This window comes from Pseudomonas sp. 25 R 14, assembly GCF_900004755.1.
Taxonomy (GTDB): domain Bacteria; phylum Pseudomonadota; class Gammaproteobacteria; order Pseudomonadales; family Pseudomonadaceae; genus Aquipseudomonas; species Aquipseudomonas brenneri.
Genome location: NZ_CVTS01000053.1, coordinates 1 through 53,932 on the forward strand (window position 1 = coordinate 1; position 53,932 = coordinate 53,932).

A 53,932-nucleotide genomic window follows, 5' to 3' on the forward strand; every position below is an offset into this window, starting at 1 on the left:
CAGCACCGCGATATCTTGCAGTCACTGATCCGCGCCTTGAACAACAGCCAGCAACGTATCTGGCTGGCCACGCCGTATTTCCTGCCGACCTGGGGCGTGCGCCGAGCCCTGCGCCGGGCGGCCGGGCGCGGTGTGGATGTGCGCCTGCTACTGACCGGGCCGCGCACCGACCATCCTTCGGTGCGCTATGCCGGGCATCGTTACTACCCGCGCCTGCTCAAGTCCGGGGTGCAGATCTTCGAATACCAGCCGTGCTTCCTGCACCTGAAGATGGTGCTGGTGGACGATTGGGTCAGCGTCGGCTCGTGCAATTTCGATCACTGGAACCTGCGCTTCAACCTGGAGGCCAACCTGGAAGCTTTGGACCCTGAGTTGACGCTGGCGGTGGCGGGCAGTTTCGAGCGCGATTTTGCCCAGAGCCAGGCGGTCAGCCTGCAGGCATGGAAGGCTCGGCCATTGTGGCGTCGGGTGAAGCAGCGGGTGTGGGGCTGGATTGATCGGTTGGTAGTTAACCTGCTGGATCGAAGAGGTTAGGGAGCACACCACCAATCCAATGTGGGAGCTGGCTTGCCCGCGCTTGCAGCACCTCGGTGTAACTGATAGACCGAGGTGTCTGCATCGCAGGCAAGCCAACTCCTACATACAGCTTCGAATCAGAGCAGTTCAAAGCTCTGCTGCTGCACATCCTGGGAATCCAACCCGATCTGCACATTGAACTCACCCGGTTCGGCGGCGAACTTGAGCTGGGTGTTGTAGAACTTCAAGTCATCCTCGCTAATGCTGAAGTGCACCACCTTTGATTCGCCGGCCTTGAGCAGGATCTTCTGGAAGTTCTTCAACTCCTTGATCGGGCGGATCATCGAGCCGGCCACGTCCTGGATATACAACTGCACCACGGTTTCGCCATCCACCTTGCCGGTGTTTTTCAGGGTGACACTGGCGTCGAGCTTGCCGGTCTTGTTCAGGGTGGTGGACGACAGCGCCATGTCCGACAGGCTGAACGTGGTGTAGCTCAGGCCATAACCGAACGGGTACAGGGGGCCTGTGGTGTCGTCGAAGTACTGCGAGGTGTAGTTGCCCGGTTTGCCCGGCGTGAACGGCCGGCCAATGGTCAGGTGGTTGTAGTAGGTCGGAATCTGCCCCACCGAGCGTGGGAAGGTGATCGGCAGCTTGCCCGACGGGTTGTAGTCACCGAACAGCACGTCGGCAATCGCGTTGCCGCCTTCGGTACCGGAGAACCAGGTTTCGAGGATCGCATCGGCCTGCTGGTTCTCTTCGAGAATCGACAATGGTCGACCGTTCATCAGCACCAGCACCAGCGGCTTGCCCGTGGCCTTTAGGGCCTTGATCAGGTCACGCTGGCTTTGCGGGATGTTCAGGTCGGTACGGCTGGAGGACTCGTGGGACATGCCACGGGACTCGCCTACGGCAGCCACCACCACATCGGCATTTTTCGCGGCCTTGACCGCTTCGTCGATCAGCACCTGGGCTGGACGTGGGTCATCCACCACTTCCGGGGCATCGAAGTTGAGGAAGTTGAGGTAATCGAGCACGGCTTTGTCGCTGGTGATGTTGGCGCCACGGGCATAGATCACTTTGCCTTTTTCGCCGATCACCGCGTTCATGCCATCGAGCAGGGTCACCGATTGCGCGGGTTTGCCGGCGGCGGCCCAACTGCCCATCATGTCGATGGGGGCCTTGGCCAACGGGCCGACCAGGGCGATGGTCGCGGATTTCTTCAGCGGCAGGGTATCGTTCTGGTTCTTCAACAACACCTGGCTGCGCCGCGCGATGTCGCGGGCTTCGCTGCGGTGCAGGCGGCTGTCGGCATAGGTGTCGACCGGATCATCCTCGACCTTGCCGATACGCAGGTACGGGTCGGCGAACAGGCCCATGTCGTACTTGGCGCCGAGCACTTCACGTACGGCGTTGTCGATATCTTTTTGCTCGATCTCGCCGGACTTCAGCAGCCCCGGCAGTTCCTTGTCGTAGAGCTGGTCGTTCATGCTCATGTCGATGCCGGCCTTGATCGCCAGCTTGGCCGCTTCACGCCCGTCCTTGGCCACGCCGTGCTTGATCAGCTCGAAGATCGCGCCGTGGTCGCTCACGGTCAGGCCCTTGAAGCCCCACTCCTTGCGCAGCAGGTCGTTCATCAGCCAGGTGTTGGCGGTGGCCGGTATGCCATTGATCGAGTTCAACGCCACCATCACGCCGCCGGCGCCGGCCTTGATTGCCGCGTGGTACGGTGGCAGGTAGTCCTGGTACATCTTGACCGGGCTCATGTCGACCACGTTGTAGTCGCGGCCGCCTTCCACCGCGCCGTACAGGGCGAAGTGTTTGACGCTGGCCATGATGCTGTCGGCCTGGGCCGGGCTTGGGCCCTGGAAGGCCTTGACCATCACTTCGCTGATCCGTGACACCAGGTAGGTGTCTTCACCGAAACCTTCGGAGGTACGGCCCCAACGGGCATCGCGGGAAATATCGACCATCGGTGCGAAGGTGATGTCGAGGCTGTCTGCCGCCGCTTCCTTGGCGGCAATGCGCCCGGAGCGGCTGATGGCGTCCATGTCCCAGCTAGAGGCCAGGGCGAGGCTGATCGGGAAAATGGTGCGGTGGCCGTGGATCACGTCATAGGCGAAGAACATCGGGATCTTCAGGCGGCTGCGCATGGCCGCGTCCTGCATCGGACGGTTTTCCGGGCGGGTGATGGAGTTGAAGGTACCGCCAATGCGGCCGGCGGCGATTTCCTTGCGGATCATCTCGCGCGGCATTTCCGGGCCGATGCTGATCAGGCGCAACTGGCCGATCTTTTCATCCAGGGTCATCTGCTTGAGCAGGTCGCTGACGAAGGCGTCCTTGTCCTTAAGCGCAGCGGGCTTGGTCTCGGCAACGACAGGGTGACTGGCCAGAGTGGCAACAAGGCCCAGCAAACACAGCTTTTTCATGAATATCCTTTTTCGGCTCACTGCACCGTGTTCAAGGTAAACGCGGTTCGGCCAAAATGTGGGGAACGTCTATTGTTGTTCGGGTGTTGTTCAGATAAATAACGCACACTTCTGAACTCTGATTCGCGTTGGGCATCTTTTTAGCTGATTGATTCGATGCAATCCAGTTACGGTGGCCGATTATGCCCCAAGCGCGTGATGTATAGGGTGAGTCGTCACATTCCATTAAGGTTGGCCAGGAGAAACACCATGCAAGCAGCACAAACTATTCGATGGGGCTGGAAAGCCGCGGCCCTGCTACTGATCAGCAGCGTGCTGAGCGGTTGCGGCATCAACAAGATCCCGACCCTGGACGAACAGGTCAAGGCGGCCTGGGCCCAGGTGCAGAACCAGTATCAGCGGCGTGCCGACCTGATCCCCAACCTGGTGGAAGTGGTCAAAGGCTACGCGGCCCATGAGCAGGACACCCTCACCGCCGTGATCGAAGCGCGCGCCAAGGCAACCTCGATCCAGGTCGATGCCAGCACCCTCGACAACCCGGAAAAACTCAAGCAGTTCCAGCAGGCTCAGGAAGGCTTGAGTGGTGCCCTCAGCCGCCTGATGGTGGTGTCCGAGCGCTATCCGGACCTGAAGGCCAACCAGAACTTCCTGGCCCTGCAATCGCAGCTGGAAGGTACCGAAAACCGTATCAGCGTGGCCCGTCGCGACTTTATCGCCGCCGTGCAGGCCTTCAACACCGAGATCCGTACCTTCCCAGGCCGCCTGTGGCACAGCGTGATGTACAGCGACTTGCCAATGCGCGCCAACTTCGAGGCCACCAGTGCCGATGCCGATAAAGCGCCGCAAGTGAAGTTCTGATGGGCCAGCGCGTTTGGTGGCTGGCGGCGTGGCTGCTGTCTTTTTGCCTGACGGCCCAGGCAGCACCGGACTTTCCGGCGCTGACCGGGCGGGTGGTCGATAACGCACAAATGATCGACCCGCCGGTGCGTGCGCAACTGAGCCAGCAATTGCAGACGCTGGAGCAGACCACCGGCGCCCAGGTCGTGGTGGTCACCGTGCCCGACCTGCAAGGCCTGCCCATTGAAGACTTCGGTTTTCAACTGGGCCGGCACTGGGGCATCGGGCAAAAGGGCAAGGACAACGGCGCGCTGCTGATCGTCGCCCGGGACGAGCGCCAGTTGCGCATCGAAGTGGGTTATGGCCTGGAAGGCGTGCTCACCGATGCGCAGTCGTGGGTGATCATCAACCAGGTGATTGCGCCGGCGTTCAAGGCCGGCAACTTCACCAAGGGCATCAGCGACGGCGTGGCGGCGATGGTGCAAGTGGTTGGCGGTGAACCGCTGGCGGTGCCGGCCCATGTGGCCGACCCCAACTTTGCCAAGGACAACCCGGCGTTCTCCATCGGTCTGTTTATTTTGCTGCTGGTGGTGTTGTGGCTGTGCAACCGCATGGGGCTGCCGGTAGGCGCCATTCTGCTGGCCATTCTCAGCAGCAGTGGGCGTGGCGGCGGTGGAGGCGGGGGCGGCGGCGGTTTCAGGGGCGGCGGCGGTGGTTTTGGCGGCGGCGGGGCTTCAGGTGGCTGGTAATGACAATAACTAAAGAGCATCTACAACCATGGCTTTACTGACTGAACACGAGCAGCGCCAGGTCGCCGAAGCGATCGCCAGGGTCGAGCAACAGACCGACGCTGAACTGGTGACCGTACTTGCCGCCCGCGCCGATGACTACGCCTACATCCCGCTGTTGTGGGCCAGTGTGGTGGCATTGGTGGTGCCGGGGATCGTGCATTACCTGTCGGGTTGGCTGACCATGCACACCTTGCTGCTGGCGCAGTGGGCGACGTTTGTCGTGCTGTGCCTGGTGTTCCGCCTGCCAAAGATCACCACCCATTTGATCCCGCGTTCGGTGCGGCATTGGCGTGCGTCGAACCTGGCGCGCCGGCAGTTCCTGGAACAGAACCTGCACCACACGCTGGGCAGCACCGGGGTGCTGATTTTTGTCAGCGAAGCCGAGCGTTACGTGGAGATCCTGGTGGATGACGGGATTTCCCAGCGCCTGGATGACAGCAGTTGGGATGCCATCGTCAAGACGTTTACCCAGCAGGTGAAACAGGGGCAGACGTTGGCTGGGTTTATCGCCTGCATCGAGGCCTGTGGCGAGTTGTTGAAAGTGCATGTGCCGGTGACGCACACGCGTAATGAACTGCCCAATCGCCTGATCGTCCTCAAATAGTCCAGCTCACACAGATCCCAATGTGGGAGGGAGCAAGCCCCTTCCCACATTGGGATCTGCGGTGGCCGTCTAATCCTACCGTTGGGCAAATAACTCCGTGCCCTGGCGCCCCATCCCCCCTAAAATGTCCGGCATTCCCTGCCCGAGGCGTTTTTGTTCATGTCTGTCACCGCTAAACCCGCCAGCCCTGCGCCGGATCATCACGCCCAGTTCATCGAACTGTTGGGCGCAAGCCTTGGGCAAAACGCCTTTATCAAGCTGGTGCTGGCCAAGTACGTGGGTGAAGAAGCCGAGTTGCAACGGCTGATCATCAAGCCGGTGACGGTCAAGGAGCAGCCATGCCTGTCCTTCGTCTATCGCTACAAGACCCGTGACATCACCAAGAACTTCTCTGTGGACGACGGGGTGGCGGCGATTGCCGCGCTGCTGCCTGCCTCGTTCAAGAACGCGCACCTGCTGTCGTTGACCGACGAGGCGCAGCTCGAATACAGCAAGAAGAACAAAAGCTCGCTGTTCAAGAGCAAACCCCAGCAACTGCGGGAAGCGCCGTCGGCCGAGCACAACCGCGAGAAGCATCGCTTCCTCGACCTGAATCGGCCGTTCCTCGCCGACCTGGGCGTGACCAACGCCAGGCACGAGCTGATCCCGGCGATGTCGCGCAAGTGGAAGCAGATCAACAAGTTCATCGAAGTGTTCAGCCATGCGCTGACCTCGTCCCCCTTGCAACTGGACCGGCCAGTGCGGGTCGCGGATTTTGGTTCGGGCAAGGGCTACCTGACATTCGCCATCCACGACTACCTGCGCAACACCCTCAAGGCCGAAGGCCAGGTGACGGGTGTCGAGTTGCGCGAAGACATGGTGACCCTGTGCAACAACGCCGCCGCCCGCCTGGAGCATCCGGGGCTGGTGTTCAAGTGCGGTGACGTGCGCAGCGTGGCGCCCAGCGAGCTGGACGTGATGATCGCCCTGCATGCCTGCGACATCGCCACCGACTATGCGATCCACACTGGCATCCGTTCCGGCGCGTCGATCATCATGTGCTCGCCGTGCTGCCACAAACAGATCCGCTTGCAGATCCAGAGCCCGGCGCTGCTCAAGCCGATGCTGCAATACGGCCTGCACCTGGGCCAGCAGGCGGAAATGGTCACCGACAGCTTGCGCGCGTTGTTCCTGGAGGCTTGTGGGTATGAAACCAAAGTGTTCGAGTTCATCTCGCTGGACCACACCAACAAGAACAAGATGATTTTGGCGGTCAAGCGTGCAGAGCCTTCGGATAACGCGCAGTTGCTGGAGAAGATCCGCGAGTTGAAGGCGTTCTACCAGATCAGTGAGCATTGCCTGGAAACCCTGCTGCGCGCCGATAATTACCTGCCCTGAGCCGCACGCAGAACCAAAAATGTGGGAACGAGCAAGCCCGCTCCCACAATTAGATTGTATGCGGCTTGGGAGCGGGCGCAGGCTGCACGGCCGTCTTGCGCCCCAGCATCACCGTCACAATCACCCCGCAGGCAAACAGCCAGGTAATCGGCTCGATGTGCTCGCCAAAAAACAACGCGGAAAAGGCGATGGTGAAAAAGATCTGCAGCAGTTGGATCTGGCTGACCCGGGCGATCCCACCCATGGCCAACCCGGCGTACCAGGCAAAGAACCCCAGGAACTGCGAGAACAGCGAGACGTAGCCAAACGCCCACCAGGTGCGGGCCGAAATCGCGCCTTCGTGTTGCAGCGCCAGGTACGCCACCGGCCCGATCAACAGTGGCGTCGACAGCACCAGTGCCCAGCAGATCACTTGCCAGCCCCCCATTTCCTTGGCCAGCCGGCCGCCTTCGGCATAGCCCAGGCCACCCACGGCAATCGCTCCGAGCATCAGCAAGTCCCCGGCCTGGATGCTACCGGCGCCGCTGATCAGCGCATAACCAAGCACCAACGCACTGCCCAACGCCGCGCAGGCCCAGAAGGCTTTTGACGGTCGTTCATGGGACAACCACGCCGCATACAGCGCCACGCACAGGGGTTGCAGGCCGTTGACCAGGGCGCCGTGGGAGGCGGGCAGGGTTTGCATGGCCCAGGCCGACAGCACCGGGAAACCGAGGATCACTCCGGCAATCACCAGGCTCAGGCCGCGTACCTGGCGCCAGGTCGGCCAGGCTTCGCGACGCCACAGCAACAGCAAGGCTGCCGGCACCGCCGCGAACAACGCGCGGCCCAGGCCATTGAGCAACGGATGGATTTCCTGCACCACGATGCGGGTGAAGGGCAGGGTCAGGCTGAAGATAATCACGCCGAGCAGGCCGAGGGCCATGCCGGTGTTTTCGCGCGAATTCATGGGAGAACCGGATCGAATGGGCTGGAAGAGATTGCCCATCTAGCCACAAAGCCCGCAGGACGCGGGCTTACAGCTGGGTGCAGATTGAACCGTACAGTTTCTGAAGGTGTGGGTGGGTTAGAAGAAGCGGGTCACGCTGATCTTGGCATTGCGTCCGACGCTGGTGGCGCTGTCGCCACTCAAGGCCGGCATGTAGCTGCGGTTGAACAGGTTGTCGACGGTGAAGTTGACTTCGGTGCCCTTGAGGTACGCCTGTTGCGGGGTCCATTTGGCAAACAGGCCCTGGGTGTCGTAGCTGTCGTTGGCGTACTGGTCATAAAAACTGTCGCCAAAACCGCTGTTCAGGCCACTTGAATATTTGTCGCTGGGCAGGCGGTCGGTCTTGCGCACGAACTGGCCTTGCCAGCCCACTTGTGCGTCCCAGGCAGGAATCTTGGTGCCCAGCATCGCGACCCATTTGGCCGGTGGAATGTCACGGGCCCAGACGTGGATGTCGGTCGCCCATGGGTTGGTGTAAGGGTTTTCGCGTTTGCCGGTGGCCCACGAGTAGCTCAGGGAGCCGAACAGGTAGGTCGAGTCGTAGTAGCCTTCGAGTTCGAAGCCCTTGATGGTCATGCTGCCGATGTTGCGGTAGTTGGTCTTCGACGCCATGTCGGTGCAGACCTTGGCGATGGAGCCTTCCATGTAGTTCTGTTGCTGGCAGCCGAGGCCAGTGGCCTTGAAAATCTCGTCTTCGATCGTGTTGTGGAACAGCGTCGTGCGCAGTTGCAGGCTGTCGCCGCTGGCAATCACGTTGGCGAAGCTGGTGACATTACCCACGGTAATGGCGGTGATGCGCTCCGGATCGAGGTTGCGGCTGGTGGAGGTGCGGCTGCCCAGGCCCTGGACTTCGTACTGTTCGTCGATCACCGGCGCGCGCCAGGTGCGGCTCCAGTTGGCAAACAGCGCCACGTCCGGGGTGACCTTCCAGAACGCCGCCAGGCGCGGCGACCAGCCGGCATAGGTGCGGTCGCCGTAATCGTGGCCGTAGGCCGGGTCGGGGTTGCTGTAGTACGGCGCGTCGTTGGCTTTGCCACGGTTGACCACATGGTCATAACGCAGGGACGGGGTGATGGTCACGTCGCCCAGGGTTACCGCGTCCTGGATGTAGAACGCGTTGGTGTCGACCTTGCCGTGGGGCATGAACGCCGGCTGGAAATGCCCGTAGTTGTACTCAGGCGTGTCGTACTTTGCGCCGGGCATCCAGCTTTCGGTGTCGCGGATGTGCTTGCGGATCTGCACGCCTGTGGTCAGGGCATGGTCCAGCGGTCCGGTGTTGAAGCGGCTGATGTTGCGCAGCTCAAGAATCTTGTCGGTGTAGGCGGTGTCCATCTTGCGCCCGCCGGTGGACAAACCGATGACGGCAGTGGCGTCGCGTTCGTCGGTCTGGTCGGTGTTGGACTCCGAGTAGCTGAGCTTCATGTCGATCAGCGGGTTGTCCAGGGGTTGGTATTGGTACTTGCCCGACCACGTGGTATCGACGGTGTGGCGATTGGTCAGGAACCGTCTGACGGCCGCATCGTAGCCATAGCGGTCGATATCGCTCTTGCGCGGTGGCGATGGATAGCTTCTGGCCGAGAAGGGCGTCCAACGTTCGCTGTTGGCCCGGGAGTAAGAGAAACCGAGGCTGTGCTCATCGGTGAGGTACATGTTCAGTTTGAACAGCTGACCGTCCACATCCTGGGCGCTGTTGGGCAGGCGCTGCGGGTTGATCGGGTAGTCCTTGCTGTCGTAGTCGCGCTTGTCGGCCAGCTTCATGTCGCCGCCGTCGCGCTTGGTCAGGTAGGCCAGGGCGTCGATGCGGCCGTCGTCGGTGCGGCCATACACGGCACCGCTGTAGACCTGCTCGTGGTCATTGCTGGAGTAGCCGTACTTGAGCATCGCACCGCTGTTGCGCCCGTCCTTGAGCAGGTCCGGTGCATCCTTGGTGACCATGTTGACCGTACCACCGAACCCACCGTTACCGGTGAAAGCCGAGTGCGGGCCTTTTTCCACCTCGACGCTCTTGATCATCTCGGGCTCGATAAACACGGTGCCCTGTTGATAACGCTCGAAACCGCTTTTGGTCGCGCCATCGACAGTCATCGGCACGTCTTCAGCTTCACCCATCCCGCGAATGTTGATGATCTGCCCACCCGGTTTCATCGAGCCGCCCATGGTCACGCCCGGCAGCGTCTGTACCAGGCTGGCGATGTTGTTGGGCTGCAGGCGGTCGATATCGGCCTGGGACAGGGTCGAGCGGCCGACGGTGCTGGCATCGACTTGGTTGCCGGTGCCGATCACGCTCAAGGCGTCCAACTGGACGCTGGCGCTGTTGGTGGTGCGGCTTTCTTCGGGGCGCACGACATAGGTGCTGCCCACTTTGATCAGGGTGAATTCGCCGGTCTTGAGCAGGGTGCGGATCGCCACTTCGGGGGTGAAATCGCCGTTGATCGCTGGCGCCTGGATATTCTTCAGCAGGTCCTCATCGAACAGCAGCTGGATTTTTGCCTGTTGCGCCACCTGGCTCAGGGACGTGGCCAACGGTTGGGCCGGCAGTTGCAGTTTGAGCGACTCGGCCTGGGCGGTCAGGCTGACGGTCAGGCAGGCGGCGATCAGGGTCGGTCGAAGAAACAGGTGCTGGGCAAGGCAAGGCGCGCGAAACATGAAATCCCCCAAGGCGGCTAAATAGCCAAAAAAGGCATGCGTATCAAACGCAGACCGGAGGAAGACGCGGCAGGAAAAAAAATCCTCACATGCGAATGCAAAATATTCTCATATGGTGTTACTTGCGGGCCTCGATACGGATATTGCCGTCACCCAGGGCCACGGTTTTCACCGGCAACAGAGCCGGCAGGGCATTGAGCAGCGCATCCGGGTCATTCACGTCGAGATTGCCGGAAACTTTCAGGTGCGCCACCGGGCCATCGGCCAAGACCACGGCCTTGGGCCGGTACAGGCTCAACTCATCGAGCAGGCTGGCCAGTTCGCGGTTGCGAAAGGATAAGTGGCCACTGCGCCAGTCGGCGACTTCGCCAGCGGCCAGGTTTTGTTGCTGCACGGAGCCCTTGGCATAGCTGTAGGTCGCCCGTTGCTGGGCGCCGAGCATCACGGCGCTGGCTTTCGGGTCGGGGGCGAAGGCGACCATTCCGTGGGCCACGCTGACCACCAGTTGCTGCTGGCTGCGGCGCACATCAAAAGCGGTGCCTACCACCCGCACGTCGGCTTCGCCGGCACGTACGAACAGTGGTCGTTCCTTGTCGGGCGCCACCTCCAGGTACAACTGGCCCTGGTCCAGGTGGATCACGCGGCGCTGGGCATCGAAGTCCACCCGCAATCGTGTGCTGGCGTTGACGTACAAGGTGCTGCCATCCGGCAGGTCCAGGGTGCGCATGCCTTTGTCCTGCGCCGCGACCTCGGTGTGATAGAGCCCGCGCGGGGCGCCGAGGTTGCTCGCGAGCAAGGCGCAGACCAGCGCGGCAGCCACGGCCAGCGCCGGGCGCCAAGGCGCTGGTTTGCGTGTGGGCAAGGGCACGGGTTTGTTCAGTTGCTGCAGCTCGCCAAGGTCGGCCCACAGTTGTTCGAATTCGGCGTAGGCACGCGCATGGGCCGGCACGGCCTGCCAGGCGACGAAGGCCTTGCGATCGAGGCTGCCGCCTTCGTTGCGATTGCGCGCAAACCAACTGGCAGCCTGTGCATCGATGTTGTCGTGCTCATCAATTGCGTGGCCGTCGCGGTTGCTCAAGCGGGTCATTCTGGCTGCTCCTTGCCCGGATCTTTTTGAAGTCGCTGCTTGCAGTGCAGCAGGGCAAAGGCGATGTGCTTTTCCACCATGCTGATCGAAATACCCATGCGCTCGGCGATCTGCGCCTGGCTCAAGCCTTCGAAGCGGTGCAGCATAAGGGCTTCTCGCCTGCGGGGCGAGAGTTCGGCGAGGACTTCTTTCAACTGTTCCAGGCGTTGGGTGCGTTGAGCGGCAGCCATGGGGTCGTTTTGCTCGTCGGTGACAGGCTCGGCATCCCATTCGGCCTGCTCGTTGTGGACGATGTGCCGCACCTTCTGTTTGCGCCAGTGATCACGCAACAGATTGCGTGCCATCTGAAACAGAAAGGCCCGTGGCTGCTCGACCTTGGCCCGGTCGCGGTAGTCCAGCCATTGGGTAAAGACATCCTGAGTCATGTCCGCCGCGTCGCTGGCGTTGTCCGTGCGTTTGCGCAGGTAATGCAGGATATCTGCATAAAACCCGCGAAAGGCGTCGGCCGACAACGGGTCGGGCTTGAAACGAGACATGGATATCCTTCTTGACGCAGCACGCTGCAGAAAAGTCGCGAATGATATCGAGAATTATTGCTATTTGTCTCCGTAAATTTAAAGGACCATGCGATCCAATGTGGGAGCGGGCTTGCCCGCGATTGCGGTGTGTCTGACCCACCGCTATCGCGGGCAAGCCCGCTCCCACAGGGTTGTGTTTTAGCTCAACGAGGTCAGCAGCTTCTGCAACTGCGCCTGGCCCGCCATGTCCAGCGGGAACACCGGCAATCGTGGATCACCGACTTCCAGCCCGGTCATGCGCAAGCCAGCCTTGATCGTCGCCGGCAAGCCACCCTTGAGGATGAAGTCGAGCAACGGCAACTGTCGATAGAACAGTGCGCGTGCCTGGTTCAGGTCGTTGGCCAATACGGCCTGGTACAGGTCCAGGTTGAGTTGCGGGATCAGGTTCGCCGCAGCGGTGCACCAGCCCTTGGCTCCGGCGGCGAAAGCTTCCAGGGCCAGCGGGTTGCAGCCATTGTAGAACGGCACCTGGCCTTCGCTTTGGCGGTACAGCTGGTGCATGCGCTGGATATCGCCGGTGCTCTCCTTGACCATCGTCACGTTATCGACACTGTTGACGATGCGCAGGATCAACTCCACCGACATGTCCGTGCCGCTGGTGGCCGGGTTGTTGTAGAGCATGATCGGCACGCCGACGCTGTCGCCGATGGCCGCGTAGTGCGCAAGGATCTGCGCCTCGCTGAGCTTCCAGTAGGAGGTCGGCAGCACCATCACCACATCGGCGCCCTCGGCTTCGGCAAAGCGCGCGCGGCGCACGGCCTTGGCGGTGGTCAGGTCGGACACGCTGACGATGGTCGGGACGCGTTTGGCGACTTTTCGGATGCTGTAGGCGCTGACTTCATCCCACTCTGCATCGCTCAGGTACGCGCCTTCACCGGTGCTGCCCAACGGCGAGATGGCGTGGACGCCGCTGTCGATCAAGCGGTCGATGGACTGGCCCAGGGCGTCGAGGTCTAGGCGGCTGCCGTCGGCGCTGAACGGGGTGATGGTGTAGCCGATGATGCCGTGAATAGTAGGGCTGGACATGGAATATCTCCGGTCGAAAAAGGCTTCAGTTCAGGCAATCGGCGTGTTGGCGCAGGTTCTGCCGAGCGTAGTAGTTGAACGCGGCGCCGTGGCGCTTGGGCTTGGAGATCCAGTCATGGGCCTCGCGTCCCAGGGCCGGCAGAATCGGCTTGACGGTACCGGCACTCATGGCCAGCAGTTGCAGTTTGGCCGCCCGTTCGATCAATTGCGCGATCACGCAGGCTTCTTCGATGGTGCCGCCAGTGGACAGCTGACCGTGGTGGGACAGCAGGATTGCGCGCTTGTCGCCCAGGGCCTGGGTGATGATTTCGCCTTCTTCGTTACCCACTGGCACACCCGGCCAGGCTTCGAGGAATGCACAGTCTTCATACAGCGGGCACAGGTCCATGTGCGACACCTCCAACGGCACTTCCAGCATCGACAGGGCGGCGATGTGCGTCGGGTGAGTGTGGATGATGCAGTTCACATCCGGCCGGCCACGATAGACCCAGCTGTGAAAGCGGTTGGCCGGGTTGGGCATGCCGTGACCTTCCAACACTTCCAGGTCTTCGTTGACCAGCAGCAGGTTGCTGGCGGTGATTTCATCGAAACCCAGGCCCAGTTGCTGGGTGTAGTAGGTGCCAGGCGTCGGGCCACGGGCAGTGATCTGCCCGGCCAGGCCGGAGTCGTGGCCGTTCTCGAACAGAATCCGGCAGGTCAGGGCCAGCTTTTGCCGGTCGGTCCACGTATTATCTGCCAGGCTGCTTTGCATCTGGGTCAGCGCTTGCTTGACCAGTTGGTCTTTGGGGAGTGCTAATGTCTTGGCCATATCGGTGTCCTTTGGGTGGTTCAATGGACGTCGATTTGCTGGTTCCCGCAGCTCGCAAGGTCGTTGGGTTCTGCAAATGACACTAAAGAGGCTATATGACACAATGTGTCATTGGCAAGTAAAAATCATCATCCTCTGGCTGGATTAATCGCTGCGCATGTCTATCCGTTTGAAATTATTGAGAAAAAAACTCGGTGTTACCTTGGAGGCACTGGCCGAGAAATCCGGGATGACCAAGAGTTATCTGTCGAAAGTCGAGCGCGGGCTGAACACGCCGTCGATTGCCGCCGCGCTGAAACTGGCCAAGGCGTTGAACGTCAAGGTCGAAGAACTGTTCAGCGAAGACAACGTCAGCCTCGACAGCTACAGCCTGGTGCGCAGCCATGAGCGGCCCGACACGTCGCCGGGTTATGCGGTGCTGGCCCATCAGGTCAGCGAGCGCAGCCTGCTGCCGTTCATCATCTATCCGCCAGCGGAGTTCAGCGACAAGACCTTCAAGGAGCACTTGGGGGAGGAGTTTCTGTTTGTGCATGAAGGCCGGGTGGAAGTGGACTTCATGAACGAACGGGTACTGCTGGAGCGCGGCGACGCATTGCACTTCAATGCGCAAAAACCGCACCGCATTCGTTCGGTGGGAGAAGTGCAGGCGCAGTTACTGGTGGTGGTACACAGCGCTGAAGAATGACAGAGATCTAATGTGGGAGCGGGCTTGTGTGGGAGCAAGCCCGGGTCTCCAGTGAGGCTGGGATCAGTGCTCGACCGGCACCGACAGTGCCGCTTTGCCCAGGGCATGGCTGCGTGCCGCAAAGAACCGCAGCTCCACCTCCATCCCTTCAAACAGCCCCGCATACCGCCGCTTCTGCTGCTGGATAAATCCTTCGCTGCGGCCAAATACCGAAATCGCCAGGGTCTTGATCTTCGAGCGGCGAATCGCCTCCACCAAGTGTTGATCCTGCTCGCCCAGGTGATGGCCGAAGATACACAGCGCACCTTCCTGGCCCAGCAACTGTTCATAGCAGAACGACAGATAATCCGAACTGCGGATGGTCTTGAGCTTTTCGCCGGTGGGCCCTTCGTTGATGAATAGCGGCACATCGTCGAGGGTCTTGATGGTGTTGTTGATCGCAAAACTGCTGAGCAACGTACTGTCGGTGGACGGCAATTTACGCGCCGAGCCATCCAGGTTACGCACCAGGTGCAGGCCGCCGTGCAGGTACAGAATGCGCGTCGCGGCGGTGGCGGTATCGCGCAGGTCAAAGCGTGATTCGGCACCGCGAAACAGGTCGTCAATGCCTGGCGTGTGCAGGATCGACCAGTAGTTGAGCAGGTCGTAATTGCTGGTGAACACCGTCTTGTAGCTCGCCAGTTCCTGATTGATCGTCACTAGCGTCGAAGGCTGCACCAGGCGCCAGGGGATGTGCACGGCGTGGATGGTGTTAATCAGCGCTTCCTTGATCGCGTAGTAGCGATTGCGCGGCGCAGCGGAGCTGACGGCCAGGGCCTTGTTGACGCGGCTGGTGGTTTTCAGGGCACCCAGCACTTGTTCGAAACTGCGGGTCTGCATCGCATCAAACACGCTCAGTTCGGAAGCGCTCAAGGGCTTTTCTTCCACGGTGCGTGCGTTTTCAAACAGTGAGTCGTAGGCAAAGTCTTCCCACACCGCGCGACTGGCACCGTTGCCGATCAGGATCGCGGCGAAGGCGGTGCTGCTGCGCAGTGCGCTCCAGTCTTCAAGGGCGGCGTCGATATCCTGGAAATCCTTCATTGCGGCGGGTCTACTCAAAAACGGCTGGGTGGTGACTTTATCACGGGCGGGCGTTGATCTTGGTCAAGATGCCGCAGCCCGCTGCGGTCGATGCTGTAGGCATCAACGTATCCCCGAGGGTTCACCATGAGCAGCACGTTCTTCATTCCCGCCGTCAACATCATGGGCATCGACTGCCTCGACGAAGCCATGAGCGCGATCCGCAACTACGGTTTTCGCAAGGCGCTGATTGTCACCGACGCCGGCCTGGCCAAGGCGGGCGTGGCCAGCATGATTGCCGAGAAACTGGCGATGCAGGACATCGACTCGGTGCTCTACGATGGCGCCAAACCCAACCCCAACGTGGAGAATGTCGAGAACGGCCTGGCGTTGCTTCAGGCCAGTGGCTGCGATTTTGTGGTGTCGCTGGGCGGTGGTTCGCCCCATGACTGCGCCAAGGGTATCGCCCTGTGTGCCACCAATGGCGGGCATATCGGCGACTACGAAGGGGTCGACCAATCGAGCAAGCCGCAGTTGCCGCTGGTGGCGATCAACACCACCGCCGGTACCGCCAGCGAAATGACGCGTTTTTGCATCATCACCGACGAAACCCGTCACGTGAAAATGGCCATCGTCGACCGCAACGTCACACCGTTGCTGTCGGTCAACGACCCGGCGCTGATGGTCGCCATGCCCAAGGGTCTGACCGCCGCCACCGGCATGGACGCACTGACCCACGCTATCGAAGCCTATGTTTCCACCGCCGCCAACCCGATCACCGATGCATGCGCGATCAAGGCGATCGAACTGATCAGCGCCAACCTGCGCCTGGCCGTGCGCGACGGCAGCGATATGGCGGCCCGGGAAAACATGGCCTATGCGCAATTTCTTGCGGGCATGGCCTTCAACAACGCCTCCCTGGGTTTTGTCCACGCCATGGCCCACCAGTTGGGCGGCCTCTACGACTTGCCCCACGGCGTGTGCAACGCGGTGCTGCTGCCCCACGTGCAAAGCTTCAACGCCAGCGTCAGCGCCGCGCGCCTGAGCGACGTCGGCCGCGCCCTGGGCGTGACCGATAAACACGTCAGCCCCGAAGAAGGCGCACAAGCGGCCATCGCGGCGATTCGCTGCCTGTCCCAGGATGTCGACATCCCGGCCGGCCTGCGTGAGTTGGGTGCCAAGCTGCAAGACATCCCGCTGCTGGCAAGCAATGCCCTCAAGGATGCGTGCGGCCTGACCAACCCACGGCGGGCGGATCAGCGGCAGATCGAGGAAATTTTCCGCAGCGCGTTTTAGTCTGTCCTGGCCCGGACGACGCACCACAGTGCGCCGCTCGCCAGCGCTACACATAACGCCGCCAACGGCCAGACCTGCTGACTGACCAGCAAGCTGGCCATGCCACCAATCAGCGCCGCCATCAACTGGTGCAAAAAGCCACTTAGGGCCATGGCGTAGGAGCCGCCTACCGGAGAGTGGTCGTTGGCCAGGGACAGGCTGATGGGGTAACTCATCGACTGCCCGAACACCGCCACGCAATAAGGCAACCACAGCAGCAAGGCCCAATCACTGGCGAACCAGCCAGCGAGCAACATCACCGAACTGCCGCCCACTACCAATGTCACTCCCCATGTCATCATCGACAGGCGCCCGCTGCGGGCAACCCAACGATTGACCGTCAATGCCCCCGCCAGATAGGCCGCGCTGATCGGCCAACCCAGCAGCCCATACTGCGTGGCAGTCCACTCGAAGCGGCCCTGCAGAATCAGCGGAGCGCAGGTATTGAACGCGATGATCACGCCATACCCCAACCCGCCCGCCAACGCTGCCCGTAGAAACGCCGGGTGTTGCAAAATCATGCTGTAGATACGCCATGCAGAAACTTGCCCATCGGCTTTCACCCGTGCCGGGAACGCCACCGCTTGCAGTACGCAAATCAGCCCGATTGCCGCCAATGCCAAGCCGTAGAAGATCGCCTCCCAACCCAACGCTACCTGCAATACCGAGCCAATGAACTGGCCGATACCCAGGGCGATCACGAAGGTCATGCCCAGCCACGACAGGCCTTTGGCCAACAATGCACCGCTGAAACTATCGCGCACCAACACCCGTGCCATCACCGAAACGCCACCAGCCCCCAGGCCCTGGACGAACCGTAGCGAGAGAAACGTCTCGATGTTGTGAGCCATGGGGATGGCCGCGCTGGCCAGGGCATACAGGGCCAATGCCGCCAGCAGCACCGGTTTCCTGCCCAGGCGTTCACCCAGGCTGCCCCATAGCAGCATGGGCAACGCCATGCCCACCAGATACACCGCCAAGGCCAGCGAGGCCTGGGACTCGGCGGCCTGCAGTGCCTGGGAAATGGCCGGCACTGCGGGCAGGTAAATGCTGATGCCGACTTGGGACAGGAAGGCGGTGCAGCAGGCTATGGCAAGGGTTGTGGTGTTTTTCAAAGGGTAAGGATTTTCTTTTTTGGGCGGTGGCGTCGCGTTGGCGAGAGTTGTGTTGTGTCAACGCAGACCATTAAAGCTTTCCGTGCTCCTTTAGCAAGTCTTTGAGATGTTCACAAAAAGAATGGATCAAGGCAGGTGGCATGTCCGCACGAAGTGTAATACGTATGGCTGCTTTGTTTTGCGGTACAACTGGGAAGAACACCGCAGATGTAAAAAAACCAATGTCAGCAAGTCTTCGTGAAATTTGAGTGGCCAGTGTTGCTTCGCCACAAGCTACTAAGCGTATCGCGGAGAATGATCTCTTTTGCTCTGTTTCTACTAAACTATCGAATAATCGAATATTTTTCTGAAGCTTTTCCTGAAGGACAGTTAATTCATCTGAAAGGTGGATTTTGATTGATGCCAAGCCCGCGCCGATGGCAGCTGAATTCAGGCTTTGGGACCAGTTGCTAGGGCCGCCGTAGCGATGCACTAAACTCTTTTGGCGTTCGCTCCCAAACATTACCAAACCACCACCTGCCGCGAATGACTTTCCGAGGGAAGCCACCAGCAGAATTTGGTCGTCTAATGCCGATAAGTGCGGGCGTACAAATCCTGCTCCATTCTTCCCTACTGCGGACAGCGCGTGAGAATCATCCAAGTAGAGAAAAAGTCCGTAGCGTGCCTTCAAATATAATAAGCTTTCTATGTCGGCAATGCCTCCCATGCTGTAAACGCCATCAGCGACATAAGCAACTTTTTTATGTTTTTTGCATAGATCTTCTATAAAGGAAATGTCGTTGTGGGGGGCTGTGATTACCTCTGTTTCGTCAGCGCACGCAGCTTTCAGATGATTCATTGAATAGTGGGATAACTTGTCGAAGATCATGACGGGAGGCGTGTCATTTGTAAAAGCACCGCTGGCGAGCAAAGGTAATATTCCAGAGCTGGCGGCACTACACGAAAGTGTACTCAGGCAGTTTGCACCGAATAACTCGGATAGCGCGGTTTCAAATTGCTCTAGTAATACCAGTTTGCAGCGGTTTTTTGAATTGGCTATACGCAGTGTTCCCGCATCTTTTAATCCATCAATAGCTCCATTAAGGATGCTGGGGTGGTAGTCGAGGCCTAAATAAGACGTGGTGCAGAAGTGATGGATGTTTCGGTTATACTGATCGGTTAGGAAGTTGTTGCTGTTTACCGTTACATTTAATTCACTGATTCGTCCGGCTTTTGCACTTTGCCAGTCTGGGTCAGCGAGTGCTATGAGCTTTTTGTAGTTTGAATAGTTATTGATGTTGACGTTTGTAGTCATGGTTTACTGTCCTTGTAAAAGTGGTCCTGACTTTCGGAGTCGTAAGCTATCGGAATGAAATCTCTATGAAAAGTCAGCTGTTTCCTATGCCCATGGTTCTAAGTTGAGTTTTTGTCGTGGGTAATCGGCTACAGATTTTTAGTGCAAGGTTTGGGATGAGTTACACTATCCCTGTGTTCGACATTTTCGCCTCTGCGATTCGCTCGTCGCGTCTGATGACAAGCTGTTAATCTGGGCACCTCGTACTGCTCTTAACTTGAAGCTTGCAGCTAAAAGCTTGCCACTGAGGCCCCCCCTTATGAGAGTTCTGCTATTCGGCGCCACCGGCATGGTCGGCCAGGGCGTGTTGCGTGAGTGTCTGCTGGCCGCTGATGTGCAGGAAGTGGTGGCGGTGGGGCGCACGGCGTTGACCCAGGAGCACGGCAAGCTGCATCAGGTGTTGCACGCGGATATGTTCGACTTCCAACCCCTGGAGCATTTGCTGCAAGGGTTTGATGCCTGCTTGTTTTGTCTGGGGGTGTCGTCGGTGGGGATGGATGAGGCGACTTACACCCGTCAGACCTATGACCTGACCCTGGTCGCTGCCAGTACCCTGGCGCGGCTCAACCCGCAGATGACGTTTGTCTATGTGTCCGGCACGGGCACCGACAGTTCCGAGCAGGGCAAGGTGATGTGGGCACGGGTCAAGGGCAAGACCGAGAATGCCTTGCTGCGCCTGCCGTTCAAGGCGGTTTACCTGTTCCGTCCGGGGATCATCCAGCCGCTGCATGGCGTGCGTTCGAAAACCCGGCTCTACCAGGCGTTCTACACCTTGCTCGGCCCATTGCTGTCATTGGTTCGCCGTGTACGGCCGGCCTGGATCGTGAGTACCGAGAGCGTGGGTCGGGCGATGCTGGCGGTGGTCCGGCAAGGCGCCCCGCAAGCGGTGATCGAACCCGCCGACATCCACCGTCTGGCCGCCGAACGTATGTGATAGCAACGGATCAGCCCGCAGCAGCCAATGCCTTGGCTGGCGCGGCACTGAACTGAATCAACGCCACACCGCCGATCAACATCAGTACTCCGAGTAAACGGGGGGCGGTGAGGTGCCGTTCCACCAGGCCGAACAGGCCAAAGTGGTCGAGCAGCAACGAGGCGAGAATCTGTCCAGTCATGGCCAGGGCGATAAATCCCGAAGCCCCCAACTTCGGCAACAAGATCAGGGCCAAGGCAATAAAGCACACCCCAAATGCGCCACCCGCCCACATCCACATTGGGGCCTGGGTGATAAAGGCCATGCTTGGCAGCGGCAGTCGCAACGCCAGAATGACAGGCAATAACACCAGGATGCTCACCGTTAGCGAAGCCAGGGTCGCCCACAGGGGATGCCCCAGGCCACGCCCGAGGTTGGCGTTAATCGCGCTTTGAAACGGCACCACCGCGCCGGCAAACACCGCTAACAGCAACAAGCCCAGCCAATGCCACGTCGTCATATTCGTTCTCCCAAAGGTTTTACTGGACTCTACGGTATTCGTCGCGCAGATTTAAATTCCAAGTTCTTATGCTGAATATGCACGCTATGAATGATTTACGGCGCATCGACCTCAACCTGCTGGTGATCCTTGACGCACTGCTCAGCGAGCAACACGTCACCCGCGCCGCCGAGCGCCTGCACCTGAGCCAACCGGCGGTGAGCCATGCGCTGGCGCGGTTGCGAGATCTGCTCGGCGACCCGTTGCTGGTGCGCCAGGGCGGGGGGCTGGTCGCTACCGCCCGCGCGCTGGAGTTGGCGGCACCACTGGCCGATGCGCTGGCCCAGGTGCAGTCATTGTTGGCGCCGAACCGTTTCGACCCGGCATCGGCCAGGCGGACCTTTCGCCTGGCCATGTCCGATTACGGCGCGGCGCTGCTGTTGCCTGGGTTGGTGCGGGCACTGCGTGAGCAGGCACCGGGGATTGATCTGGCCATCACCCATGCCAGTCGCGAAGGCATGCAAGAAGGGGTGCTCAGTGGCGAGATCGACCTGGCGGCCGGCGTGTTTCCCGACCTGCCGGGCGAATTGCGCAGCACGCCGTTGTTTGAAGAGCACTACGCTTGCCTGGTCGACCGCGACAGCTTGCCTGCCGGTGGTGCGCTCGACTTGCCCACTTACCTGGCGCGGCCCCATGTGCTACTGGAAATGCGCGGCAGTGGTACCCCGGAAATCGAACGGGCGCTGACCGCGATCCGTGAGCGGCGCCATGTGGCAATCAGCCTGCCGCATTGGGGGATTGCCCCGCAGCTGATCCAGGGCACCGATCTGATTCTTACTGTTTCTTCGCAGGGGTTGCTGAACATCGATCCCCGGCACCTGCTGGTGGTGCCACCGCCGTTTCATATCCCGTCTTTCGGTTTTGTACTGGCCTGGCATAAACGCCGTGGTGGGGATGGCGCCTTGCACTGGCTGATCGCTCAAGTGCAGGACGTGCTGGCCAAACGCGCGGCCTAGCATTGCAGTGCCGAGTGGATTGTGCACAATCGACGCGGCCCTCCTATTTTCTGTCAGAGCGTGTAACCCATGACTTCATCATTGCTGTTTGCCGTCATTGCCTCGGGCTTTATTTATGGCATCACGCCGGGCCCCGGTGTGCTGGCGGTATTTGGCATTGGTGCGGCCCGTGGCCGCCGGGCCGGCGCAGGTTTTCTGTGCGGGCACCTGTTGGGCGATGTGGTGTGGTGCAGCACCGCCCTGGTCGCGATTGTCGGCGCGCGGGAGATCGGCAGCAGCGCATTTGATGTGCTGGGTGTGCTCAGTGCTCTCTACCTGTTTTGGCTGGGCATCCGTGCAATCCGCACCCGCAACCGCAGCAGTGAAGCGCCCCAGGGCGCGGCGCGCCAGCCGTTCTGGCATGGCATCCTGTTTGGCCTGACCAATCCCAAGGCGTATCCGGTGGCTGTGGCCACTTTCACGGCGTTGCTGTCCAGCCGTGCCGAATTGCTGACCTGGGCCATGCTGCCGTGGTTGATTGTCTTGAGCTTTATCGGTGGTCTGGTGGCCTATGCCATCCTGATCGGCATCGTTGGTGCCCGGCAAGTGCGTACGGTGTATCAGCGTCATGAAGTGTTGATCACCAAACTGTGCGGCGTGATGTTTATCGGCTTCGCCATCAATGCCCTGGCGCATGCGTTGCCGGGCTTGATGGGCAGTAAAACGTCATGAGTCTGTGACGACCGTTCGTCGCGCCAACAAGTTTTTTCTAAACCTTTGCCGCCCTGAAAATTCAGATTCAGGGCGGGGTTCTTTCCCCTGCATGTATTTATTACCTGGAGGAACCCATCATGAGCCGCATGGCTAGCCGGTTACGCACCGCCACTTTCGCGATGCTGCTGGGCCTCGGCGCCAGCAATGCCTTGGCCCAAGGGCCTGCCGAGTTTATCGAGCAAGCCTCGGCCAAAGGCATGGCCGATATCGAAACCAGCCGCATGGCCCACGCCAAGACCTCGTCCCAGGAAATCAAGGACTACACCATCGAGGTCATCAACGAACGCACCCTGGCCAATCAACATTTGGCGGCCATTGCGAAAAAACTCGACTTGCCAGTGGCACCTCGCGAGCAGATCGCCGACAAGGCCGAAACCCTGATGCCTGAACTGACTGATGGCGACTCCTTTGACGCCGCCTACACGGCCCAGCAGGTCAAGGCCAACGAAGATGCCATCGCGCTGTTCAAGCAGGAAGGCGCGGCGTCGCAGATTCCCGAAATAAAGGCACTGGTCGACGAAACCCTGCCCAAACTGGAAACCCGTCTGGAAAAAGCCCGGGCGCTGGCTTCGTCCTATGGCAAGAGCCGTAACGGCGACGGTTGATTGCGAGGGCTGTGGTATTGAAACGGTGGTTGGACTACTCCAGCCGCCGTTTTTTTGCGTCGTAATTCCCATCACCCGTGGCAGCTTTCTACTGTCGCTTTCGGAAACAGCCGACAGTGACCCTCAGACGTTGAAGCAAGACTGGTTTTTTTGCCTGGACTTGCCGATGCCTACGACCGTCAATTCGCTTTACCACCGGACCGAAGCCCATTTTTTTTCCGCGACCTGCCCGTTGCACCGCAGCTTCAACGCCTGTGTGAGCGCCTATTTTGCTGACGAAGTCGTCAATGAATGGAACCTGTTGTTTGTCCGGGTCGGCAGTGAGCCGTTGGGTGGTGGGATGGCCGCCTGTGAGCAATTGATCCGCAGCGTGGTTTTGCCCGTACGGATAGTGATTCATCAGGAAAAGGTCGAGGAGTTGGCGCAAAGCCTACAGGCGATGGGCTTTATCTTCGTGCAAAAGACCAGCGCAATGGTCCTTGACCTGAAGAGCTTCACCGCTGCCGTCCGAACACCTGTCAGCGATACCATCAGTTTGACCCAGAGCCTCGACGATTGGGCGGCTCCCCTGGGCAGTGCGTTTGGCCTGACAGCCGAGGGCGTTGCGCGTTATCAGGCCAGGCATCAGGTTGCAATTGATCGCGGCGAAGGCTTTTATCATTTTGCGCTGTCAGTGGAGGGGCGGCCGGTGAGTGCCATAACCTTGTCCATGTGTGACGGGCTGGCGCGGCTCAATGATATGGGCACTCACATTGAGTTTCGCGGTAGAGGCTACGCAACTCGGTTGATCCAGGTCGCGTTGGCGCACGCCGTGAGCCTGGGTGCGCAAACGTGTTTTCTTGAGGCATCGAACGATGGGTTCTTACTTTATCGCTCGTTTGGCTTTCAAGCGCTGTTCGATTATCAGGCATTTGTACGTGGCCCATTGGTGAACGGGCGGTAGCTTCAGCCTGTTGCGCAATAGCCATCAAAACAGCGACCTTGTGGCCTCGCCATCCTCCAATGTCAGCAAGTACTGCTTGGCTACAAGCCCACCGGCAAACCCGGTCAGCCCGCCCGACGCACCAATTACCCGATGGCAGGGTGCGACGATCGAAATGGGATTGCGCCCGTTGGCCGCACCCACCGCCCGTACGGCTTTCGGGTTGCCGATCTGCTGGGCGATCTGGCTATAGCTGCGGGTTTCACCGAAGGGAATGGTCAATAGCGCGCCCCAGACTTTTTTCTGGAACTCGGTGCCATCAAAGTCCAGCTCCAGCTCGAAACGGTCGCGGGTGCCGGCAAAATACTCTTTCAACTGCCGCTCGGCTTCCAGCAGCACCGGGCTGTGGTTGACCTCCACCAACTCGCCCAGGCGCACGCGGTTGGCGCGCTCGGTTTCCCACAGGATCGCGGCGAGCTTGCCGTTGCGGGCTACCAGGGTCAACTGGCCGACGGGAGAGGGCATGAGTTTGTATTCACATGGCATGAGCGAGCTCCTTGTTGAGTGGGTCATTGACCGACAGGCCTGCACTTTAACGCTCATCGCTGATGGCCGAACTACGTTTCTTGCGGTCAAATTCGGTGGTGTTATCGCTCTTGTTGCAGCACCTTCAGCGCTGCCGAAGCGAGAAACCCCGAGCGGCTTTTTTCTTCCGGGTGATGCAGCACGTATTCATCAATACGGTTGAGCAAATAGCCAGGCAGCGTGATGTTGAGTTTCTGCGCCTTGCCCAGGTACTTGGTGACATCGATATCGACCACGGCCCAGGTGCAGCCGGCGTACTGCGGGTTGGCCGCATGCAGGGTGACCTTTTGCGCACTGGGAATCGGTGCTCCGTCTTCTGCCAGAAGCTCAAAATGACCCTCTATGGCTTCCCGTGCCATGGCCATGGCGTCGTCCAGATCATCACCGGCAGAGAAACAGCCAGGGATGTCAGGGACTTCTACACCCCAGGCGTGGTTGTCGTCACCGGTTGAAATTGCAATCGGATACAGCATGTTCGTTGTCCTCCAGGGACGGTTTAACCGAGCAGGGCCTGTTTCAAAATGCTTTTGGCGGTCTTGTCCAGCAGGTCTTTCTTGGGATGGGGAATAGTCACCAGCCCAGGCTTGGTTGGGTGCTTGAAATGATGATGGCTGCCCCTGACGCGCGCCAAGTACCAGCCATCTGCAACGATATGGCCTATTAAATATCGGCTATCCACATCACCTCCTTGTGGTGTGTTGGTGGTGACTATAACCACTAAATAAAAATTATCAACACTCTACCCACCAATAAAAACGGCAGGGGTGCAAGAAGTGTATGGGCGTGGGGCGCGGCTGCAGAACGGAGGTATTGCGGGGTTTTACTGGCAAATCCCAGGCATAAAAAAACCGGCCTCATGAGCCGGTTTTTTATTCATCCCCTACCAAGACAAGCTGGGTGTGGGAGGACAATCTGAGTGGAGCGGGTAGAGGGAATCGAACCCTCAACTAAAGCTTGGGAAGCTTTCGTTTTGCCACTAAACTATACCCGCTCAAAGCGGCTGACTTTGTACCAGATGTGCGCGGCAATTTGAAGTTTTTCTTTGGAAAATGTGCAAGTTGCGAGCGTCAGCCGAATTTTTCAGGCAACCCTGGGCAGTCTTTGTGCATCGTGCCCACCCAGGGTTTGCTTTCAAATCGCAAGTGCGTGCAGGGCCTGCCCCTGCTGATACCGCAGTCGACTCACTGACTGTTCCGGTTTCAAAAAGCTCATCAATGCCTGCCGGCTGTCATTGCACGCGGCCTTGTGCTCCATGTCCAGGAAGTGCCCGGTGGCCTGGATGGTGCCAAAGCTGCTGTTTGCCACATGTTGCCCAAATATCCGGGCATCCTCGGCGCTGGTGTATTCGTCCCACTCGCCATTCAAGAACAGTACTGGAATGGCGATCTGCCGTGCGGCCTTGAGGTAGCACTGGCGGTCGCTATTGAGGACTTGGCTGATGTGGTAGTGCATCTGCCCGTATTCATGTTCGGCCAAAGTGCTGACATGCCGATAGTTGAAGCGCTTGAACAGCGGCGGCAGGTGTTTGCCGATGGTGCTGTTGACCAGATTCCCAACGCTGTGGCGGTCGAGGTTGCCGAGGTAGTCGACACCGCGTTCCAGGTAGTCGCGCATGGGCGTATTGATCACCGGGGAGAATGAGCTGATCACGGCTTTCTCCACGCGCCGCGGCCGCTGGGACAAGGCGACGAGGGTGGCGACGCCGCCCCAGGAAAAGGACAGCACATGCTCGGCGGCGAAGTGGTCGATGAGTTCCAGGAGGATCTGGCCTTCAATGTCCTTCGTCAGCATTTGTTCATGGCGGTTGTGGGCTTTGGAGCGACCGGCGTAGGGCTGGTCGTACAAAACCACATTGAATTGCGGGTACAGGCTTTTCACGGTCTGGGCGAAAGACGCAGTGGTGGCCATGGAGCCGTTGACCAGGATGATGGTCTTTTGAGCAGCGTCCGCGCGATAGAACTCCGTGTAAACCCGATACTGACCCTGTATATCCAGCACAGCGATTTCTGGCCTCATGTCATAAGACTCCTGGCAAGCGGGTGGTGCGCGCAGATCACTCTGCACGAGCTTTGTGACAGGTAGGCATACGCCTGGAAGGGAGGCCCATGTCGGTCCGTTGAAGCTGGCCGACGGGTGTTGTTATGGCGGGCAACTTGCCTGTAAGGCCCACACGTCAAGCAGTGCGGGCAGGCAATGTGTTTCTTGGAAGGTTGGGTGACTCACCAGTCAGATGGCGGCTGGCGTTTTGATTCAAGCAGGAGGCGGGCCAGGTCGCAAGTTTCACCCAAAAGTTTTGCTGGTCATCGGCTGAACGGTCATATCTGACGGATTTCAGCCTCGGTCAGCGGTCGATATTGGCCGGGCGCCAGGTGTTCATCCAGCGCCAGCGGCCCCATGCGTTCGCGATGCAGGCGCGTCACTTTGTTATCGAAGTGCCCGAACATGCGCTTGACCTGGTGATAACGCCCTTCAATGATGCCCAGGCGCGCCGTTCTGGGGCCAAGGACTACCAGCTCTGCCGGTTGCGTGGTGAGGTTTTCGAAAGCGAAATACAGACCTTGCGCAAAAGTTGTCGCGTACTGCGGGCCGATCTCCTGCTCGGTCTCGACATAGTAGACCTTGGGCAGTTTGGTCAGGGGCTGGGTCAGGCGCCGCGACCACTGACCGTCATTGGTGATCAGCAGCAGGCCGGTGGTGTTGAAGTCCAGGCGGCCGGCGATATGCAGGTCGCCCTTGTCCGGTTCATCCAGCAGGTCAAGGACGGTACGGTGCTGCGGGTCCGAGGTGGCGCTGACACAGCCCTGAGGCTTGTGCAGCATAAAGTAGCGTGCCGGTTTCCCTGCTTGCAGGACGTCGTTGTCCACCATGACGTGGCTGAATTCGCGCACCTCATGATGCGGGTCGCTGACCACTTGGCCGTCGACCTTGACCCGCCGTTCCACCAGCAGCAGGCGCACTTGCTGGCGATTGAAGCGGGGCAGGTTGCTGAGGAAGCGGTCGACGCGCATTACGGCTGGGCCCTGCGCAATTGTTCATCGACCTGGGCACAGCGTGGGCACAGGCAAGCCTTGTTGCGCAGTGCCTCGGGCAACGCTTCAAGCACCGCCGGGTCGATACTGACGCTGTAGCACCAGCAGGCCTGGTCGACGGTACGTGGGTCGGCCAGGGTGCAGTCGTTGCGGGCGCCACAGGCCGGGCAAAGTGTGGGAGTGGTCATCGGTCGGTTCAGGCGTCATTCAGTCGAGGTTCCGGTGAAAACCGGTGTTCCTGGCACGATACAGACCTGGGCGATTTATTGCGCCACAGATGTATCAATCTATGTCGGGGTCGCACCAGATTCGGTTTTTGAGGTCTGATCCTTTGTCAGTCAGTGAAAGCTGTCTGGCGCCTCCCAGCGTCGCTGGTGTGTGCTCTTCCGCGGTCCAGGAGGCCGCCATGTATCGTCGATTGCTCATCACAGCTGTGCTCGGCTTGACCCTTTCTGCCTGCGTGCCTTATTACGATGGAGGCTCCAGCTACTATCGATCCGAAGTCTATACCACGCCCGCGCCGGTCTATTACTACGGTGGCGGCCCGTCTTACCAGTACCGGCGCGGCTATTACGCACCGCCACCACGGTATTACCCGGCGCCGCGTTATTACCAGCCGGCACCCCGTTACTATCAGGCCGGGCCAAGGGCAGGCTACCGGCCATATCCCAATCAGGGCTGGGGTGATCACCGGGGCTATAGGGGACATGGCCGGGGAGACGGCCGGGGTGGCGATCATGGCTCAGGTCGTGGCGGGCACCGTTAAATCAGCTTTTCCTTGAAACGGCGCGTAATGCGCCGTTTTTTTGTGGTAGACCGTCTGTCCAGGCTGTCATATTTAACAGCTATATTAAGTGCCTTTCTAGGACTCTACTGAGTGGCAATTGCTCAGTAGCTCAACGGAATGACACATGATTAGCCGGATGCTTATCGTTTTTATCTTCGGGCTTTTCCCACTCGCTCACGCCAGCGTAGAGTTCGGTTGCCCATACCCCTCGGCGATCAAGCGCAAGGCCGACCATTTTCAAAGTGACAATGGCTATTGGAAAAGCCCCAAGGTCGAGTTTCCAGGCTTTTTGGACACGTTTGTCGGCGCGGTCTTCATCCCTGCCGAGGACGGGGAGCGCAAGCGAGGCCATTTGGAGTACTGCACCTACAAGGCAGCCAACAACCAGTGGGTCAACCTCAGGTTCCAGGCACCCGAGCCCCTGGCCAGCATGTCACTGACCGACTCCACCCATTGGGTGCTGGCCCACGGGCCTTTTGACCAGGAAATCTACGTGTGTACGGACAGCCAGCCCGACAACTGTTCGTTCACCCTCGTCCCCCCCAAATCCTGGCCCGCCGGTTGACTCACGTCTGTCATAAATCAGAGAGATCTGCCAGCGGATGCCGTCCTTCCCAAGCCTTGTGAAAGTGCGCCTCGACCACGGCTTCGGGAATGCGGTTGATATCCGGCCAATGCCAGTGCGGCTGCTGATCCTTGTCGATCAGGCGTGCCCGAACCCCTTCACTGAACTCCGGATGCCGACAGCAATTGAGGCTCAAGGTGTACTCCATCTGGAAAACCTGCGACAGAGACAGGTGCCGTGCCCGTCGGATCTGTTCCCACACCAGGTGCGCGGTCAGCGGGCAGCCCTCGCTCAGGGTCCTGCCAGCCCGGCTGAACAGCGGGTCGCTATGCTCACGCAGTTGGCTCAAGGCGCGCCAGGCGCAGCGCACATCGCCCACATCCAGCCATTCGTCGATTGGTTGGCGTCGCGGTAGCCATTGTGCTTCGGGTTGCTGGCTGGCGGCTTCCTGGGCCAGGGCCTTGAACAGACTGTTGAGCTGCATCGCCGTCTGTTCCTGCCAATTGAGTTGCAGCAGGCCTTCGAGCATTTCGTCCTGTTGTTCATCCAGCAGGAAACGGTCGGCCAGGCCCAGGTCCAGGGCGTCGCGACCATTCATATGGGCGCCGGTAAGGCCGAGGAACAGGCCGAGCTTGCCGGGCAGGCGCGAGAGGAACCAACTGGCGCCGACATCCGGGTACAAGCCGATGCTGATCTCCGGCATGGCCAGGCGGCTGCTCGGTGTGACGATGCGGATGGCGGCGCTCTGCAGCAACCCCATGCCACCGCCCAGCACATAGCCATGACCCCAGCAAATCAGCGGCTTGGGGTAGGTGTGCAGGTGGTAGTCCAGGCGGTACTCGGCGGCAAAAAATTGCGCGGCCAGGGCGGGCACTTCGCCCGGGTGCTCACGGCACGCCTGGGCCAGGCTGCGCACTTCACCGCCGGCGCAAAACGCCTTGGTGCCGTTACCACGCAGCAGCACGCAGACGATTTGCGGATCCCTGGCCCAACTGTCCAGGCGTTCGCTCAGGGCCAGGATCATCGGGAGAGAGAGGGCATTGAGGGACTTTTCCGCGTCCAGGCTGGCGATGCCGATACGGGCGCCGTCTGTGCCAGTGAGCTCTTCGAAGTGCAGATTCATCATGACCTCAATCGGTAAATTGAACGTTGAGTATGATCCCTTCGTGGGAAAGTGCCGGTTATGCGTCAGATCAATTGACAAGTGGGGTGGGCTTTCCTAGGGTTCGCCCATTCTTTTTACATGATGTGTTTCTGATGACTTCCGACGACCGTATCAAACTCGAACCGAGCTGGAAACACGCCCTGCGCGAGGAGTTCGAGCAGCCGTACATGACCGCGCTGCGCGAGTTCCTGCGCCAGGAGCATGCGGCGGGCAAGGAAATCTACCCGCCGGGCCCGTTGATCTTCAATGCGCTCAACTCCACGCCGCTGGACAAGGTCAAGGTGGTGATCCTCGGCCAGGACCCCTACCACGGCCCTGGCCAGGCCCACGGCCTGTGTTTCTCGGTGCAGCCGGGCGTGCCGGCGCCGCCGTCGTTGGTCAACATCTATAAAGAGCTCAAGCGCGACCTCAATATCGACATCCCCAGCCACGGCTGCCTGCAAAGCTGGGCTGACCAGGGCGTGTTGATGCTCAACACCACCATGACTGTGGAGCGCGCCAATGCCAATGCCCATGCGGGCAAGGGCTGGCAGTTCTTCACTGACCGGGTGATCGAGGTGGTCAGCGAGCATCAGCCACACCTGGTGTTCCTGCTGTGGGGCGCCCATGCCCAGGGCAAGCAGAAGCTGATCGATGCGACCAAGCACCTGGTGCTGACCTCGGTGCATCCGTCGCCATTGTCGGCGTATCGCGGGTTTTTGGGCTGCGGGCACTTCAGCCGGACCAATAAGTTTCTTGAGCAGAATGGCGAGACGCCGATCGAGTGGCGGTTGCCGCCCATCTAAGGCCCAACACAAAAAATGTGGGAGCAAGCCCGCTCCCACATTAGAGTTGTGCCAGGTTTTAGACGGTGTCCGGCTGGCGGTTCCAGTGGCGAAACAACGGCTCCGCCAGGAACAACACAAACAACAATCGCATCACCTGCATCGCCGTCACTAACGGCACCGACAGTTGCAGGGTCTCCGCCGTCAAACTCATCTCGGCAATCCCTCCGGGCATCATGCCCAGCGTCAGCGAACGCAGATCCAACTGCGTCAACGCACTCAAGCCCACCGCCGCCAGGGTGGCGATCAACATGGTCAGCACTGTGCCGATCAAGGTGCGGGCCATGAAGGCTGGCGCCCGGCGGAAGAACTGCCGGTTGAAGTGGCAACCCAGGCCACTGCCGATCAGCCACTGGCCAATCTGGCTGCCGCCGTCAGGTAAACCGATGTGCAAGTCCCAGGTGATGCTGGCAATGGCACTGACCAGCAGCGGCCCGAACAGCCAGGGGTTGGGTTGACGCAGGCGCTGCCAGCCCCAGGCGACTAGCGCGCCGACGGGAAACAACAAGGCCAGCCAGGCCCAATTGACGGGTGCCGGATGAAACTGCGGTGCGCCACCCCCCAGCAAGTACTTGAAGATCGCTGGCACGCACAGCACCACCAGCAACACCCGCAGACTCTGGCCCGCCGCCACGCGGCTGAGCACCGCGCCATTGCGCGCGCCCAGGTTGACCATCTCCCCGGACCCGCCCGGCATGCTTGAGAAAAACGCGGTGGCGCGGTCTTCACCGCTGCGACGCATCAACCACACACCGACAATGCTCGACAGGCTGGTCACCAGCGCGCCGAAGAAGATCAGGCCAAAGTGGCTCATCACCTGTTCGATCACCACTGGGGTGAAGTGCAGGCCAATGCCGATGCCCACTACCCACTGGCCGCATTTGCGCCCGCCGGGAATCTCAGCCAACTGCCAAGGCGTTAGACAGCGCACCAGAATGATCGCCAGCAACGAGCCGACCATATACGGCAAAGGCCAGCCGACGAGGCTGGCCAGGTAACCGCCGGCCAGGCCGACCAGCGGTGTTGCCCACCAATGTCTAAGGGTGACCTCAGACATCGGCTACGGCACGACGCTGCAGGGAGCGCTTGCGCCAGATGCGCAGCAATGGCACGAGCAGCATGATGGCGGTCAGTACCCAGACGCCGAAGGTGATCGGGCTGGACCACAGGATTTCCAGTGCACCATTGGAAATCGACAACGCACGACGCAGGTTCTGCTCCATCAGGCCACCGAGGATAAAGCCCAGCAGCAGTGGCGACAGCGGGAAGTCCAACTTGCGCAGGATGTAGCCGAAGATGCCGATGGCGATCATCAGGAACAGATCGAAGGTGGTGGCGTGTACGGCGTAGACGCCAATCGCAGTGATGATTGCGATCACCGGCACCAGTGCCCAGTTCGGCACCGCGAGGATGCGAGTGAAGATGCGGATCATCGGGATATTGAGGATCACCAGCATGATGTTGGCGATAAACAACGAAGCGATCAGGCCCCAGACGATGTCCGGTTGCTGTTGGAACAGCAGCGGGCCTGGCGTGATGTTGTACAGCGACAGGGCGCCGATCATCACCGCCGTGGTGCCCGAACCTGGAACGCCGAGGGTCAGCATCGGCACCATGGCGCCGCAGACGGAAGCGCCGATGGCGGTTTCCGGGGCGGCGAGGCCGCGCATGTCACCCTGGCCGAATTTGCCGCTGGCGCCTGCGATACGTTTTTCGGTCATGTAGGCCACGGCCGAGGCCATGGTCGCACCGGCACCTGGCAGTACGCCGATGATGAAGCCCGACACACCGCACCGCAGGTTCACGGTCAACACCGACAGGGCTTCCTTGACGTTGAACATCATGCGCCCGGTGGCTTTCACTGCTTCCTGGCCACGGTGGGTTTTTTCCAGGAGCAGGAGGATCTCACTGATGGAGAACAGGCCCAGCACCAGGACCACGAACTGGATGCCGTCGGTCAGGTGAATATTGTCGCCGGTAAAACGGTATACACCGCTGTTGGCATCGATGCCCACGCAGGCAAGGAACAGGCCGATCAACGCCGAGACAAAGGTTTTCAGCGGCTTGTCACCGGCCATGCCGCCCAGGCAGACAATCGCAAACACCATCAGTACGAAATATTCCGCCGGGCCGAAGGCAATTGCCCATTTGGCCAGCAGTGGGGCGAACAGCACCATGCCGCAGGTGGCGATAAACGCACCGATGAACGAGCTCCAGGCAGACAGCGACAACGCCACGCCGGCCATGCCTTTGCGGGCCATCGGGTAGCCGTCGAGGGTGGTCATTACGGTGGAGGCTTCGCCCGGGATGTTCAGCAGGATCGAGCTGATCCGGCCGCCGTATTCGCAGCCCAGGTACACGGCTGCCAGCAGGATCAGCGCCGATTCCGGCGGCAGGCCCAGGGCAAATGCAATGGGGATCAACAGGGCCACGCCGTTGATCGGGCCCAGGCCCGGCAACAGGCCGACCACGGTGCCGATCAGGGTGCCGCACAGTGCGGTCACCAGGTTATAGGGGCTCAGCGCGACGCCGAAACCCTGGCCCAAATAGCCAAAAGTATCCATATCAGTTCTCCAGAACGTCGAGCAGACCGAGGGGCAGTGGCACGTCCATGGTTTTATCGAACAGCAGATAAAGACCGATGCTCATCAAGGTGATGATCACCGCGCTGGGCAACCATCGGCCGCCATACAGCCGAGCCATCGGTATACCAATCAGAATGCTGCTGAGAATGAAGCCCAGGGGTTCGAAAGTGCCGGCAAACACCAGCAGCAGGGCCACGCAGATCCCGATCTTGATCAGGGTCGGGCGGTCCAGCGCCGGCTCATCGTCGGTGTGTTTGGTCGGTTGTGGGCGAATCAGCATGTAGAGCAGTGCCAGCCCCATCAGCCCGATCAACAACAGCGGGAAGGCCCGAGGCCCTACGGGCTCGTAGGAAAAGGCCGCCTGATACGGCCAGGCCATCAGCGCCAGGCCGATACAGGCCAGTAACATCACGGCAGCGAAAATGCGTTGTAAGAGCATGGAAAACTCCAGGGCCACCTTTGTAGGAGCGAGCTTGCTCGCGAAAAACGTCAACGAAAACGCGGCTCATCTGGTTTGACGCGGCGCTCTCACGTTCTTTGCGAGCAAGCTCGCTCCTACAGCGGCATTACATGACAGGGGGCGATTACTGGATCAGGCCGAACTCTTTGGCCAGCACTTTGTAGTCAGCCACCTGTTTTTTCACGTAGGTGTCCAGCTCCTGGCCGGTCATGGCAAACGGGAACAGCTCGCGCTGGTCACGCAGCTTGGCGAACTCTTCGGAGGCCAGCAGTTTGTCGAAGGCAGCTTTCCACCAGGCGTAGTCTTCATCGCTGACTTTTGGCCCGAGGTAGAAACCGCGCACCACTGGCCACACGATGTCGTAGCCTTGTTCCTTGGCGGTCGGAATGTCTTTCATTTCCGGTTCGTCGAGGCGGTTTTCCGCGAACACGGCCAGCAGGCGCATATCGCCGCTCTGGATGTGCGGCATGGAGTCGGAGATGTCGGTACTGCCCACCTGGATGTGGCCGCCGAGCAGCGCCGTGGCGATTTCGCCGCCACCTTCGAGCGCCACATAACGCAGGTCACGCGGGTTGATCCCGGCGGCCTTGGCGATCAGCGCGGTTTGCATCCAGTCCTGGCTGCCGACGGTGCCACCGGAACCAATCACGACCTTGCTCGGATCTTTCTTCAGTGCCTGGACCAGATCGTCGAGGGTCTTGTAGGGCGAATCGGTTTTCACCGCGATGGCGCCATAGCTGGTGCCAACCGCCGCCAGCCAGCGCACGTTGGTTTCATCGAAACGACCGAATTTGCCTTGGGCCAGGTTCAGCAGCGAGCCGCTGGACCAGGCCACCAACGTACCGGCATCCGCCGGGCGCTGGGCCACCACTGCGTTGTAGGCCACCGCGCCCACGCCGCCCGGCATGTAGGTCACACGCATGGGCTTGGTCAAAAGCTTTTCGTTGACCAGCGCGCTTTGCGCCAGCTTGCAAGTCAGGTCAAAACCGCCGCCAGGGGAGGCGGGGGCAATGCATTCCGGGCGCTTGGGTTCGCCGGCGGCCAGCAATTGGCCGGCAAACAGCATGCAGCCGGCGGCCAGGGCAAATTTACGCAGTGATGAGGACATGGGGTACTCCGTCATTGTTGTTATTGGGGGAAGTGACGTTCAGGTTTACCAAAGTGCGACGCTGTAGCTGACCAGTACGCGCATTTCATCTGCGTCCCGGGCCGAGTAATTGGAGCGGTAGGTGGCGTTACGCAGGCGCACGGCCACGTCCTTGAACGTACCGCTTTGCACTACGTACTTGATTTCAGTGTTGCGTTCCCACTCTTTGCCGGTGTCGCCGTTCTTGAGTTTGATGTTGTCGCCGGACAGGTAGCGGCTCATGAAACTCAGGCCGGGAATCCCCAGTTTGGCGAAGTCGTAATCGTAGCGGGCCTGCCAGGAGCGTTCTTCGGCGCCGGCAAAGTCATTGATCTGTACGAAGTTGACCAGGTACGGGTCGCTGCCATCCACATACGGGAACGCGCTGTCGCCGGACATGTGCTGGTAGCCGGCGCTCAGTTTATGGCCGTTGAGGGCGTAGCTGAAAATGCCGTTGAGGGATTTGTTATCAATGCTGCCGCCGCGCGCGCTACCGGTGTCATCGCTGATCGCCAGGCGCAGGTCGGTGGCGAAGGTGCCAGGGCCCATCGGGCGGGAGGCGACCAGGCCAAGGAAGTGCTGGCGATACACATCATCGAGCTGGGCGAAGTGGTAGCTGCCAGTGATCTTGTCGGCAAACTTGTAGTCCACACCACCGAAGTTGAAGTGCTTGCCGGTGGCCCCGCCGACGAAGCGACCATTTTTGTTGTTGAGGGCGATGTCCTCGTAGTTGCTGTCGTCGCGGTCCTTGGCCTGGTCCAGGCGACCGCCGGTGAACGTCAGGTTCTTGAACTCACTGGAGGTCAGCAGGCCGCCGTTGAAGGTCTGCGGCAGGATGCGCCCGTCGTTGGCCTTGAGGATTGGCAACTCAGGGATCAGCGAACCGATTTTCAACTCGGTGGCAGAGATTTTCACTTTGCCGGTCAGGCCCAGCTTGGAGTACTCGTCGGCGGCGCGCCCGTCATCGTGGGTTGGCAGCAGGCCACTGCCGGTGCGGTCTGGGCTGGAGTCGAGCTTGACCCCGAGCATGCCCAGCGCGTCAACGCCAAAGCCGACGGTGCCGTCGGTATAACCCGATTGCAGATTGAGCATGAAGCCCTGGGCCCATTCGTCGCGCTTGGATTGCTGGGCGCTGGTGCCGTCGCGAAAGTCGCGGTTGAAGTACATGTTGCGGGTTTCCAGGGTCGCGCTACTGTCTTCAAAGAAGGCAGCCTGGCTAAGCGGCGAAAAGCCGGCAAGGGCTGCGGCACTGGCGAGGGCGGTCTGGGTCAGGCGGGAAAAACGAACAGGCGGGCAAGCGTGGGGCTGTGTCGACAGCATCGTGGTGCACTCCGTTATTGTTCTTATTTGGCGAAAACGCATCGAGGCGTTTTTCGGGCGCTATCGGTGAAATAGCTCGGAGGGTGTAACCATCCGTTTCTGGATGCTAATCGGCGAACCTTTCACTAACCTTTCAGAGCCCTTTCAATGTTTTCGGGCTTCACAGCACAGGCAGCGGCTGTAAACTGCGCCGCGAGTTGGTAAACACAGGGCGGTATCGACCACCCCTTAACGAGGTACAAAACCATGCGTGTCCTGCTCGTCGAAGACCATCTGCAACTGGCCGAAAGTGTTGCCCAGGCGCTCAAGAGCACCGGGTTGACGGTCGATGTGTTGCACGATGGCGTGGCTGCGGACCTGGCCTTGAGCAGCGAGGAGTACGCCGTGGCGATCCTCGATGTGGGCTTGCCGCGCATGGATGGCTTCGAGGTGCTGGCGCGCTTGCGGGCCCGTGGGAAAAATCTTCCGGTGTTGATGCTCACTGCCCGCAGTGATGTAAAGGATCGGGTGCATGGCCTGAACCTGGGCGCCGATGACTACCTGGCCAAACCCTTTGAATTGACCGAGCTGGAGGCCAGGGTCAAGGCCCTGCTGCGGCGCAGCGTGCTGGGCGGTGAGCGCCAGCAGACTTGTGGTGTGCTGGTGTATGACGTGGAAACCCGGCGCTTCACCCTCGGCGGTGAACTGCTGACGTTGACCTCTCGCGAACAGGCGGTGCTCGAAGCACTGATCGCCCGGCCTGGCCGGGTCATGAGCAAGGAGCAACTGGCGTCCCAGGTGTTTGGCCTGGATGAAGAAGCCAGCCCCGATGCCATCGAAATCTATGTGCACCGCTTGCGTAAGAAACTCGACGGCCAGCCGGTCGCCATCGTTACCTTCCGCGGCCTTGGCTACCTGCTGGAAGCCCGCGATGCGTAAGCACAGCAGCCTGCGTTGGCGCCTGCTGTGGAACCTGGCGCTGCTGTTGGTGGTGCTGATGCTGGCCAGCGGCCTGAGCGCGTACTGGAATGGTCGCGAGGCGGCAGACACCGCCTACGATCGCACCTTGTTGGCTTCGGCGCGGACCATCGCCGCCGGGCTGTCCCAGCGCGACGGCACCTTGAGCGCCGATGTGCCCTACGTGGCCTTGGACACATTCGCCTATGACAGCGCCGGGCGGATCTACTATCAGGTCAATGATATTCACCAGAAGCTGATTTCTGGCTACGAACACCTGCCAGGCCCGCCGCCGGGCACGCCGCGCACCGACGATTACCCGGCCCTGGCGCGTTTTTATAACGCCAAGTACCAGGGGCAGAATGTGCGGGTGGTGAGCCTGCTCAAGGCGGTGTCGGAGCCGAACATGAATGGCATGGCAGAAATCCGCGTCGCAGAGACCGACGAGGCCCGTGTCAGCATGGCTCGCAGCCTGATGGCCGACACCCTGTTGCGTCTGGGCATGCTGGCCATCGGCGCCTTGCTGCTGGTGTGGTTTGCGGTGAGCGCGGCGCTGCGTCCGCTGGAACGTTTGCGCACGGCGGTGGAAGAACGCCAGCCGGACGATTTGCGGCCGTTGCCGCTGGTTGAAGTGCAGCACGAACTCGGGCCGTTGGTACGGGCGTTGAACCACTTTACCGAACGCCTGCGCGGGCAGTTCGAGCGCCAGGCCCAGTTTATTGCCGATGCATCCCACGAGTTGCGCACCCCGCTGGCGGCGCTCAAGGCCCGCCTGGAACTGGGCCTGCGCGCCGAAGAACCGGCGATCTGGCGCAGTACCCTGGAAACGGCGGCGCAAGGTACGGATCGCCTGACCCACCTGGCCAATCAGTTGCTGTCCCTGGCACGTATCGAAAACGGCGCGCGGGCGATTGCCGAGGGTGGCGCGCAGTTGCTCGACCTCAGTCAATTGGCCCGTGAACTGGGCATGGCCATGGCGCCCCTGGCACATGCGCGGGGGGTGGCGCTGGCGTTGGAGGCGGATCAGCCGGTGTGGTTGCGCGGTGAGCCGACCCTGCTGAACGAGCTGTTGAGCAACCTGGTGGATAATGCCCTGGCGCACACGCCATCAGGTGGCAATGTGATCTTGCGGGTCACGGCGCCGGCGGTATTGGAAGTGGAAGATGATGGCCCGGGCATCCCGCTGGATGAGCGCGACCGGGTGTTCGAGCGCTTCTATCGGCGTAACCAGCAGGGCGCGGGTTCGGGGCTGGGGTTGGCGATTGTCGGGGAAATCTGCCGTGCGCACCTGGCCCAGATCAGCCTGCATGATGGTGAGCTGAAAGGGCTCAAGGTGCGGGTAAGCTTTATTGCCGGTTAACAGCGTTGGCGCTGGGTCAGTAGAACATCGAACGTGCTTCGTCCAGCTCGCTGCGCACCGCTTCATTGAGCGGGTCGATACGCAGCTTCTTGAGCGCCGGTAGGTTCGACAGCGCAGCGTTGGCCAGCGGGTGGTCAGTGTTTTTGTGGCAATACAGCACGGCCACCTGTACCAGGTCGACATAGTCCAGGCTGGCCGAGTCGCGTTCAAGATCCTGGTAGTGTGCGGGCACATTCACCAGCATTTCCGGAAAGTCCCAACCCCGCAGCAGCTTGTCCCCCAGCAACGGGTGAATGTTATCAATCACATGATTGAGGCTGACCGGGTCGGACAGCAACTCGTAGTGGTCTTCGGCGTAGGTCAGGATCGGCAGCACGCCGATCTGATGCACCAGCCCGCCGAGCGCCGCCTGGTCCGGCTTGAGCTGGCTGTGGTTGCGGCACAAGGCATAGCACACGCCCGCGACTTCGAGGCTGCGACGCCAGACGTCGCGCATCTTTTGTTCGACGACGTCGGAGCGGGCATGGAATATCTGTTCCATCACCAGGCCAATCGCCAGGTTGCTGCTGTAGTTGGTGCCCAGGCGGGTGATGGCGGTGTGCAGGTCGGTGACTTCCTGGGATGCGCGCAACAATGGGCTGTTGACTACCTTGATCAGCCGCGCCGTCAGGGCGGTATCGCGGCCGATGACTTTGCTCAGGTGGCTGATGCTGATTTCTGGGTCTTCGGCGGCCTGACGAATTTTCAGGGCCACTTCCGGTAACGTGGGCAGAACCAGGTCATCGTTATCGATGGCCATCACCAACGCCTGTTGGACTTTTTCCGCCAGTTTGTTCATTCATGCTCTCTAGGGTGCTGCAAAAGGGTATGGCGATTAACGCTGGATCTCGCGATCACGGTCCAGTGGGTAGGGCAGGTCGAGCAACTTGAGGCCTGGGCCTTCCAACGCACCTAAATGCACATCGCCACTGTCGGCTGCTTCGGCTTGCAGCACCGCCAGAAGTTCAATCCCTTCGTCGGCCCGGGCGGCAATCACCACCTCGCCGATGGCACTGTTATGGCTGGGGGCAAACAGGGGTGTGCCAGGCTCGGGCAGTTCGGTGCCTTCCAGGCTCAGGCGGTACAGGCGCCGCTTGAGTTTGCCCAGGTATTGCATGCGGGCGACGATTTCCTGGCCGGTGTAGCAGCCTTTTTTGAAGCTCACGCCACCGACCGCTTGCAGGTTTAGCATCTGCGGGATGAACAGCTCGCGGGTCTGGGCCATGACTTGGCCGATGCCGGCGCGGACCTGCCCCAGCAGCCAGGCATTGAGATCGCCTGCGGCCATTTGTGCGGCCAGTTGGCTGCGCAGGGTGTCGGCTTGTGCCGCAGGTGCCCAGAGTTCGGCGCGGCCAGGGGACACGCGAATGGCGATCAGATCATCTGTACGGGCCACGCTGTCGGTGTCGGCTGGCAGTTCCAGGCCCAGGCCGATGAGTGCCTGATCGGCGCTCACCAGGCCAAAGCGTGCCCAGGCAGCGCTTTCGTCAGTCAGCTTGGACTTGGAAAACACCGCGTACTTCTTCAGGTCTGCCAGTTGTGCTTCCAGCAGTTCGCTGGCCATGGCCAGCAGCACGCCGTCACCTTGCAGCACGATACGGAAGCTCGACTGCATGCGTCCCTTTTGGGTGCAACGCGCGCCGAGGCTGGCATGGGTGTCGTTGAGGTAGTTGAGGTTGCAGGTCAGTTGCCCCTGGAGGAACTTGGCCGCGTCAGCGCCGCGAACGGCCAGGACGCCTTCGTGGGACAGGGGGCAGAAGAAAGCAGAGTCAGCCATGGGTCATCGCAGTTGGAAAGTCATGGGTGCATCATAGAGGGGCGCCCGGCAAATGGGTAGTTTCATCAGCCCGACCAAAGCCGACTGTTCCGAGGGGCGTGGGCCTGTATACTTGCGCCCTATTTGAGGAGCGCTCCATGGTCGAAGATGTAGAAATCAATCGCCTGTACTGGCACAGCCGTCGCGGCATGCTGGAGTTGGATGTGTTGTTGGTGCCGTTCACCAAAGAGGTGTACGCGACCCTCGATAAGGTAGACCGCGACCTCTACGTCAGGCTGCTGACCTGCGAAGACCAGGACATGTTCGGTTGGTTCATGGAACGTGCCGAGTCAGAAGACCCGGAGCTGCAACGCATGGTCCGGATGATCCTGGATCGTGTCCAGCCCAAGTAATGCCTTCGAATGCCGCTGGCAGGCCTCGGGGCTGTTGCTGGCGGCGTATCTCTTTGCCCTGTGCCTTGCGCTGCTTGCGCTGTGCTTTCTCGATGTACCTCTGCTGATTGCCGTCCTCGGTGCCGTGGCGTGCCTGGCTCATGCCGTGTGGACGCTGCCGCGCTCTATTCGCCTGACTCACCCTTCGTCGGTTCGTGGCCTGCGCCGTACTGCTGATGGCTGGCAGTTGTGGAGCGTGGCACGGGGCTGGCACCGTGTGCAGTTGCGTCCCGACAGCCTGGCATTGCCGTTGATCGTGGTGCTGCGCTACCGGTTGCCGGGTGATTGGCGAGTGCGCTCGATCTGTGTGCCGCGCGATTCGCAGGTCGCCGATGTGCATCGGCGCCTGCGGGTGCGCTTGAAGTTCAGTCGCCGTAGGTGGTTGGCACCAGGATAGTGTCGAGGGCCTCTGGCAGCATCTGCGGATAGTCGAGGGTGTAATGCAGGCCCCGGCTTTCCTTGCGCGCCATGGCCGAGCGGATCATCAGCTCGGCGACCTGGGCCAGGTTGCGCAACTCGATCAGGTCGCGGCTGACCTTGTAGTTACTGTAGAACTCATCGATCTCATCGAGCAGCAACCGCACCCGATGCTGTGCCCGCGCCAAGCGCTTGTTGGTGCGCACGATCCCCACGTAGTCCCACATGAAGCGCCGCAGCTCGTCCCAGTTGTGGGCGATGATCACGTCCTCGTCCGAGTCGGTGACCTGGCTGGCGTCCCAGCGGGGCAGGGCGGCCGGCACCGGGATGCGCGGCAGTTGTTCGAGGATATCGGCAGCAGCGGAGCGGGCGTAGACGAAGCATTCGAGCAGCGAGTTGCTGGCCATGCGGTTGGCGCCGTGCAGGCCGGTGAAGCTGGTTTCGCCAATCGCATACAGGCCGGGGACGTCGGTGCGGCCTTGCTGGTCGACCATCACCCCGCCACAGGTGTAGTGCGCCGCCGGGACCACCGGGATCGGCCCTTTGGTGATATCGATATTGAAGGTCAGGCAGCGTTCGTAGACCGTCGGGAAGTGGGTCTTGATGAAGTCGGCGGGCTTGTGGCTGATGTCCAGGTAGACGCAGTCGATGCCCAGGCGCTTCATTTCGTGGTCGATGGCGCGGGCCACGATATCCCGGGGTGCCAGCTCGGCCCGCGGGTCGAAGCGCTGCATGAAGCGCTCGCCATTGGGCAGCTTCAAGTGCGCGCCTTCACCCCGCAGGGCTTCGGTGATCAGGAAACTCTTGGCCTGGGGGTGATACAGGCAGGTGGGGTGAAACTGGTTGAATTCCAGGTTCGCCACCCGGCAGCCGGAGCGCCAGGCCATGGCGATGCCATCCCCGCAGGCGCCATCGGGGTTGCTGGTATAGAGGTAGACTTTGGCGGCGCCACCTGACGCGAGGATGGTGAAACGCGCGCCGTAGGTATCGACTTCACCACTGGCGCGATTGAGGACGTAGGCGCCCAGGCAGCGCTCGCCGGCCAGGCCCAGGCGTTTTTCGGTGATCAGGTCGACCGCAACCCGTTGCTCCAGCAGTTCGATATTCGGCCGCAGCCGAGCCTGGGCGAGCAGGGTCTTGAAGATCGCGGCGCCGGTCGCATCGGCGGCATGAATGATGCGTCGATGGCTGTGGCCGCCTTCGCGGGTCAGGTGGAACTCGAAACCTCCGTCATCACTGCCGGCATGCTCGTCGCGGGTAAACGGCACACCCTGGTCGATCAGCCACTGGATGGCTTCGCGGCTGTGCTCGACGGTGAAACGCACCGCGTCTTCATTGCACAGGCCGCCGCCGGCGTTGAGGGTGTCTTCAACGTGGGATTGCACCGTGTCGGTGTCATCCAGCACGGCGGCAACCCCGCCCTGCGCCCAGAACGTCGAGCCGTTGGCCAGGTCGCCCTTGCTCAGTACGGCTATGCGCAGATGGCTCGGCAGGGTCAGCGCAAGGCTCAGGCCTGCGGCGCCGCTGCCAATCACCAGGACATCGTGTTGAAACTGTTGGCTCATTTATGGGATTCCGCAAAAAGCGATCCGAAGGGTTGGCGCAAACAGGACGCCTGGATCGGCGAATCAAAGGGTCACACGGCCCACTAGTATATAGAGGGGGGGATCGGCACAATAGTCGGGCATTCGTGGCATTGTGAGACTACGGTGAACGAACTGCACGGCTTTTGATGAGGCGTTCTGGTATCGAAACGGGAACTTTTACACTCGTTCCGACTCTATAACAGGATGCCCGAAAGCTGGGAATGCGTTGGTTTTATTGAGCGGCCTGGAGCATGAGGCGTGTCAGAAAACCGGCGACAAGATTATTCACGCAGCCGGCTATGCCCGCGCTGCGTTTTTCGTGTGTGCCAAAACAGAGCCCACCGGAAACTTGCTTGAAGGGGGAGAACTTTTGCGAAAAGTCCTAGTCTATGTTTGCAAGCCTGATCGTTTAGTGATGCAAGCCTCCTTCAAGTTCAACGAGGAGTGTTCATGCTAACCCAGGAAGAGGATCAGCAGCTGGTCGAGCGCGTTCAGCGCGGCGACAAGCGCGCATTTGATCTGCTAGTGCTGAAATACCAGCACAAAATTCTCGGGTTGATCGTGCGGTTTGTGCACGACACCCATGAAGCGCAGGACGTTGCACAGGAGGCCTTTATCAAGGCTTACCGTGCACTCGGTAATTTTCGCGGTGACAGTGCGTTCTACACGTGGCTGTACCGCATCGCCATCAACACGGCGAAGAACTATCTGGTGTCTCGCGGACGCCGCCCGCCAGATAGTGATGTGAGTTCGGAAGATGCAGAATTTTACGATGGTGATCACGGCCTCAAGGATTTGGAGTCGCCGGAGCGTGCATTGCTGCGCGACGAGATTGAAGGCACCGTCCATCGCACTATTCAGCAACTGCCAGAAGATTTGCGTACGGCGTTAACTTTACGTGAATTCGATGGTCTGAGTTACGAGGACATTGCGAGCGTCATGCAATGTCCGGTGGGGACCGTACGCTCCCGGATTTTCCGGGCTCGGGAAGCCATCGATAAAGCCCTGCAACCGTTGTTGCAGGAAAACTAAAGACAGCGGCGACAGCCAAGAGAGGAACCGCCATGAGTCGTGATGCCCTGCAGGAATCGCTGTCCGCAGTGATGGATAACGAAGCGGATGAATTGGAACTTCGTCGAGTGCTCAATGCATTTGATGACGCCGAAACCCGTGATACCTGGTCTCGTTACCAAGTCGCTCGGGCGGTGATGCACAAGGATCTACTAATCCCTCGTCTGGATATTGCTGCGGCCGTTTCTGCTGCGCTGGCCGATGAAGCCGTTCCGGCAAAAGTTGCGCGTGGTCCTTGGCGTAGCCTGGGTCGCCTGGCAGTCGCTGCTTCGGTAACTGTGGCCGTACTGGCCGGTGTGCGCCTGTACAACCAGGACGAGATCGCCGGTGCCGAACTGGCCCAGCAAACCCAGCAGCCGGTCATGGCCGGTCCGCAGGTCAAAGGTCCAGCCGTACTGGCCGGCTACAAGGAAAGCGCTGAAACACCTGGCCCGATGGCCAATGGCGTGCTTCAGGGGCAATCCGGCTGGCAGGACCAGCGTCTGCCAGGTTACCTGCGTCAGCACGCTCAGGAGTCGGCAGTAAAAGGCACTGAAAGCGCATTGCCTTACGCTCGCGCTGCAAACCTGGAAAACCGCTAGACCGCTAAGGAGCCTTATGCGTGCCATACCGCTCCTTGCGCTTTTGCTCAGTGGCTGGTTTGCAGCTCCTGCCCAAGCGGATGAAGGCCAGGATTGGCTGAAACGCCTTGGGCGGGCAGGGCAGCAAAACTACCAGGGCACGTTCATCTACGAGCGTAACGGTAGTTTTTCTACCCATGAGATCTGGCATCGCGTCCAGAATGGCCAGGTTCATGAGCGCTTGTTGCAGCTCGATGGATCGGCTCAGGAACTTGTCCGTATCGATGGACGCATCCAATGCGTTACCGGCAGCTTGGTGGTCGGCGTCGATAACTCCCCGGGCGCTCCCGCCCACGTATTCGATCCACAAAAGCTCAATACTTTTTACGAGATTGCCGTCAGCGGAAAATCGCTTGTGGCCGGGCGTAAAGCGGTGATCGTATCGTTGACCCCGCGTGACCAGTACCGCTATGGGTTTGAGTTGCACCTGGACCGTGAAACCGCACTGCCTCTCAAGTCGCTGTTGATTAACGACAAGGGGCAATTGCTGGAGCGGTTCCAGTTCACTCAACTTGAGACAACACTCCCTGATGAGCGTGATCTGCAGCCTGGCAGCGACTGCAAGCCATTGACGCCGTCCAGCGTCAAGACTCCAGCGGTGACGGGCCAGCCCCAGGCTTGGCGTCCGCAATGGTTGCCGCCAGGGTTCGAGTTGACCCGCAGTGACGCGCGCAAGGATCCCAAGACCCAGATAGTTGTAAGCAGTCTGATGTATGAGGATGGGCTCGCGCGATTTTCACTGTTTCTTGAACCTGTAACGGGCGAGGTCGCCCCCGAAAGTCGTGTTCAGCTTGGGCCTACGGTTGCCGTATCCCGCCGCATGAGTACGCCTCAAGGCGAGATTGTCGCGACGGTTGTCGGTGAAATCCCGATGGGCACCGCTGAACGGATCGCCCTCTCTGTTCGCAGCGGTCCGGCGCCCGAAAAGCCGTGAACCGTTAATCCTGTGCTCATCCAGATCGTTCACAGTGCGGCAGGAGACAGGCGATGGCTGCCTTGCTCTTGTGCCGAGAACATGAAATGTCTGGAGAGTATTTTCACTTGCAAAATCTCCTTATGTTTTTTATAGGTCAACTCCTCGGCTCTGGCCTTGCGTTGTTCACGCAATATTGACGTCGGTAGTAGTAGTCTTCGGCGTTTATTGAACCCTGTCGCCCAACCCTGCTCGTCGTAACGGGAGCTGTATGTCGATACCACGTTTGAAATCTTACCTATCCATAGTCGCCACGGTGCTGGTGCTGGGTCAGGCCATTTCCGCGCAAGCGGCGGAGTTGCCTGACTTCACCCAACTGGTGGAGCAGGCTTCGCCTGCCGTGGTGAACATCAGTACCACCCAGAAGCTGCCGGATCGTAAAGTCTCGAACCAGCAGATGCCCGACCTTGAAGGCTTGCCGCCAATGCTGCGCGAATTCTTCGAGCGCGGCATGCCCCAGCCGCGTTCGCCACGCGGCGGCGGCGGTGGTCAGCGTGAGGCCCAATCCCTGGGCTCGGGCTTTATCATTTCGCCAGACGGCTACATCCTGACCAACAATCACGTGATTGCCGACGCTGACGAAATCCTCGTGCGCCTGGCTGACCGCAGTGAACTCAAGGCCAAGCTGGTCGGCACCGATCCGCGTTCGGACGTTGCCTTGCTGAAGATCGAAGGCAAAGACCTGCCGGTGTTGAAGCTGGGCAAATCCCAGGACCTCAAGGCCGGGCAATGGGTGGTGGCCATCGGTTCGCCGTTTGGCTTTGACCATACGGTGACCCAAGGCATCGTCAGTGCCATCGGCCGCAGCCTGCCGAACGAAAACTATGTACCGTTCATCCAGACCGACGTGCCGATCAACCCGGGTAACTCCGGTGGCCCGCTGTTCAACCTGGCGGGCGAAGTGGTGGGGATCAACTCGCAGATCTACACCCGCTCCGGTGGTTTCATGGGCGTCTCCTTCGCTATCCCGATTGATGTGGCCCTGGACGTTTCCAACCAACTCAAGGACGGTGGCAAGGTCAGCCGTGGCTGGTTGGGCGTGGTGATCCAGGAAGTGAACAAAGACCTGGCTGAGTCCTTTGGCCTGGACAAGCCGGCCGGTGCCCTGGTCGCGCAGATTCAGGATGATGGCCCGGCTGCCAAAGGCGGCTTGAAGGTTGGCGATGTGATTCTGAGCATGAATGGCCAGCCGATTGTCATGTCCGCTGACCTGCCGCATCTGGTGGGCGCACTCAAGGCGGGTGGCAAGGCCAAGCTTGAAGTGATCCGTGAAGGCAAGCGCCAGAACGTTGAGTTGACTGTCGGAGCCATTCCGGAGGAAGGCCAGGAGCTCGCTCTGGGTGGTAAATCCGGCGCCGAGCGTAGCAGCAACCGCCTGGGTATCGCCGTGGTCGAGTTGACCGATGAGCAGAAGAAAAGCTTCGACCTCAAGAGCGGTGTGGTGATCAAGGAAGTCCAGGACGGCCCAGCCGCCCTGATCGGCCTGCAACCCGGCGACGTGATTACCCACTTGAACAACCAGGCCATCAACTCCACCAAGGAATTCACCGACATCGCCAAGGCGCTGCCGAAGAATCGCTCGGTGTCGATGCGGGTCCTGCGTCAAGGGCGTGCCAGCTTCATCACCTTCAAGCTGGCTGAGTAATCCGCTAGCTGTTGGTCAATAAAAAGCCCCGCTTTCGAGAGTCGAGAGCGGGGCTTTTTTGTGGGCGCCGGCTTTAGCTCATCATGCCTTTGACGATGCGTTCCTGTTCGATCAGTTCACGTTGGCGCGCGTCGATGCGTGACGACAGGGGGAAGTTGCTGCCGGCTCGGCGCTTGGCAAAGTCCAATTGCTGGATCGCCTGCTGGAAGTCGCCGACCAGTGCGAAGTACTCGGCGCGGGCTTGATGCAAGCCGATGATATTGCCTGACAGGCCACGGGTCTCGGCGACCTGATACCACACATCCGGATCGTCGGAGCGTGACTTGAGCAGACCTTCCAGGGCTTTTTCCGCGTCAGCGGTGCGGTTCTGCTTGAGTAGTAGATCCACGCGCACCTGGTTCAACGGGTAGTTGCTGGGATACTGGGCAAGCATGCGGTCGGTGCGTTGCTGTGCGTCGGGCATGCGATTGTTGGTGATATCCAACTCGATCTGCGCCAGGTTGTAGGTGATGTCATTGGGCGCCTTGGCCAGCAGCGGCTTGAGGGTTTCCCGCGCTTCATTGAGCTGGGTGCCCTTGATCTGGGCGATGGCCAGGCCGTAGCGCGCCACATCGCTTTTCGGGTTCTCATCCAGTTGGGCGCGGAAGCGCTTGGCGGCCAGTCCGGGTGTGTCTTCGTAATACAGCTGTACCCGGGCGCGTATCAGTTGATAGCGCAGGCTGTCTTCCGTACCGCCGACCTTGGCCTGTTCGGCGCGGTTGCGGGTGTCGGCAATCCGCGATTCGGTGACCGGGTGCGTCAGCAGGAATTCTGGTGGCTTGGCATCGAAGCGGTACTGACGCATCAAGCGCTCGAACATGGTCGGCATCGAGCGCGGGTCGTAGCCGGCCTTGACCATGTTGAGGATGCCGATGCGGTCGGCTTCCTGTTCATTTTGCCGGGAGAAGCGCCGCTGCTCCTGGATGGCGGCGGCCTGGCTGCCGGCAATCGCGGCAATCCCGGCATCCCCGGCGCCGGCGGCCGCAGCGATAATCCCACCGAGCAGCGCGGCCATCATCGGGATCTGCATCCGTTGCTGGGCCTCCACGCCACGGGCGAAGTGGCGTTGCGACAGGTGCGCCAATTCGTGGGCCATGACCGAGGCGTATTCGCCTTCGGTCTGGGCATTGAGGAACAGGCCGCCGTTGACCCCGACAATCCCGCCCGGCGCGGCAAATGCGTTGAGTTGCGGGCTGTTGATCAGGATGAACTCCAGGCGCCGGTCGTTGACCTGGCTGGTCTCCACCAGCTTGTAGACGCTGGTCTCGACGTAATCCTTGAGTTGCGGGTCATTGAGAACCGAGACCTGCCCGCGCAGGAACGCCAGCCAGGCCCGGCCCAGTTGGTGTTCCTGTTGTGGCGAGACAATGGCAGAACTGGCGTCGCCAAGTGACGGCAGATCGTCGGCGAAGCCTGGAGAGGCAAGCAGGCAAGCTAGCGTCAGCAGGGTAGGGCGCAAAAAAGTCATGCACAAAGCCTTTCGACAAAGACCTTACTGTAGCCGGACACTGAGCCTGGGACCAGATATTCTAAGCACCCTCTGAAGCCGCCTGGAGCAAAACCATGACCGATGCTGTAAACCACGACGCCGAGCTTGATGCCAGTGGCCTCAACTGCCCGTTGCCACTGCTCAAGGCCAAGATGGAGCTCAATCGGCTGGCCAGCGGTGCGGTGCTCAAGGTGATCGCCACGGATGCGGGTTCCCAGCGCGACTTCCGCACGTTTGCCAAGTTGGCGGGGCATGCGCTGTTGCACGAAGAGGCCGATAACGGCGTGTATCGTTACTGGTTGCGCAAGGCCTGAGCAGGCTTGGAGGAGGGTGCTGTTTGCTTTGATTGTGGGTGTTGCCAAGGGCCCCATCGCGAGCAAGCCCGGCTCCCACGTTGACCGGGTTGTCGTGCCGAGCACCGATCCAATGTGGGAGCTGGCTTGCCTGCGATAACTATTTAGGCCTTGTCCAGCGCCTGCGCCGCCGCCAAAACAGCATCCACATGCCCCGGCACCTTCACGCCGCGCCATTCCTGGCGCAGCACGCCATTTTTGTCGATCAGGAAGGTGCTGCGATCCACCCCCATGTATTCCTTGCCATACAGTTTCTTCAGCTTGATCACATCAAACAGCTGGCAAACTGCTTCATCCTTGTCGCTGATCAGCTCGAAGGGGAAGGCCTGCTTGGCCTTGAAGTTCTCATGGGACTTCACGCCGTCCCGAGACACGCCAAACACTTCGGTGTTGGCCGCCTGGAAGGCTGCGTACTGGTCACGAAAACCCTGGCCTTCAGTGGTGCAGCCCGGCGTGCTGTCTTTCGGGTAGAAATACAGCACCACTTGCTTGCCCTTGAGCCCGGCAAGGCTGAACGTCTGCCCGCTGGTCGCCTGTGCTTCGAAGTCGGCTACCGGTGTGTCGATGACTACAGCCATGAAAACTTCCTTACATTGGGTTCTGTGGGCGCCACGGTTCAATCAGTGCGTCCAGGTTCAGCGCATCGGCGAAATCCAGGAACTGGTCACGCAACCAACTGATCTGCACACCGGCCGGCAACGTCACGGTAAAGGTGGCATTGAGCATGGTGCCGCCGGTCTGTGGCGCCTGGTAGGTATCGCAGGTCAGGTTTTCCAGCTCCACGTTATGGTCGATAAAGAACTGGCACAGTTCATTGACGATGTCCGAACGGTAGGCCGAACTGACATAGGCCACGTACGGCAGCGCCTGGGGACGGTTCTCCAGGGCCGCACTGCGCACCACATTGACGGTGAAGTCGTGCTTCTTGGCCAGGGTCGGCAAGCCGGCTTCCAGGCGTGCCAGGGCGTCCCAGCTTCCGGAAATCTGCAGGACCAGCGCACTGCACTCGCCATGGCGAGTCAGGCGTGAGGTCACGACGGCGCAGCGATTCTCATGGCTGGCGCGGCACAGGACGTTAGTCAGCTCCATGGGGTTGGCGCCAAGGGCACTGATAACAAGGAATTGTTCGCGGACTGTGGGGGTGGACATGCAGCATTCCTAAAGCGATGAGCGGTCGATACGAACGTGCGGTACCGATCAAAGGATCAAGGGTAGCGAAAAGCGCCGCCAAGGGCTAGGACGTGGCGTTTTCATTGCATATTCAGTGGCCGTTGGCTGTGCTTTGGCCCAATGATGGCATTGTCGGCAACTAAGTTGATCCAGAACGCATCCTCAGAGGGTACTTCGCTTGTGCAAGCATCTTGGCGCCAGTACCATTACGGCTCTCTTTTTCCGGCAGGAGCGGTTGCATGATTGCGGGCAGTATGGTGGCACTGGTCACACCCATGGATGCACAAGGTAATCTCGACTGGGACAGCCTGGGCAAACTGGTGGACTTTCACCTGCAAGAAGGCACCAACGCCATTGTGGCCGTCGGCACCACGGGTGAATCGGCCACGCTTGATGTGGAAGAACACATCGAGGTGATCGAGTTTGTGGTCAAGCGCGTTGCAGGGCGTATCGCGGTCATTGCCGGTACGGGCGCCAACTCGACGCGCGAAGCGATCGAGTTGACCAAGAACGCCAAGAAAGCCGGTGCCGATGCCTGCCTGCTGGTGACGCCGTACTACAACAAGCCGACCCAGGAAGGCTTGTACCAGCACTTCAAGGCCATCGCCGAAGCCGTCGACATCCCGCAGATCCTCTACAACGTGCCTGGTCGCACGGCGTGCGACATGCAGGCCGCGACCGTGATCCGCCTGTCGACCGTGCCGAACATCATCGGTATCAAGGAAGCCACGGGCGACCTGCAGCGCGCCAAGGACATCCTGGCCGGCGTGAGCAGCGATTTCCTGCTGTACTCCGGCGACGACGCCACGGCGGTGGAGCTGATCCTGCTGGGTGGCAAGGGCAATATCTCGGTGACCGCCAACGTGGCCCCGCGTGCCATGAGCGAGCTGTGCGCCGCCGCCATCGCCGGTGACGCCGTGACCGCTCGCGCGATTCACGAGAAGCTGATGCCGCTCAACAAGACCCTGTTTATCGAATCCAACCCTATTCCCGTGAAATGGGCGCTGCATGAAATGGGCCTGATGCCGGACGGTATCCGTCTGCCGCTCACCCAGCTCAGCCCAGCCTGTCACGAACCGCTGCGACAGGCCCTGCGCCAGTCCGGCGTCCTGGTTTAATTGAGGAAGCATTACGCATGAAGCGATTGGCCGGACTTTCCGCACTTGCCTTGATTATCTCCAGCACCAGTGGCTGCGGTTGGATCTGGGGCCCGGAAGGCTACTTCCGTGACCGCGGCAGCGATTACCTGGAAGCACAACAAACCGCACCGATGCAATTACCGCCGGACGTCAACGTCGCCAAGCGCCTTGACCCGTTGCTGCCGATCCCGCGCAACGTGGCCGACGACACCGTCAAGGGCGAGTACGAAGTGCCGCGTCCACAGCCGATTTCGGCCCTGGCCGATGCCAGCGACTACAGCCTGCAGAAAAGCGGCGATTCGCGCTGGATCATGGCCCAGCGCCCACCAGCCGAAGTCTGGCCGGTGGCGGTGCAGTTCTTCCAGGACAATGGCTTCCGTATTGACGAGCAACGTCCGCAGACCGGTGAGTTCACCACTGCGTGGCAGCAGCCTAACGAATTGTCGGCCAACATGGCCAAGCGCTTGCAGTCCGGTGGTGTCGCCGCCGGTAGCGAAAGCCGCATCCGTGTGCGCATCGAGCCAGGCGTGCAGCGCAATACCAGTGAAGTCTACGTGGTCAGCGCCGAGCGTCCTGCCGGCAGCACCGCCAACGTCGAGTTCACCAATCGCTCGGTCAACAGCGGTGTTGATGCTGCGCTGGTCGACGAGATGCTTGCCAGCATGAGCCGCATCTCCGAGAAGGGTGGTTCCGTTTCCCTGCTCGCCGCCCGTGACTACGACACCCCTAGCCGTGTCAGCCTCACCGAAGACGGCAGCGGCAACGTTGTGCTCAACCTGGGTGAAGACCTGGACCGTGCCTGGGCCAGCGTCGGTCGTGCCCTGGAGCAAGGGCCATGGCGTGTCGAAGACATCAACCGCAGCCTGGGCCTGTACTACATCAACGTGGCTGAAAAGGCCGAGAAGAAAGACGACGAGCGTGGTTTCTTCAGCAAGTTGTTCGGCAGCGAGCCGACCAAGGAAGAGATCGAGACCCGCGCCGAGCGCTATCAAGTACGCTTGAGCAAGGTCGGCGACAACGTGCAAGTCACCGTCGAGAAAAACATCAACACCGTGGCACCAGCAGAAACGGCGCGCAAAGTGTTGGGCGTGATTCAGGACAACCTGGGCTGATCCGATGCGTTTTGCTGTTCTCGGCAGCGGTAGCCAAGGGAACGGCACGCTTGTAGCCCATGACGATACGTACGTCCTGGTGGATTGTGGTTTCTCCCTGCGGGAAACCGAGCGACGCCTGCTGCGCCTGGGGGTTCACCCCGCGCAGCTGAGCGCGATTCTAGTGACCCACGAACATGCCGACCACGTGCATGGCGTGGGTTTGCTGTCTCGGCGCTACAATCTTCCGGTGTACCTGAGTCGCGGCACCTTGCGCGGGATGCGCAAACCCATTGAACCCGCAGGTTTCCTGGCCGGTGGCGAGCAACTGCAGATCGGAGCCTTGAGCATCGACGTGATTGCCGTGGCGCATGATGCCCACGAGCCCACGCAATATGTATTCAGTGATGGCGAGCGCCGCTTTGGCCTGCTTACCGACCTGGGTTCCTACTGCGCCAAGGTGCTGGAAGGCTATCGTGACCTCGATGCGTTGATGATCGAGTCCAACCATTGCCGTGACCTGCTGGCGCGCGGTCACTACCCGTACTTTCTCAAGCAGCGGGTCGGTGGCGAACTGGGACATTTGAACAACCACCAGGCGGCGTACCTGGTGTATGAGTTGGGCTGGCAAGACCTGCAACACCTGGTCCTGGCCCACCTGAGCAGCAAGAACAACCTGCCGCAGCTTGCCCGGCAATGTTTTGTCGACACCCTCGGGTGCGACCCGGACTGGCTGCAACTGGCCGATCAAGATTCAGGGCTCGACTGGCGACATATCGCCTAGCCCACCTACTTACCAAGCGGAGCCCATCATGGAAAAACGTGAAGAACTCTACCGCGGCAAAGCCAAGTCGGTGTACAAGACCGACGACGCCAACCGCTTGATCCTGCTGTTTCGCAACGACACCTCGGCGTTCGACGGCAAGCGCATCGAACAGCTCGACCGCAAGGGCATGGTGAACAACAAGTTCAACGCCTTCATCATGCAGAAACTCGAAGCGGCCGGCATCCCGACCCAATTCGACAAACTGCTGGGCGACAACGAATGCCTGGTGAAAAAACTCGACATGATCCCGGTCGAGTGCGTCGTGCGTAACTACGCCGCCGGCAGCCTGGTCAAGCGCCTGGGCGTGGAAGAGGGCCTCAAGCTCAACCCTTACACGTTCGAACTGTTCCTCAAGGACGACGCCAAGGGCGACCCGTTCATCAACGAATCCCACGTCGTGGCATTCGGCTGGGGCACCGCTGAGCAACTGGCGCGCATGAAAGAACTGTCGCTCAAGGTCAACGACGTCCTGAGCAAACTGTTCGACGACGCCGGCCTGCTGCTGGTGGACTTCAAACTGGAATTCGGCGTATTCCACGACGGCTCCATCGTCCTGGGCGACGAATTCAGCCCGGACGGCTGCCGCCTGTGGGACAAAGACA

General features: G+C 60.3%; 57 protein-coding genes and 1 tRNA gene (1 of these 58 cut by a window edge). 28 read left to right on the forward strand and 30 right to left on the reverse strand.

From position 1 onward, the window contains the following. On the forward strand, nucleotides 1–534 hold a 534-nt coding region (locus BFQ03_RS20180; RefSeq protein ID WP_239695260.1), incomplete at its 5' end, for a phospholipase D-like domain-containing protein. Between the two features lie 119 nt (nucleotides 535–653). Here the strand turns inward: BFQ03_RS20180 and bglX are convergent. Then, nucleotides 654–2,945 (reverse strand): beta-glucosidase BglX, encoded by a 2,292-nt coding sequence (gene bglX, locus BFQ03_RS20185; RefSeq protein WP_065943864.1) that lies wholly within the window; start codon nucleotides 2,943–2,945, stop codon nucleotides 654–656. Between the two features lie 249 nt (nucleotides 2,946–3,194). Here bglX and BFQ03_RS20190 point away from each other — a divergent pair, with 249 nt between their 5' ends. The 4 genes from BFQ03_RS20190 to BFQ03_RS20205 all read left to right on the forward strand — a co-directional run bounded on the left by BFQ03_RS20190 (nucleotide 3,195) and on the right by BFQ03_RS20205 (nucleotide 6,554). After that, complete coding sequence (locus BFQ03_RS20190; RefSeq protein WP_032857987.1) at nucleotides 3,195–3,803, forward strand: LemA family protein; 609 nt, start codon at nucleotides 3,195–3,197, stop codon at nucleotides 3,801–3,803. Then, the gene (locus tag BFQ03_RS20195; RefSeq protein ID WP_032857986.1) at nucleotides 3,803–4,531 is read left to right on the forward strand and encodes a TPM domain-containing protein; all 729 of its coding nucleotides are present in this window, start codon (nucleotides 3,803–3,805) and stop codon (nucleotides 4,529–4,531) included. Before BFQ03_RS20190 ends, BFQ03_RS20195 begins: the two co-directional genes overlap by 1 nt. 28 nt (nucleotides 4,532–4,559) lie before the next feature. After that, a complete protein-coding gene (locus BFQ03_RS20200) occupies nucleotides 4,560–5,177 on the forward strand; it encodes a TPM domain-containing protein (RefSeq protein ID WP_032857984.1) in 618 nt (205 codons plus the stop codon). Between the two features lie 159 nt (nucleotides 5,178–5,336). Beyond that, a complete protein-coding gene (locus BFQ03_RS20205) occupies nucleotides 5,337–6,554 on the forward strand; it encodes a class I SAM-dependent methyltransferase (RefSeq protein WP_032857981.1) in 1,218 nt (405 codons plus the stop codon). Nucleotides 6,555–6,603: 49 nt separating this feature from the next. Here the strand turns inward: BFQ03_RS20205 and BFQ03_RS20210 are convergent, their stop codons facing one another. The 6 genes from BFQ03_RS20210 to BFQ03_RS20235 all read right to left on the reverse strand — a co-directional run bounded on the left by BFQ03_RS20210 (nucleotide 6,604) and on the right by BFQ03_RS20235 (nucleotide 13,687). Beyond that, the gene (locus BFQ03_RS20210; protein WP_032857979.1) at nucleotides 6,604–7,503 is read right to left on the reverse strand and encodes a DMT family transporter; all 900 of its coding nucleotides are present in this window, start codon (nucleotides 7,501–7,503) and stop codon (nucleotides 6,604–6,606) included. A gap of 117 nt (nucleotides 7,504–7,620) precedes the next feature. Then, nucleotides 7,621–10,188: a TonB-dependent receptor gene (locus BFQ03_RS20215; protein WP_065943865.1), complete on the reverse strand. Its 2,568-nt coding sequence runs from the start codon at nucleotides 10,186–10,188 to the stop codon at nucleotides 7,621–7,623. A gap of 118 nt (nucleotides 10,189–10,306) precedes the next feature. Beyond that, on the reverse strand, nucleotides 10,307–11,275 hold the full coding sequence (locus BFQ03_RS20220) for a FecR family protein (protein ID WP_032857974.1): 969 nt from the start codon (nucleotides 11,273–11,275) through the stop codon (nucleotides 10,307–10,309). Continuing rightward, nucleotides 11,272–11,811: an RNA polymerase sigma factor gene (locus tag BFQ03_RS20225; protein WP_032857972.1), complete on the reverse strand. Its 540-nt coding sequence runs from the start codon at nucleotides 11,809–11,811 to the stop codon at nucleotides 11,272–11,274. The genes BFQ03_RS20220 and BFQ03_RS20225 overlap by 4 nt, the downstream gene beginning before the upstream one ends. 180 nt (nucleotides 11,812–11,991) lie before the next feature. Beyond that, nucleotides 11,992–12,879 (reverse strand): dihydrodipicolinate synthase family protein, encoded by an 888-nt coding sequence (locus BFQ03_RS20230; protein WP_032857970.1) that lies wholly within the window; start codon nucleotides 12,877–12,879, stop codon nucleotides 11,992–11,994. Nucleotides 12,880–12,904: 25 nt separating this feature from the next. After that, nucleotides 12,905–13,687 (reverse strand): aldolase, encoded by a 783-nt coding sequence (locus tag BFQ03_RS20235; RefSeq protein ID WP_032857967.1) that lies wholly within the window; start codon nucleotides 13,685–13,687, stop codon nucleotides 12,905–12,907. A gap of 157 nt (nucleotides 13,688–13,844) precedes the next feature. On the opposite strand from BFQ03_RS20235, the gene BFQ03_RS20240 reads away from it, so the two are divergent. Beyond that, nucleotides 13,845–14,372, forward strand: a complete 528-nt coding sequence (locus BFQ03_RS20240) for a helix-turn-helix domain-containing protein (protein WP_032857965.1) — start codon at nucleotides 13,845–13,847, stop codon at nucleotides 14,370–14,372. A 63-nt stretch (nucleotides 14,373–14,435) separates the two neighbouring features. On the opposite strand, the gene BFQ03_RS20245 is transcribed toward BFQ03_RS20240, so the two are convergent. Then, entirely contained in the window at nucleotides 14,436–15,452 is a 1,017-nt protein-coding gene (locus BFQ03_RS20245; protein WP_032857962.1) for a DUF4917 family protein, read from the reverse strand. Between the two features lie 126 nt (nucleotides 15,453–15,578). Here BFQ03_RS20245 and yiaY point away from each other — a divergent pair, with 126 nt between their 5' ends. Further along, nucleotides 15,579–16,727 carry an L-threonine dehydrogenase gene (gene yiaY, locus BFQ03_RS20250; RefSeq protein ID WP_065943866.1) on the forward strand — a complete coding sequence of 383 codons (1,149 nt, stop codon included), beginning with the start codon at nucleotides 15,579–15,581 and terminating at the stop codon, nucleotides 16,725–16,727. Here yiaY and BFQ03_RS20255 read toward each other — a convergent pair. Next, a complete protein-coding gene (locus BFQ03_RS20255; RefSeq protein ID WP_032857957.1) occupies nucleotides 16,724–17,881 on the reverse strand; it encodes an MFS transporter in 1,158 nt (385 codons plus the stop codon). The genes yiaY and BFQ03_RS20255 overlap by 4 nt on opposite strands. Before the next feature lie 70 nt (nucleotides 17,882–17,951). After that, on the reverse strand, nucleotides 17,952–19,175 hold the full coding sequence (locus tag BFQ03_RS20260; protein ID WP_065943867.1) for an 8-amino-7-oxononanoate synthase family protein: 1,224 nt from the start codon (nucleotides 19,173–19,175) through the stop codon (nucleotides 17,952–17,954). Between the two features lie 298 nt (nucleotides 19,176–19,473). On the opposite strand from BFQ03_RS20260, the gene BFQ03_RS20265 reads away from it, so the two are divergent. Continuing rightward, on the forward strand, nucleotides 19,474–20,148 hold the full coding sequence (locus BFQ03_RS20265; protein WP_032857955.1) for an NAD-dependent epimerase/dehydratase family protein: 675 nt from the start codon (nucleotides 19,474–19,476) through the stop codon (nucleotides 20,146–20,148). A gap of 10 nt (nucleotides 20,149–20,158) precedes the next feature. Here the strand turns inward: BFQ03_RS20265 and BFQ03_RS20270 are convergent, their stop codons facing one another. Continuing rightward, nucleotides 20,159–20,647 (reverse strand): DMT family transporter, encoded by a 489-nt coding sequence (locus tag BFQ03_RS20270; RefSeq protein ID WP_032857953.1) that lies wholly within the window; start codon nucleotides 20,645–20,647, stop codon nucleotides 20,159–20,161. Between the two features lie 68 nt (nucleotides 20,648–20,715). On the opposite strand from BFQ03_RS20270, the gene BFQ03_RS20275 reads away from it, so the two are divergent. The 4 genes from BFQ03_RS20275 to BFQ03_RS20290 all read left to right on the forward strand — a co-directional run bounded on the left by BFQ03_RS20275 (nucleotide 20,716) and on the right by BFQ03_RS20290 (nucleotide 23,943). Next, the gene (locus tag BFQ03_RS20275; protein WP_032857950.1) at nucleotides 20,716–21,642 is read left to right on the forward strand and encodes a LysR family transcriptional regulator; all 927 of its coding nucleotides are present in this window, start codon (nucleotides 20,716–20,718) and stop codon (nucleotides 21,640–21,642) included. Nucleotides 21,643–21,711: 69 nt separating this feature from the next. Then, nucleotides 21,712–22,353: a LysE family translocator gene (locus tag BFQ03_RS20280; protein WP_032857947.1), complete on the forward strand. Its 642-nt coding sequence runs from the start codon at nucleotides 21,712–21,714 to the stop codon at nucleotides 22,351–22,353. Nucleotides 22,354–22,472: 119 nt separating this feature from the next. After that, entirely contained in the window at nucleotides 22,473–23,000 is a 528-nt protein-coding gene (locus BFQ03_RS20285; RefSeq protein WP_032857945.1) for a DUF4142 domain-containing protein, read from the forward strand. Continuing rightward, nucleotides 22,972–23,943, forward strand: a complete 972-nt coding sequence (locus BFQ03_RS20290) for a GNAT family N-acetyltransferase (RefSeq protein ID WP_239695261.1) — start codon at nucleotides 22,972–22,974, stop codon at nucleotides 23,941–23,943. Before BFQ03_RS20285 ends, BFQ03_RS20290 begins: the two co-directional genes overlap by 29 nt. A 24-nt stretch (nucleotides 23,944–23,967) precedes the next feature. On the opposite strand, the gene BFQ03_RS20295 is transcribed toward BFQ03_RS20290, so the two are convergent. The 7 genes from BFQ03_RS20295 to BFQ03_RS20325 all read right to left on the reverse strand — a co-directional run bounded on the left by BFQ03_RS20295 (nucleotide 23,968) and on the right by BFQ03_RS20325 (nucleotide 27,724). After that, nucleotides 23,968–24,468: a methylated-DNA--[protein]-cysteine S-methyltransferase gene (locus tag BFQ03_RS20295; protein ID WP_032857942.1), complete on the reverse strand. Its 501-nt coding sequence runs from the start codon at nucleotides 24,466–24,468 to the stop codon at nucleotides 23,968–23,970. 101 nt (nucleotides 24,469–24,569) lie between these two features. Continuing rightward, the gene (locus tag BFQ03_RS20300) at nucleotides 24,570–24,980 is read right to left on the reverse strand and encodes a type II toxin-antitoxin system HicB family antitoxin (protein ID WP_032857941.1); all 411 of its coding nucleotides are present in this window, start codon (nucleotides 24,978–24,980) and stop codon (nucleotides 24,570–24,572) included. A gap of 23 nt (nucleotides 24,981–25,003) precedes the next feature. Further along, complete coding sequence (locus BFQ03_RS20305; protein WP_032857937.1) at nucleotides 25,004–25,186, reverse strand: type II toxin-antitoxin system HicA family toxin; 183 nt, start codon at nucleotides 25,184–25,186, stop codon at nucleotides 25,004–25,006. A 238-nt stretch (nucleotides 25,187–25,424) separates the two neighbouring features. After that, nucleotides 25,425–25,498 (reverse strand) — tRNA-Gly (locus tag BFQ03_RS20310). A gap of 140 nt (nucleotides 25,499–25,638) precedes the next feature. After that, the gene (locus BFQ03_RS20315) at nucleotides 25,639–26,523 is read right to left on the reverse strand and encodes an alpha/beta fold hydrolase (protein ID WP_065943868.1); all 885 of its coding nucleotides are present in this window, start codon (nucleotides 26,521–26,523) and stop codon (nucleotides 25,639–25,641) included. Between the two features lie 299 nt (nucleotides 26,524–26,822). After that, nucleotides 26,823–27,515, reverse strand: a complete 693-nt coding sequence (locus tag BFQ03_RS20320; RefSeq protein ID WP_032857927.1) for a 16S rRNA pseudouridine(516) synthase — start codon at nucleotides 27,513–27,515, stop codon at nucleotides 26,823–26,825. Continuing rightward, nucleotides 27,515–27,724 (reverse strand): cysteine-rich CWC family protein, encoded by a 210-nt coding sequence (locus BFQ03_RS20325; protein ID WP_032857925.1) that lies wholly within the window; start codon nucleotides 27,722–27,724, stop codon nucleotides 27,515–27,517. The genes BFQ03_RS20320 and BFQ03_RS20325 overlap by 1 nt, the downstream gene beginning before the upstream one ends. 218 nt (nucleotides 27,725–27,942) lie before the next feature. On the opposite strand from BFQ03_RS20325, the gene BFQ03_RS30765 reads away from it, so the two are divergent. Further along, nucleotides 27,943–28,302 (forward strand): hypothetical protein, encoded by a 360-nt coding sequence (locus BFQ03_RS30765; protein ID WP_083204877.1) that lies wholly within the window; start codon nucleotides 27,943–27,945, stop codon nucleotides 28,300–28,302. Nucleotides 28,303–28,459: 157 nt separating this feature from the next. Then, nucleotides 28,460–28,888, forward strand: coding sequence for a DUF3757 domain-containing protein (locus tag BFQ03_RS20330; protein WP_162237633.1), 429 nt, complete (start codon nucleotides 28,460–28,462; stop codon nucleotides 28,886–28,888). Nucleotides 28,889–28,898: 10 nt separating this feature from the next. Here the strand turns inward: BFQ03_RS20330 and BFQ03_RS20335 are convergent, their stop codons facing one another. Continuing rightward, nucleotides 28,899–30,011: an enoyl-CoA hydratase/isomerase family protein gene (locus BFQ03_RS20335; RefSeq protein ID WP_032857920.1), complete on the reverse strand. Its 1,113-nt coding sequence runs from the start codon at nucleotides 30,009–30,011 to the stop codon at nucleotides 28,899–28,901. Between the two features lie 131 nt (nucleotides 30,012–30,142). Between BFQ03_RS20335 and ung the strand changes: the two genes are divergently transcribed. After that, entirely contained in the window at nucleotides 30,143–30,838 is a 696-nt protein-coding gene (ung, locus tag BFQ03_RS20340; RefSeq protein ID WP_167360827.1) for a uracil-DNA glycosylase, read from the forward strand. Between the two features lie 58 nt (nucleotides 30,839–30,896). On the opposite strand, the gene BFQ03_RS20345 is transcribed toward ung, so the two are convergent. The 5 genes from BFQ03_RS20345 to BFQ03_RS20365 all read right to left on the reverse strand — a co-directional run bounded on the left by BFQ03_RS20345 (nucleotide 30,897) and on the right by BFQ03_RS20365 (nucleotide 36,368). After that, nucleotides 30,897–31,934 carry an AbrB family transcriptional regulator gene (locus BFQ03_RS20345; RefSeq protein WP_032857914.1) on the reverse strand — a complete coding sequence of 346 codons (1,038 nt, stop codon included), beginning with the start codon at nucleotides 31,932–31,934 and terminating at the stop codon, nucleotides 30,897–30,899. Beyond that, nucleotides 31,927–33,441, reverse strand: a complete 1,515-nt coding sequence (locus BFQ03_RS20350) for a tripartite tricarboxylate transporter permease (protein ID WP_032857913.1) — start codon at nucleotides 33,439–33,441, stop codon at nucleotides 31,927–31,929. Before BFQ03_RS20350 ends, BFQ03_RS20345 begins: the two co-directional genes overlap by 8 nt. 1 nt (nucleotide 33,442) lies before the next feature. Further along, nucleotides 33,443–33,901, reverse strand: coding sequence for a tripartite tricarboxylate transporter TctB family protein (locus BFQ03_RS20355; RefSeq protein ID WP_032857911.1), 459 nt, complete (start codon nucleotides 33,899–33,901; stop codon nucleotides 33,443–33,445). A 145-nt stretch (nucleotides 33,902–34,046) separates the two neighbouring features. Further along, nucleotides 34,047–34,988 (reverse strand): Bug family tripartite tricarboxylate transporter substrate binding protein, encoded by a 942-nt coding sequence (locus BFQ03_RS20360; RefSeq protein ID WP_223232742.1) that lies wholly within the window; start codon nucleotides 34,986–34,988, stop codon nucleotides 34,047–34,049. An 87-nt stretch (nucleotides 34,989–35,075) separates the two neighbouring features. Next, entirely contained in the window at nucleotides 35,076–36,368 is a 1,293-nt protein-coding gene (locus tag BFQ03_RS20365; RefSeq protein WP_032857906.1) for an OprD family porin, read from the reverse strand. A gap of 246 nt (nucleotides 36,369–36,614) precedes the next feature. Between BFQ03_RS20365 and BFQ03_RS20370 the strand changes: the two genes are divergently transcribed. Together BFQ03_RS20370 and BFQ03_RS20375 are read left to right on the forward strand one after the other, a co-directional pair. Next, complete coding sequence (locus BFQ03_RS20370) at nucleotides 36,615–37,286, forward strand: response regulator (RefSeq protein ID WP_029299087.1); 672 nt, start codon at nucleotides 36,615–36,617, stop codon at nucleotides 37,284–37,286. Continuing rightward, nucleotides 37,279–38,664 carry a sensor histidine kinase gene (locus tag BFQ03_RS20375; RefSeq protein WP_065943869.1) on the forward strand — a complete coding sequence of 462 codons (1,386 nt, stop codon included), beginning with the start codon at nucleotides 37,279–37,281 and terminating at the stop codon, nucleotides 38,662–38,664. The genes BFQ03_RS20370 and BFQ03_RS20375 overlap by 8 nt, the downstream gene beginning before the upstream one ends. 16 nt (nucleotides 38,665–38,680) lie before the next feature. Here the strand turns inward: BFQ03_RS20375 and BFQ03_RS20380 are convergent, their stop codons facing one another. After that, nucleotides 38,681–39,502, reverse strand: a complete 822-nt coding sequence (locus tag BFQ03_RS20380; RefSeq protein WP_065943870.1) for an HDOD domain-containing protein — start codon at nucleotides 39,500–39,502, stop codon at nucleotides 38,681–38,683. 36 nt (nucleotides 39,503–39,538) lie between these two features. Next, nucleotides 39,539–40,480, reverse strand: coding sequence for a CAF17-like 4Fe-4S cluster assembly/insertion protein YgfZ (locus BFQ03_RS20385; RefSeq protein ID WP_065943871.1), 942 nt, complete (start codon nucleotides 40,478–40,480; stop codon nucleotides 39,539–39,541). Between the two features lie 137 nt (nucleotides 40,481–40,617). Here BFQ03_RS20385 and BFQ03_RS20390 point away from each other — a divergent pair, with 137 nt between their 5' ends. Then, the gene (locus BFQ03_RS20390; protein WP_017736358.1) at nucleotides 40,618–40,872 is read left to right on the forward strand and encodes an FAD assembly factor SdhE; all 255 of its coding nucleotides are present in this window, start codon (nucleotides 40,618–40,620) and stop codon (nucleotides 40,870–40,872) included. Continuing rightward, nucleotides 40,856–41,308, forward strand: a complete 453-nt coding sequence (locus BFQ03_RS20395; protein ID WP_032857894.1) for a protein YgfX — start codon at nucleotides 40,856–40,858, stop codon at nucleotides 41,306–41,308. Before BFQ03_RS20390 ends, BFQ03_RS20395 begins: the two co-directional genes overlap by 17 nt. On the opposite strand, the gene nadB is transcribed toward BFQ03_RS20395, so the two are convergent. Beyond that, nucleotides 41,277–42,893 (reverse strand): L-aspartate oxidase, encoded by a 1,617-nt coding sequence (gene nadB / locus BFQ03_RS20400; protein ID WP_032857891.1) that lies wholly within the window; start codon nucleotides 42,891–42,893, stop codon nucleotides 41,277–41,279. The two genes, BFQ03_RS20395 and nadB, sit on opposite strands and share 32 nt — an antisense overlap. Nucleotides 42,894–43,364: 471 nt before the next feature. On the opposite strand from nadB, the gene rpoE reads away from it, so the two are divergent. The 4 genes from rpoE to BFQ03_RS20425 all read left to right on the forward strand — a co-directional run bounded on the left by rpoE (nucleotide 43,365) and on the right by BFQ03_RS20425 (nucleotide 47,223). Continuing rightward, on the forward strand, nucleotides 43,365–43,946 hold the full coding sequence (rpoE, locus tag BFQ03_RS20410) for an RNA polymerase sigma factor RpoE/AlgU (RefSeq protein WP_003172477.1): 582 nt from the start codon (nucleotides 43,365–43,367) through the stop codon (nucleotides 43,944–43,946). A 32-nt stretch (nucleotides 43,947–43,978) separates the two neighbouring features. Then, nucleotides 43,979–44,566 (forward strand): sigma-E factor negative regulatory protein, encoded by a 588-nt coding sequence (locus tag BFQ03_RS20415; protein WP_032857888.1) that lies wholly within the window; start codon nucleotides 43,979–43,981, stop codon nucleotides 44,564–44,566. Between the two features lie 16 nt (nucleotides 44,567–44,582). Further along, complete coding sequence (locus tag BFQ03_RS20420) at nucleotides 44,583–45,539, forward strand: MucB/RseB C-terminal domain-containing protein (RefSeq protein ID WP_065943873.1); 957 nt, start codon at nucleotides 44,583–44,585, stop codon at nucleotides 45,537–45,539. 256 nt (nucleotides 45,540–45,795) lie between these two features. Then, nucleotides 45,796–47,223, forward strand: a complete 1,428-nt coding sequence (locus tag BFQ03_RS20425) for a DegQ family serine endoprotease (RefSeq protein WP_174553303.1) — start codon at nucleotides 45,796–45,798, stop codon at nucleotides 47,221–47,223. Nucleotides 47,224–47,296: 73 nt separating this feature from the next. Here the strand turns inward: BFQ03_RS20425 and BFQ03_RS20430 are convergent, their stop codons facing one another. After that, nucleotides 47,297–48,730 (reverse strand): M48 family metalloprotease, encoded by a 1,434-nt coding sequence (locus BFQ03_RS20430; protein WP_032857881.1) that lies wholly within the window; start codon nucleotides 48,728–48,730, stop codon nucleotides 47,297–47,299. Between the two features lie 95 nt (nucleotides 48,731–48,825). Here BFQ03_RS20430 and BFQ03_RS20435 point away from each other — a divergent pair, with 95 nt between their 5' ends. After that, entirely contained in the window at nucleotides 48,826–49,065 is a 240-nt protein-coding gene (locus BFQ03_RS20435) for a sulfurtransferase TusA family protein (protein ID WP_029299077.1), read from the forward strand. Between the two features lie 143 nt (nucleotides 49,066–49,208). Here the strand turns inward: BFQ03_RS20435 and BFQ03_RS20440 are convergent, their stop codons facing one another. Together BFQ03_RS20440 and BFQ03_RS20445 are read right to left on the reverse strand one after the other, a co-directional pair. Beyond that, nucleotides 49,209–49,682: a peroxiredoxin gene (locus BFQ03_RS20440; RefSeq protein ID WP_065943874.1), complete on the reverse strand. Its 474-nt coding sequence runs from the start codon at nucleotides 49,680–49,682 to the stop codon at nucleotides 49,209–49,211. A 10-nt stretch (nucleotides 49,683–49,692) separates the two neighbouring features. After that, on the reverse strand, nucleotides 49,693–50,253 hold the full coding sequence (locus BFQ03_RS20445) for a glycine cleavage system transcriptional repressor (RefSeq protein ID WP_032857877.1): 561 nt from the start codon (nucleotides 50,251–50,253) through the stop codon (nucleotides 49,693–49,695). 260 nt (nucleotides 50,254–50,513) lie between these two features. Here BFQ03_RS20445 and dapA point away from each other — a divergent pair, with 260 nt between their 5' ends. The 4 genes in view from dapA to purC are tightly spaced (at most 28 nt apart) and all read left to right on the forward strand, a layout consistent with a single transcriptional unit that may run on beyond the window. After that, the gene (gene dapA / locus BFQ03_RS20450; RefSeq protein WP_065943875.1) at nucleotides 50,514–51,392 is read left to right on the forward strand and encodes a 4-hydroxy-tetrahydrodipicolinate synthase; all 879 of its coding nucleotides are present in this window, start codon (nucleotides 50,514–50,516) and stop codon (nucleotides 51,390–51,392) included. A gap of 17 nt (nucleotides 51,393–51,409) precedes the next feature. Further along, complete coding sequence (bamC, locus tag BFQ03_RS20455) at nucleotides 51,410–52,525, forward strand: outer membrane protein assembly factor BamC (protein ID WP_032857874.1); 1,116 nt, start codon at nucleotides 51,410–51,412, stop codon at nucleotides 52,523–52,525. A 4-nt stretch (nucleotides 52,526–52,529) separates the two neighbouring features. Further along, nucleotides 52,530–53,288 carry an MBL fold metallo-hydrolase gene (locus BFQ03_RS20460; RefSeq protein WP_032857872.1) on the forward strand — a complete coding sequence of 253 codons (759 nt, stop codon included), beginning with the start codon at nucleotides 52,530–52,532 and terminating at the stop codon, nucleotides 53,286–53,288. Nucleotides 53,289–53,316: 28 nt separating this feature from the next. Next, a protein-coding gene (gene purC, locus BFQ03_RS20465) for a phosphoribosylaminoimidazolesuccinocarboxamide synthase (protein ID WP_003211975.1) crosses the window boundary here: on the forward strand, nucleotides 53,317–53,932 show its 5' portion. The gene runs 98 nt beyond the window's last position; 616 of the gene's 714 nt are visible here — the first part of the coding sequence; it begins with the start codon at nucleotides 53,317–53,319; its stop codon lies off the right edge, out of view.

What these genes read in the sequence shown, in the direction of transcription:
- bglX (WP_065943864.1), bottom strand. Translation starts at nt 2,945, where the DNA reads ATGAAAAAGCTGTGTTTGCTGGGCCTTGTTGCCACTCTGGCCAGTCAC.
- BFQ03_RS20190 (WP_032857987.1), top strand. Translation starts at nt 3,195, where the DNA reads ATGCAAGCAGCACAAACTATTCGATGGGGCTGGAAAGCCGCGGCCCTG.
- BFQ03_RS20195 (WP_032857986.1), top strand. Translation starts at nt 3,803, where the DNA reads ATGGGCCAGCGCGTTTGGTGGCTGGCGGCGTGGCTGCTGTCTTTTTGC.
- BFQ03_RS20200 (WP_032857984.1), top strand. Translation starts at nt 4,560, where the DNA reads ATGGCTTTACTGACTGAACACGAGCAGCGCCAGGTCGCCGAAGCGATC.
- BFQ03_RS20205 (WP_032857981.1), top strand. Translation starts at nt 5,337, where the DNA reads ATGTCTGTCACCGCTAAACCCGCCAGCCCTGCGCCGGATCATCACGCC.
- BFQ03_RS20210 (WP_032857979.1), bottom strand. Translation starts at nt 7,503, where the DNA reads ATGAATTCGCGCGAAAACACCGGCATGGCCCTCGGCCTGCTCGGCGTG.
- BFQ03_RS20215 (WP_065943865.1), bottom strand. Translation starts at nt 10,188, where the DNA reads ATGTTTCGCGCGCCTTGCCTTGCCCAGCACCTGTTTCTTCGACCGACC.
- BFQ03_RS20220 (WP_032857974.1), bottom strand. Translation starts at nt 11,275, where the DNA reads ATGACCCGCTTGAGCAACCGCGACGGCCACGCAATTGATGAGCACGAC.
- BFQ03_RS20225 (WP_032857972.1), bottom strand. Translation starts at nt 11,811, where the DNA reads ATGTCTCGTTTCAAGCCCGACCCGTTGTCGGCCGACGCCTTTCGCGGG.
- BFQ03_RS20230 (WP_032857970.1), bottom strand. Translation starts at nt 12,879, where the DNA reads ATGTCCAGCCCTACTATTCACGGCATCATCGGCTACACCATCACCCCG.
- BFQ03_RS20235 (WP_032857967.1), bottom strand. Translation starts at nt 13,687, where the DNA reads ATGGCCAAGACATTAGCACTCCCCAAAGACCAACTGGTCAAGCAAGCG.
- BFQ03_RS20240 (WP_032857965.1), top strand. Translation starts at nt 13,845, where the DNA reads ATGTCTATCCGTTTGAAATTATTGAGAAAAAAACTCGGTGTTACCTTG.
- BFQ03_RS20245 (WP_032857962.1), bottom strand. Translation starts at nt 15,452, where the DNA reads ATGAAGGATTTCCAGGATATCGACGCCGCCCTTGAAGACTGGAGCGCA.
- yiaY (WP_065943866.1), top strand. Translation starts at nt 15,579, where the DNA reads ATGAGCAGCACGTTCTTCATTCCCGCCGTCAACATCATGGGCATCGAC.
- BFQ03_RS20260 (WP_065943867.1), bottom strand. Translation starts at nt 19,175, where the DNA reads ATGACTACAAACGTCAACATCAATAACTATTCAAACTACAAAAAGCTC.
- BFQ03_RS20265 (WP_032857955.1), top strand. Translation starts at nt 19,474, where the DNA reads ATGAGAGTTCTGCTATTCGGCGCCACCGGCATGGTCGGCCAGGGCGTG.
- BFQ03_RS20270 (WP_032857953.1), bottom strand. Translation starts at nt 20,647, where the DNA reads ATGACGACGTGGCATTGGCTGGGCTTGTTGCTGTTAGCGGTGTTTGCC.
- BFQ03_RS20275 (WP_032857950.1), top strand. Translation starts at nt 20,716, where the DNA reads ATGCTGAATATGCACGCTATGAATGATTTACGGCGCATCGACCTCAAC.
- BFQ03_RS20280 (WP_032857947.1), top strand. Translation starts at nt 21,712, where the DNA reads ATGACTTCATCATTGCTGTTTGCCGTCATTGCCTCGGGCTTTATTTAT.
- BFQ03_RS20285 (WP_032857945.1), top strand. Translation starts at nt 22,473, where the DNA reads ATGAGCCGCATGGCTAGCCGGTTACGCACCGCCACTTTCGCGATGCTG.
- BFQ03_RS20290 (WP_239695261.1), top strand. Translation starts at nt 22,972, where the DNA reads ATGGCAAGAGCCGTAACGGCGACGGTTGATTGCGAGGGCTGTGGTATT.
- BFQ03_RS20295 (WP_032857942.1), bottom strand. Translation starts at nt 24,468, where the DNA reads ATGCCATGTGAATACAAACTCATGCCCTCTCCCGTCGGCCAGTTGACC.
- BFQ03_RS20300 (WP_032857941.1), bottom strand. Translation starts at nt 24,980, where the DNA reads ATGCTGTATCCGATTGCAATTTCAACCGGTGACGACAACCACGCCTGG.
- BFQ03_RS20315 (WP_065943868.1), bottom strand. Translation starts at nt 26,523, where the DNA reads ATGAGGCCAGAAATCGCTGTGCTGGATATACAGGGTCAGTATCGGGTT.
- BFQ03_RS20320 (WP_032857927.1), bottom strand. Translation starts at nt 27,515, where the DNA reads ATGCGCGTCGACCGCTTCCTCAGCAACCTGCCCCGCTTCAATCGCCAG.
- BFQ03_RS20325 (WP_032857925.1), bottom strand. Translation starts at nt 27,724, where the DNA reads ATGACCACTCCCACACTTTGCCCGGCCTGTGGCGCCCGCAACGACTGC.
- BFQ03_RS30765 (WP_083204877.1), top strand. Translation starts at nt 27,943, where the DNA reads ATGTATCGTCGATTGCTCATCACAGCTGTGCTCGGCTTGACCCTTTCT.
- BFQ03_RS20330 (WP_162237633.1), top strand. Translation starts at nt 28,460, where the DNA reads ATGCTTATCGTTTTTATCTTCGGGCTTTTCCCACTCGCTCACGCCAGC.
- BFQ03_RS20335 (WP_032857920.1), bottom strand. Translation starts at nt 30,011, where the DNA reads ATGAATCTGCACTTCGAAGAGCTCACTGGCACAGACGGCGCCCGTATC.
- BFQ03_RS20345 (WP_032857914.1), bottom strand. Translation starts at nt 31,934, where the DNA reads ATGTCTGAGGTCACCCTTAGACATTGGTGGGCAACACCGCTGGTCGGC.
- BFQ03_RS20350 (WP_032857913.1), bottom strand. Translation starts at nt 33,441, where the DNA reads ATGGATACTTTTGGCTATTTGGGCCAGGGTTTCGGCGTCGCGCTGAGC.
- BFQ03_RS20355 (WP_032857911.1), bottom strand. Translation starts at nt 33,901, where the DNA reads ATGCTCTTACAACGCATTTTCGCTGCCGTGATGTTACTGGCCTGTATC.
- BFQ03_RS20360 (WP_223232742.1), bottom strand. Translation starts at nt 34,988, where the DNA reads ATGCTGTTTGCCGGCCAATTGCTGGCCGCCGGCGAACCCAAGCGCCCG.
- BFQ03_RS20365 (WP_032857906.1), bottom strand. Translation starts at nt 36,368, where the DNA reads ATGCTGTCGACACAGCCCCACGCTTGCCCGCCTGTTCGTTTTTCCCGC.
- BFQ03_RS20370 (WP_029299087.1), top strand. Translation starts at nt 36,615, where the DNA reads ATGCGTGTCCTGCTCGTCGAAGACCATCTGCAACTGGCCGAAAGTGTT.
- BFQ03_RS20375 (WP_065943869.1), top strand. Translation starts at nt 37,279, where the DNA reads ATGCGTAAGCACAGCAGCCTGCGTTGGCGCCTGCTGTGGAACCTGGCG.
- BFQ03_RS20380 (WP_065943870.1), bottom strand. Translation starts at nt 39,502, where the DNA reads ATGAACAAACTGGCGGAAAAAGTCCAACAGGCGTTGGTGATGGCCATC.
- BFQ03_RS20385 (WP_065943871.1), bottom strand. Translation starts at nt 40,480, where the DNA reads ATGGCTGACTCTGCTTTCTTCTGCCCCCTGTCCCACGAAGGCGTCCTG.
- BFQ03_RS20390 (WP_017736358.1), top strand. Translation starts at nt 40,618, where the DNA reads ATGGTCGAAGATGTAGAAATCAATCGCCTGTACTGGCACAGCCGTCGC.
- nadB (WP_032857891.1), bottom strand. Translation starts at nt 42,893, where the DNA reads ATGAGCCAACAGTTTCAACACGATGTCCTGGTGATTGGCAGCGGCGCC.
- rpoE (WP_003172477.1), top strand. Translation starts at nt 43,365, where the DNA reads ATGCTAACCCAGGAAGAGGATCAGCAGCTGGTCGAGCGCGTTCAGCGC.
- BFQ03_RS20415 (WP_032857888.1), top strand. Translation starts at nt 43,979, where the DNA reads ATGAGTCGTGATGCCCTGCAGGAATCGCTGTCCGCAGTGATGGATAAC.
- BFQ03_RS20420 (WP_065943873.1), top strand. Translation starts at nt 44,583, where the DNA reads ATGCGTGCCATACCGCTCCTTGCGCTTTTGCTCAGTGGCTGGTTTGCA.
- BFQ03_RS20430 (WP_032857881.1), bottom strand. Translation starts at nt 48,730, where the DNA reads ATGACTTTTTTGCGCCCTACCCTGCTGACGCTAGCTTGCCTGCTTGCC.
- BFQ03_RS20435 (WP_029299077.1), top strand. Translation starts at nt 48,826, where the DNA reads ATGACCGATGCTGTAAACCACGACGCCGAGCTTGATGCCAGTGGCCTC.
- BFQ03_RS20440 (WP_065943874.1), bottom strand. Translation starts at nt 49,682, where the DNA reads ATGGCTGTAGTCATCGACACACCGGTAGCCGACTTCGAAGCACAGGCG.
- BFQ03_RS20445 (WP_032857877.1), bottom strand. Translation starts at nt 50,253, where the DNA reads ATGTCCACCCCCACAGTCCGCGAACAATTCCTTGTTATCAGTGCCCTT.
- dapA (WP_065943875.1), top strand. Translation starts at nt 50,514, where the DNA reads ATGATTGCGGGCAGTATGGTGGCACTGGTCACACCCATGGATGCACAA.
- bamC (WP_032857874.1), top strand. Translation starts at nt 51,410, where the DNA reads ATGAAGCGATTGGCCGGACTTTCCGCACTTGCCTTGATTATCTCCAGC.
- BFQ03_RS20460 (WP_032857872.1), top strand. Translation starts at nt 52,530, where the DNA reads ATGCGTTTTGCTGTTCTCGGCAGCGGTAGCCAAGGGAACGGCACGCTT.